We start from the raw sequence: 57,671 nt of genomic DNA on the forward strand, positions 1-57,671 counted from the left end.
AGGACCCGGGGTGCCCGCACCGGCGAGGTCATCAGGAGCGGGATCGCCCTCGGGTGGGCGGCGAACGCGGCCCGGTAGGAGCGGGCCCAGGACTCCAGCGCGGTGTCCCAGGGGGCCAGGTCCAGGGTCGCGGGGTCGATCGCGGCCGCGACCCGTTCGCGCAGCAGCTCGACGATGCCGTCCCGGCCGTCCACATGGTGGTACAGCGAGCCGGCCTGGGTGCCGAGCCGCTTCGCGATCTTCGGGACGCTGAAGTCGCCCTGCTCGTCGACGAGTTGCAGCGCGGTCGTGGTGATTCGCTCCCGGTCGAGGAGCGGGGTGCGCGGCCGTCCCATCTGCGTGTTCTCCCCTGAAGGTGTGAAACGGGTCTTCCCGGATGTCCAGGAGGAGGCTACATTGCCAAAACCGAAAGGCTTTAGATTTACGGGTCCGGGGCACCTCCTGCCCCGGTAGCGCCGGTCATCCCGCACGCCCGGAACCCTCCCGTCCGTCGCGCTCGAAGGGCTCCTCCCCATGTCCGTCACCGCTCGCGAGGAGAGCACGCCACCCGCCGTGGCCACGCTCCGCTCCGGCTCGCTCGGCACCGCCGACATCGCCTTCTTCGTCATCTCCGCCGCCGCCCCGCTCACCGTGATGGCCGGCGTCGCCCCCCTTGCCGTCCTGCTCGGCGGCATCGGCGCCCCCGCCGGCTACCTCATCGCCGGCATCACCCTCGCCGTCTTCGCCGTCGGCTTCACCACCATGAGCCGGCACGTCAGGAGCGGCGGCGCCTTCTACGCGTACATCACCCGCGGCCTCGGCCGCCCCGTCGGCATCGGCGCGGCGCTGCTCGCCCTCGTCGGCTACAACGGCATGGAGATCGGCGTCTACGGCCTGCTCGGCAGCGCCGGGCGGGACACCGCGAAGGCCCTCTTCGGCGTCGACGTCCCCTGGCTGCCGATCGCCCTCGCCGGTCTCCTCCTCATCGGCTACGGCGGCTACCGCTCCATCGAGTTCGGCGCCAAGCTGCTCGGCGTGCTGCTGGTCGCCGAGACCGGGATCCTCGTACTGCTCGCCGGCGGAGTGCTGGTGAAGGGCGGCGCGCACGGACTGTCCGGCGCCTCCTTCGCACCCGGCCACGTCTTCGTCTCCGGCACCGCGGTCGTCCTCGCCTTCGCCTTCGCCGCCTTCACCGGCTTCGAGTCGACCGTCATCTACCGCCGCGAGGCCCGCGACCCCGACCGCACGGTCCCGCGCGCCACCTACGTGGCCGTCGCGTTCCTCGGCCTCTTCTACGCCTTCATGGTGTGGATCATCATCCAGGCCTTCGGGAACCAGGACGTCATCGCGGCCGCCGCCAAGGACCCCGGCGGGCTCTTCTTCACCGCCATCACCACCTACGTGGGCGGCTGGGCCGCCGACCTGATGCACCTCTTCATCGTGACCAGCATCATCGCCTCGCTGCTCGCCTTCCACAACGCGATCAACCGCTACGTCCTCGCCCTCGCCGAGGAAGGCGTCCTGCCCGGGCGGCTGGGCACGATCCACCCGCGCCACCGCTCCCCGTACCTGGCCGGTGCCGCGCAGACCGTCCTCGGCCTGGCGGTCGTGCTCGCCTTCTGGGCGGCGGGCGCGGACCCGTACAACCAGCTGCTGCTGTGGGTCAACACCCCGGGAATGATCGGCCTGTTCGCGCTCCAGCTGCTCGCGGCGATCGCGGTGCCCTGCTACTTCCGCAAGGTACGGCACGAGGAGGGCACCCTGCGCACCGTGGTCGCCCCGACCGTCGCCGCCGTCCTGCTCGCCACCGCGATAGGGCTCGTCATCACCCACATCGACCTGTTCACCGGGGCGTCGAGCACGGTCAACACCCTGTTGATCGTCATCGCGCCCGCCGTCTTCGTCGCGGGCCTCGGTCTCGCGTGGTGGCTGCGTCGCGAACGGCCCGAGGTGTACGCGGACTTCGCGTCCGAGCCGACCGAATAGCCGCATGGCCGAACAGCCGAACAGCCGAATAGTCGAACAGCCGCACCGGACAAGGGAGTTCACCGCACCATGACCGCCAGCCCCGACCTGATCCTGACCGGTGCCGAGGTCCGCACCCTCGACCCCGCCCGGCCGTTCGCCACCGCCGTCGCCGTCCGCGACGGGGTGATCGCCGCGGTCGGCGAGGAACGGGACGTCCGTGACTGGCGGGGGCCGGGCACCGAGGTCATGGACCTGGGCGGCGCCCACCTGGTGCCCGGCCTGGTGGACGCGCACAGCCACCCGGTGTGGGGCCTGGACATGGCGACCGGCGCCGACCTGTCGGGCGTTCGCGACCTGGCGGGCCTGCGGGCGGCGCTGACCGGGGCCGAACGGACCGACGGCTGGGTGATCGGCTTCGGCCTCGACCACAACGCGTTCGAGGGCCGCCCCGTCGACCGCGCGCTCGTCGAGGAGGTACTCGGCGGCGCCCCCGCCTTCCTCCGGCTCTACGACGGCCACTCCGCGCTCGCCAGTGGCGCGGCGCTCGCGGCGGCGGGGGTCACGGGCGCGCGGGCCTTCGCCCAGCGGGCGCAGGTCGTCTGCGATCCCGAGGGCCGCCCCACCGGGCACCTCGTGGAGCATGCGGCGATGCAGCTGGTCGAGCGGCTGGTGCCGCGGCCCTCGTACGCCGCCCGCCGGGCCCGCCTCGTCGAGCTGCTCGCCGCGATGGCGGCCACCGGGCTGACCGGGGCGCACGTCATGGACGCCGGGGACGCGGAACTGGTCGGGGCGGTGGCCGAGGAGACCGTCCTGCCGCTGCGGCTGCGCTTCGCGCCCTGGTGCATGCCGGGGACCGACGCGGCCGGGCTCGCGGAGCTGGTGGCCGCGCAAGGGCGGGGCGGGCGGCACTGGGTGGTGGACGGGGTCAAGTTCTTCATGGACGGGACCGTGGAAGGGGGCACGGCCTGGCTGGCGCACGCGGACTGCCACGGCCAGGGGACCGCGGCGTTCTGGCCGGACCCCGAGGCCTACGGGGCCGCCGTACGGCACCTGCACGGGGCCCGCGTACGGACGGCCACGCACGCCATCGGGGACGCGGCGGTACGGCACGTCCTGGACGTGGTGGCGGGTCTGGGCGCGGGCGCCGCGGGCCGGCACCGCATCGAGCACATCGAAACGGCCCCGGACGACCTGCTGCCCCGCTTCGCGGAGCTGGGGGTGGCCGCGTCGATGCAGCCGCCGCACACGGCGTACACGCGGGCCGACGGCACGGACGAATGGTCCCGGCGGCTGGGTTCGGCCCGCGCCGGGCACGCCTGGCGTCTGCGTGACCTGCGGGACGCGGGTGCGACGGTCGCGCTGGGCTCGGACTGGCCGATCGCCCACCACGACGTCCGCGCCGTCCTGGCGACGGCCCGCGCCCCGCGCGGCGCCGCGTCGGCCCGGGCGGGCCTGACGGGCCTGGAGGCACTGGAGGGCTGCACGACCCACGCGGCCCGCGCCGCGGGAGAGACCGGGACCGCGGGCCGCATCTCACCGGGCCACCGCGCCGACCTGACGGCGTTCGCCCTGGACCCCGTCGACTCCCCGGCGGACGAACTGGCAGAGGCACCGGTACGCCTGACGGTGACCGGGGGGCACGTGGTGCACCGGGGGAAGTGAGGCGCCGGCGGTGCCGAACCGGACGTTGTCGCGAGCGAAGTCGGCCTGAGCCTCCCGCAGGGTCCTGCCCCAGCCGCCCGCAGGGTCCCGCCTCAGGCGCCCGCAGGGCTCCGCAGCAGGGTCACCCCCGTCGGCTGCCGGGGCAGGGCGTACGGCAGGGCGCCGTACCACAGGCGGGCCACCGCGAAGCCGAAGGTCAGGCAGAGGGCGCCGCCCACCGCGTCCAGCCAGAAGTGGTTGGCCGTGGCAACGATGACGAGGAGGGTGGCCGTGGGGTAGAGGAGGCCGAGGAGCCGGACCCAGGGCACCGAGGCCAGGGCGAAGACCGTCAGACCGCACCACAGGGACCAGCCGATGTGCATGGACGGCATCGCGGCGTACTGGTTGGACATGTGCTTGAGGTCGCCGGAGGCCATCGAGCCCCAGGTGTGGTGGACCGTCACCGTGTCGACGAAGTCGCCGTCGTTCATCAGGCGGGGCGGGGCGAGCGGGAACAGGTAGTAGCCGAGGAGGGCGACACCGGTCGTGGCGAAGAGGGCGAGGCGGGCCGCCGCGTAGCGGCCGGGGTGGCTGCGGTAGAGCCACACCAGCACCCCCAGCGTCACCACGAAGTGCAGGGTCGCGTAGTAGTAGTTCATGCCGACGATCAGCCAAGTCACCGAGTTCACGGCGTGGTTGACCGACTCCTCGACGGCGATCCCCAGGTGGTGCTCGGCCCGCCAGATCCAGTCGGCGTTGCGCAGCGCCTGCGCCTTCTGCTCCGGGACCGCGTTGCGGATCAGGGAGTAGGTCCAGTAACTCACCGCGATGAGGAGGATCTCGAACCAGAGCCGGGGCCGGCGCGGGGTGCGCAGCCGGTGCAGGAACCGCTGGTCGCCCTCGCCCGTGACGGTCCGCGGAAGGGTCTGTTGTGCGCGACCTTCCGGCTCTGTCACGGTCGAGTCACTCATAGGCACAGAGTCTGCCAGAAAAGACGTCTACGGCAGATCATCCCAAGGTCGGGTTCACCGTGCATGTTCTACGGCGGGGCGACTACTTCCCAGGTACTGCCGCCGTGGAACCGCGTACCACCAACTCCGGCATGAAGACGAACTCGCTGTGCGGGGCCGGGGTGCCGCCGATCTCCTCCAGCAGGGTGCGCACCGCGGCCTGGCCCATCGCCGGGACCGGCTTGCGGATGGTGGTGAGCGGCGGGTCGGTGAAGGCGATGAGCGGGGAGTCGTCGAAGCCGACCACCGAGACGTCCCGGGGGACGTCCAGGCCACGCTGGCGCACGGCCCGTATCGCGCCGAGGGCCATCATGTCGCTGGCGCACACGATCGCCGTGCAGCCGCGGTCGATGAGCGCCGTGGTGGCCGCCTGGCCGCCCTCCAGGGTGTACAGGGAGTGCTGCACGAGCTGCGTCTCGATCGTCTCCGCGGCGAGGCCCAACTGGTCCTGCATCGCCCGCACGAACCCCTCGATCTTGCGCTGCACGGGGACGAAGCGCTTCGGGCCGAGGGCGAGCCCGACCCGGGTGTGGCCCAGGGAGACGAGGTGGGTGACGGCCAGCGTCATCGCGGCCCGGTCGTCGGGGGAGATGAACGGCGCCTGCACCTTCGGCGAGAAGCCGTCCACGAGGACGTACGGCACGCCCTGCGCCCGCAGCCGCTCGTAGCGCTGCATGTCGGCGGTGGTGTCCGCGTGCAGGCCCGAGACGTAGATGATGCCCGCGACCCCGCGGTCCACCAGCATCTCGGTCAGCTCGTCCTCCGTGGACCCGCCGGGGGTCTGGGTGGCGAGCACCGGGGTGTAGCCCTGCCGGGTCAGCGCCTGCCCGATGACCTGCGCCAGGGCCGGGAATATCGGGTTCTCCAGCTCGGGCGTGATCAGGCCCACCAGGCCCTCGCTGCGCTGCCGCAGCCGGACCGGACGCTCGTAGCCGAGGACGTCCAGGGCCGCGAGCACGGACTGGCGGGTGGTGGCGGCGACGCCCGGCTTCCCGTTCAGGACCCGGCTCACCGTCGCCTCGCTCACCCCCGCCTGCGCTGCGATGTCGGCAAGCCGTGTGGTCACGGCACCGGACTGTACCGGCCGTATCGTCATCGCGGTCCCTCTGTTCTGGTCGGCGCTCCTGGTCCCGCAAGGGGATGATTCCCGTGCGGAAGACGGATGGCAAGAGCTTGCAGAGTCTTGCACAACCGGGACATGCCCCGCTCAGCCCAGTGCAGCCAGGGTCTCGGGGTGGTCGACGAGGAGTCACGGCGGCATAACGTCCGCAGTCTCTTGCACTTTTTTTCTGCAAGGTCTTTCGCAAGGCTTACATCGCTGTTACGTTCCCTGACGCCCGGCCACGGCAACGGCGCGTCGGCAGCACACGGGCTTTCACCCTCAAGGAGAACTCATGCGGCGTGGCATAGCGGCCTCCGCGCTGGTGGCGTCCCTCGCCCTCACGGCGACGGCGTGCGGCGGGAGCGACAGCGACAGCAAGTCGGACGGCCCGGTCACCATCACCTGGTGGGACACCTCCAACGCCACCAATGAGGCACCGACGTACCAGGCCCTGGTCAAGGAGTTCGAGGCCGCGAACAAGAACATCAAGGTCAAGTACGTCAACGTCCAGTTCGACCAGGCGCAGAACAAGTTCGACACGGCCGCCCAGTCCGGCAAGGGCGCCCCCGACGTGCTGCGCTCCGAGGTCGGCTGGACCCCCGCCTTCGCCAAGGCCGGCTACTTCGTGCCGCTGGACGGCACCGCCGCCCTCGCCGACAAGGACAAGTTCCAGTCCAGCCTGATGACCCAGGCCCAGTACGAGGGCAAGACCTACGGGGTCCCGCTGGTCACCGACACCCTCGCCCTCGTATACAACAAGGCGCTCTTCAAGAAGGCCGGCATCACCGCGGCTCCCACCACCTGGGACGAGGTGAAGGCCGACGCCGCCACGATCCAGGACAAGGCCAAGACCACCGGCTACTGGGGCCCCGAGGCCGCGTACTACACGCAGCCCTTCCTCTACGGCGAGGGCACCGACATGGTCGACGCCTCCGCCAAGAAGATCACCATCACCTCGGCGGCGGCCGAGAAGGGCTACCAGACCTGGCTGGACCTCTACTCCGGCAAGGGCCTGCACAAGGCGGACGTCACCGCCGACGCCTACGCCCACCGCCAGGACGCCTTCGTCAACGGCAAGGTCGCCATGACCATCGAGGGCCCCTGGGAGATCACCAACTTCTACAAGGGCTCCGCGTTCAGCGACAAGTCCAACCTCGGCATCGCCACCGTCCCGGCCGGCTCCACCGGCAAGGCGGGCGCCCCGACCGGCGGCCACAACCTCTCGATCTACGCCGGCATCGACAAGGCCCACCAGGCCGCGGCCGAGAAGTTCGTCGCCTTCATGACCTCCGCGAAGTCCCAGACGGAGATCGCCCTGAAGAACTCCACCCTGCCGACCCGCTCCGACGCCTACACGGCCGAGGTCAAGGCCGACCCGGGCATCGCCGGCTACCAGGCCGTCCTCTCCTCCGCCCAGCCGCGCCCCGCGCTCGCCGAGTACTCCTCCCTGTGGGGTCCGGTCGGCACCGAGCTGACCAAGATCGCCGGCGGCAAGGAGTCCCTGGCCAAGGGCCTGAGCACCGCGGAACTCGGGATCGAGAAGCTCGTCCCCGACTTCAGCAAGTAAGCGCCGGCCGGCCGCCGGAGTGCCTCGTTCAGGGAGGTGCTCCGGCGGCCACCGGCCTGTGCCCAGCCAGCCCGACCCCGGAAGACCAGAAGGTGTCGAACCATGACAGTCGCCATCGACCGCGCGACCGGCAAACGCCACGGTGACCGCGCGCCCCGCCCCGGGCTGGGCCAGCGGCTGAAGAACAGCTACCAGAAGTACTGGTACGCCTACGCGATGATCGCCCCCGTGGCCGTCGTGCTCGGGGCGCTCGTCGTCTACCCGTTGGTGTACGGCTTCTACCTGACGTTGACGGACGCCAACAGCCTCAACACCGCCCGCACCATCGGCGTCAACCACATCGACGCCACGTACAAGTTCATCGGCCTGGACAACTACAAGGACATCCTGTTCGGCCCGACGTCCTACGACCGCTTCTGGTCCCACTTCCTCTGGACGATCGTCTGGACCGCGCTCTGCGTCACCCTGCACTACACGATCGGTCTCGGCCTCGCCCTGCTCCTCAACGAGAAGTTCCGCGGCCGCACCTTCTACCGCATGGTCCTGGTGCTGCCCTGGGCGGTGCCGACCTTCGTCACCGTCTTCGGCTGGCGGTTCATGCTCGCCGACGGCGGCATCATCAACGCGACCCTGCACTTCCTCCATCTGCCGCAACCCGACTGGCTGGAGGACACGTTCTGGCAGCGGGCCGCCGCGATCCTCGTCAACACCTGGTGCGGAGTGCCGTTCATGATGCTCTCGCTGCTCGGCGGCCTCCAGGCCATCGACGGCACGCTCTACGAGGCCGCCGAGATGGACGGCGCGAGCGCCTGGCAGCGCTTCCGGTACGTCACCCTGCCGGGCCTGAGGTCCGTCAGCTCCACCGTCGTACTGCTCGGCATCATCTGGACGTTCAACCAGTTCGCCGTCATCTTCCTGCTGTTCGGCAACACCGCCCCGGACGCGCAGATCCTGGTCACCTGGGCCTACTACCTCGGCTTCGGACAGCAGCCGCGCGACTTCGCCCAGTCCGCCGCCTACGGCATGCTGCTGCTGGCCATCCTGATCGTCTTCACCTCCTTCTACCGCCGCTGGCTCAACCGCAACGACCAGCAGCTCGCGATCTGAGACAGGAGTTCCCATGAGTACGACCACGGTCCGGACCTCCGCCCAGGTCGCCGAGGAGGCCCCCGTGACGACCACCCGCCGAGTCCGCGGCAGGGGCGAGCGCGGCCCACTGGGCAGCACCGTCGTCCACGGCGTCCTCGCCGTCGCGAGCCTGATCGCGTTCTTCCCGGTCGGCTGGCTGATCTTCCTGTCCCTCGGCCCGGACAAGGACGACTACCTGCACCCGAGCGGCATCTGGCACAAGATGACGCTGGACAACTACTCGTTCGTCCTCCAGCACACCGGCTTCTGGGACTGGTTCAGGACGACGATGATCGTCGTCGGCGGTACGACGGTCATCGGCCTGATCCTCGCCTCCACCACCGGCTACGCGGTGTCCCGGATGCGCTTCCCCGGCTACCGGAAGTTCATGTGGCTGCTGCTGGTCACCCAGATGTTCCCGATCGCCGTGCTGATCGTGCCGATGTACCAGATCCTGTCGCGGCTCGGCCTCATCGACAGCTACCTCGGCCTGATCCTCGTCTACTGCACGACGGTGGTGCCGTACACGGCCTGGCTGCTCAAGGGCTACTTCGACACGATCCCCTTCGAGATCGACGAGGCCGGCCGCGTCGACGGGCTCTCGCCCTTCGGCACGTTCGCCCGGCTGATCCTGCCGCTGGCCAAGCCCGGCCTCGCGGTCGCCGCGTTCTACAACTTCCTCACGGCTTTCGGCGAGGTCGCCTTCGCGTCGACGTTCATGCTCAGCGACGACAAGTACACGTTCGCGGTGGGGCTGCAGAGCTTCATCAGTGAGCACGACGCGCAGCGCAACCTGATGACCGCGACGGCGGTGCTGATCGCGATACCGGTGGCCGTGTTCTTCTACCTCGTGCAGAAGAACCTGGTGACCGGCCTCACCGCGGGCGGTACGAAGGGCTGACGCCGGTTGCCGGAAAAGCTGCTTCGGTCGTCGCTTGGCTGCGGCGCCGTTGTGGCTGGTCGCGCAGTTCCCCGCGCCCCTACGGGGCACGGGTGGCGGCCGTGGTGACCATCCGACCCCGCTGTCGCCACGGCCGCCTCTACACCCCACCTCTGACCCGATGACCCTGTTACGACGCATCAAGGACGCCATGAGCCAGCAGCAATCCGCCGCACCGGCCCCCGCCACCGTCACCGTCACCGTCGCCCGTCGCCGCGACTGGTGGCGGGACGCGGTGATCTACCAGGTCTATCCGCGCAGCTTCGCCGACAGCAACGGTGACGGGATGGGTGATCTGGAGGGCGTGCGGGCCAGACTCCCGTACCTGCGCGACCTCGGTGTCGACGCCGTGTGGCTCAGCCCGTTCTACGCCTCCCCGCAGGCCGACGCCGGCTACGACGTCGCCGACTACCGGGCCGTGGACCCCATGTTCGGCAACCTGCTGGACGCCGACGCGCTGATCCGGGACGCGCACGGGCTGGGGCTCAGGATCATCGTCGACCTCGTGCCCAACCACTCCTCCGACCAGCACGAGTGGTTCAAGCGGGCGCTGGCCGAGGGCCCCGGCTCGCCGTCGCGCGACCGCTACCACTTCCGCCCGGGCAAGGGCGAGAACGGCGAACTCCCGCCCAACGACTGGGAGTCCATCTTCGGCGGACCGGCCTGGACGAGGGTCGAGGACGGCGAGTGGTATCTCCATCTCTTCGCCCCGGAGCAGCCCGACTTCAACTGGGAACATCCCGCCGTCGGCGACGAGTTCCGCTCCATCCTGCGGTTCTGGCTGGACATGGGCGTGGACGGCTTCCGTATCGACGTCGCCCACGGGCTGGTGAAGGCGGAGGGTCTGCCGGACATCGGCGACGCCGACCAACTCAAGCTGCTGGGCAACGATGTCATGCCGTTCTTCGACCAGGACGGCGTGCACGAGGTCTACCGGCAGTGGCGGCACGTGCTCGACGAGTACGCCGGTGAGCGGATCTTCGTCGCCGAGGCGTGGACCCCGACCGTCGAGCGCACCGCGAACTACGTCCGCCCGGACGAGCTCCACCAGGCGTTCAACTTCCAGTACCTGAGCACCGACTGGGACGCGAAGGAGCTGCGGGCCGTCATCGACCGCACCCTGGAGGCGATGCGCCCGGTCGGCGCCCCCGCCACCTGGGTGCTCTCCAACCACGACGTCACCCGGCACGCCACCCGCTTCGCCAACCCGCCGGGGCTGGGGACGCAGATCCGCACGGCGGGCGACCGGGAGCTGGGTCTGCGCAGGGCGCGGGCGGCCACCCTTCTCATGCTCGCGCTGCCCGGCTCGGCCTACGTCTACCAGGGCGAGGAGCTGGGCCTCCCGGACGTCGTGGACCTGCCCGACGAGGTCCGCCAGGACCCCGCGTACTTCCGCGGCGCCGGCCAGGACGGCTTCCGCGACGGCTGCCGGGTGCCGATCCCGTGGACGCGGCAGGGCTCGTCGTACGGCTTCGGGGCCGGGGGCAGCTGGCTGCCGCAGCCCGCGAACTGGGGCGAGCTGAGTGTGGAGGCGCAGACGGGGGTGGCCGGTTCGACGCTGGAGCTGTACCGCAGTGCTCTGCGCGTCCGGCGTGAGCAGGCCGACCTCGGTGCGGGCGACGCGGTGGAGTGGCTGCGCGCCCCGGAGGGTGTCCTCGCCTTCCGGCGCGGGGAGTTCGTGTGCGTCGCGAACACGAGTGGGGAGTCGGTGACGACTCCGGCCTACGGCAGGGTGCTGCTGGCCAGCGGTGAGCTGACCGAGGCGGACGGCGAGGCGAAGCTGCCGGCCGACACCACCGCGTGGTGGACGACCGCCTGACCGGCATCTGACGTCTGACGAGGCGTCATGCGGTAACTTCTTGCAGCAACTTCACAGGGCCCGCTACCCAACTGGGTGGCGGGCCCGTAACATCTGCGCAACCGCAAGATTTCAGCAAGGTTGCTGCAAGAGCCTTCAATGGTGAAGGAACCCCACATGGCACGTAAGACCCTCTCCGCCGCACTGGCGCTGGCCGCCTGTAGCGTTGTCATGACCCCGTCCGTCGCGTCGGCCTCCCCGCCCGGCACCAAGGACGTCACCGCCGTCCTCTTCGAGTGGAACTACGGCTCGGTCGCCAAGGAGTGCACCAACACCCTCGGCCCGGCCGGTTACGGATACGTCCAGGTCTCCCCGCCCGCCGAGCACATACAGGGCTCGCAGTGGTGGACGTCGTACCAGCCGGTGTCGTACAAGATCGCGGGCAGGCTCGGCGACCGCACCTCCTTCCAGAACATGGTGAACACCTGCCACGCGGCCGGTGTGAAGGTCGTCGTCGACACGGTCGTCAACCACATGTCGGCGGGCAGCGGCACCGGCACCGGCGGCTCGTCGTACACGAAGTACAACTACCCCGGCCTGTACTCCTCGTACGACTTCGACGACTGCACCTCGCTCGTCTCCAACTACGCCGACCGCTGGAACGTCCAGCACTGCGAACTCGTCGGCCTGGCCGACCTGGACACCGGTGAGGAGTACGTCCGGTCGGCGATCGCCGGTTACATGAACGACCTGCTGAGCCTCGGCGTCGACGGCTTCCGGATCGACGCGGCCAAGCACATCCCGGCCGAGGACCTCGCGAACATCAAGACCCGGCTGACCAACCCGTCCGTCTACTGGAAGCAGGAGGTCATCTACGGCGCCGGCGAGGCCGTCCAGCCGACCGAGTACACCGGCAACGGGGACGTCCAGGAGTTCCGTTACGCCTACGACCTCAAGCGCGTCTTCAACGACGAGAACCTCGCCTACCTGAAGAACTACGGCGAGGGCTGGGGGTACATGAGCAGCTCGGTCGCCGGGGTCTTCGTCGACAACCACGACACCGAGCGCAACGGCAGCACGCTGAACTACAAGAGTGGCGCGAACTACACGCTCGCCAACGTCTTCATGCTCGCCTACCCCTACGGCGCCCCGGACATCAACTCCGGCTACGAGTGGTCGGACGCCGACGCCGGGCCGCCCAACAACGGTGTCGTGGGCGCCTGCTGGCAGGACGGCTGGAAGTGCCAGCACGCCTGGCCGGAGATCATCCGCATGGTCGCCTTCCGCAACGCGGTACGCGGCGAGTCGATGACGAACTGGTGGGACGACGGCGCCGACGCGATCGCCTTCGGGCGCGGCACGAAGGGCTATGTCGCCATCAACCACGAGTCGGGCCCCCTGACCCGTACCTACCAGACGTCCCTGCCGGCCGGGACGTACTGCAACGTGCAGGCGAACACGTCGGTGACGGTCAATTCGAGCGGCCAGTTCACGGCCACGCTGGCCTCGAACACCGCCCTCGCGATCTACGCAGGGAAGTCCACCTGCTGAGGGGTCTGAGGGGTCATTCGCTGCGTCCCGATCACCGACAGCAGCCGCAGTGCCTCCTCGGACCGTGAGCCCGGGGTCGCGGTGTAGATCACGACCTGCTGGTCCCGGTCGGTGATGTCGAGGGCGTCGCAGTTGACGGTGACGGGGCCCACCACCGGGTGCCGGAAGGTCTTGACCAGGGTGGGCTCGGCGGACACGTCGTGCGACTCCCACAGCCGCCTGAACTCCTCGCTCCCGGCGAGGAGTTCGGCCACCAGGCCGGTCACCTCGGGCGCGTCGGGGTACCGGCCCGCGGCGGCCCGCAGGCGCTGCGCGGAGAGCCGGGCGAAGGCGTCCACGTCCGACACCCCGTACAGCCTGCTGCCCGCCGGGCGCGGGGTGAGGAAGGCACGGCGCACGAGGTTGCGGTCGCGTGGGGGCAGCGCGGAGAAGTCCTCCATGAGGGCGGCCGCCAGATCGTTCCAGGCCAGCACCTCGAAGGTCGCGGAGGTCACGAAGGCGGCGGCCTGCGGAAGCCGGTGCAGGAGGTCGAGCAGGCTCTGCCGGACCTCGCGGGAGGGCCCGGGCGGCGGCCCCGGCGGCGCCCCGGCGAGATGGTGCAGATGCCCGCGCTCGGCGTCGGACAGCCGCAGCGCCCGCGCCAGCCCGCCCAGCACCTCACGCGACGGCCGCGGGCCCCGGGCCTGCTCCAGCCGCGTGTAGTACTCCGTCGAGATGAACGCCAGCTGCGCCACCTCCTCGCGCCGCAGCCCCGGCGTCCGGCGGCGCGGACCGTGCGGCAGCCCCACCTCGGCGGGGGAGATCCGCTCACGTCGGCTGCGCAGGAAAGCCGCGAGTTCTTGCCTGTCCACGCGTCCAGTGTGCGCCGGGCGCCGGACCTCATCCAGGTACCGCCGGTGCCTGGATGGGCCCGGCGCCCGGACGCAGGCTCGAAGCCATGGAGAACACAGTGAATCCCGGTCTGCTGACCGGCAAGGTGGCGTTCATCAGCGGTGCCGGGCGCGGGATCGGCGCGGCGGCCGCCCGGCTCTTCGCCCGCGAGGGTGCCCGGGTGCTGCTGGCGGCCCGCACGGAGGACCAGCTCAAGGCGGTGACCGAGGAGGTCCGCGCGGCCGGTGGCACCGCGGACTACGTGGTCTGCGACCTGGCCGACGCGACGAGCGTCCGCGCCGCCGTCGACCGCACCGTGGAGGTGTACGGCCGCCTGGACCTCGCCTTCAACAACGGCGCGGTCGCCCAGCAGCCCGGCCCCGTGGACGGACTCCCCGAGGCCGACTTCGACCACGTCACCGCCGTGAACCTCAAGGGCGTCTGGCTCGCCATGGCCGCGGAGGTCGCCGCCATCCGGGCCACCGCCGGCACCGGCGCCATCGTCAACAACTCGTCCGTCGGCAGCCTGCGCGCCAACCCCGTCCTGCCGGTCTACGGCGCCCTGAAGCGGGCCGTCAACAGCCTCACCGAGTCGGCCGCCGTCACCTACGGCCCCGAGGGCATCCGCGTCAACGCCATTGCCCCCGGCGGCACGCTCACCGAGATGGTCCGCCACTGGGACGAGGTCACCCCCGGTGTCATCGAGCACCTGAAGTCCGTGACCCCCCTGCGCCGCACGGCTGCTCCCGAAGAAATAGCCGAAGCCGCCGCCTGGCTCCTCAGCGACCGCGCGTCCTTCGTCTCGGGCGCGGTTTTGCAGGTGGACGGCGGGGCCGGGGCGTAGCCACCGCACCGGCCGGGGCGTGGAAGGTCAGTCGGTGACGTCGATGTGCCTGGCCAGCGCGGTGACGGAGAGGTCGGCGTGGTCGACCCACTGGGGGAACCCCAGCGTCTTGTGCTTGGTCGAGGCGGGCGGCGTGATCTCCAGGTAGGAGGCGTGCACCGCGCCCGAGGTGCCGGTGTTGGCGTGCGTCCAGGCGACGACGGCCTCGGCGCTCTGACCGTCCTTGAGGACGAGGGTCTTCTTGCCCGGGTCCTTGGCGTACCAGGTGTTGCCCCAGTGCGTGTGGGTCGTGATCGCCTTGTGCGCGGAGTTCTCCAGGCCCAGGCCGGGGTAGCCGCGCAGCGCGCAGGTCTTCCCGCTGAGGTTGCGCAGCGTGATGACGACACCCTGGTGGTTCATGCCACCGGCGAGCTGCCGGCCGAAGCCGGCCTTGAGGGCGGCGGCGGAGCAGGTCGGCGTGGCCTTGGCGGTGCTCGGCGTCGCGGCATTGGCGGTGCCCGCCCAGACGAGGCCCAGGGCGGCCAGGGCGGCCGCGCCTCCGGCAAGCTTGGCGCGGCTGACCCCGCGGCGGGCGCGGTGCCTGCCCGCGGACCCGGCGGCACCCAGGCCGGAGGTGTCGGAGGTGTCGGTGCTGTAGGTGTTCAGGTCTTCGTTCACGGCGACGGCGCTCCACTCGTGTCCTGCGGCACGGGGCGCGGTGTGCGCCCCGTGCCGTCCTCTGCTGCTGTACACGAGGTTCGATGCACGCCCCCGCGAATTTGTTCGCGCCGGGCCGGGACAATCTTTCCGGGCTTACTTCCAGGTGTCGCTCGTCGTGTAGCCGGAGGAGGTGCCCGTCGTGTAGGAGCGGTTCGTGCCCGACTCCCACGTCACGTTCCCGGAGCTGTCCTTCTTCACGTACTTGTACGTGAAGGCGGTGCTCTTCGGGACGATCACCAGCTTGCGCCACGTGGGGTACGACTCCGACGACAGCGGGATCGCGTCGCTCGTGTTCCAGGAGCCGAGGGAGGCGATGGAGCCGACGACGTAGACGTTGGTGCCCCAGTCGGTCGTGGCGTACTCGTTGAAGGTCACGTCGGTGGCGTCGGCGTTCGCCACGTTCCAGGAGTTGTTCAGGGAGACCGCCGAAGTCGCGCTCGTGGCGGATCTGTTGGCGTTGGACTCCCAGGTCACATTGCCTGAACTGTCCTTCTTTATGTATTTGTACGTGAAGGACGTGTTGATCGGCACGTTCACCGCGCCCGACCAGATCGGGTACCCGGAGGACGACAGCTGGATCGCCTTCGAGGTGTCCCAGGAACCCAGGGCGTCGATGGAGCCGACGACGTAGACGTTGGTGCCGGTCGTGGTGGACGCGTACTCGTTGAAGGTCGCGGTCACCGTGGAGGTGGAGCCGCTGCCGCTGCCGCCGTCGTCGCAGCCGACCGTGCAGGTGTAGGAGGAGTTGTAGAAGGCGACGGCGTCCTTCGCGGGGATCGTGATGCTCGCGCTGCCGCCGGAGACGGTGACCGTGGAGGCGCCGCCGTCGATGACGTTGGAGTACGTGCCGTCGGCCATGCCCGTCGCGAAGGTGTAGGTGGCCGACGACGAGCCGTTGTTGACCGCGAAGAAGCCGGCGCCGCTGCGGCCGAAGCCGATGACGGACGACGACTTGGTCGACCAGTCGGAGACGGCGGCGCTGCCGGTCGCGTTGTGCCAGGCGACCATGCCGACGACGGCGGTGTCGCGGTCGAGGCAGTTCCAGCCGCTGGAGCAGTCGGTGTCGGTGACGAAGCCCGCGGAGTTCGGCGGCGCCTGGTCGCTCTGGGTCCACTGCCAGCTGGAGTAGACGGTCGGTGTCGACCACTTGTAGGCGAGCTCGAAGAGGTTGGCGAGCCTGTAGCTGTCGCCGTCCTTGTAGCTCATGTGCAGGCCGTTGCGCTCGGTGTCGTGGTTGGTCACGAAGGACACCGAGTTGGCGGCGGGCAGGATGCCGCTGCTCTCCAGGGAGGACAGGTCGGAGACGTTGCCCTGGAAGGCCGACTTCATCCTGCTCGCGTAGGTGAAGTCCAGGACGTCACCGGAGCCGTAGTAGTCGCTGGGCTGCGGGGTCGACCCCGGGTACACCTCGTCGAAGACGTACGGCGCCGCGCCGGACGTCGTGGTGTTCAGCCTGGCGACGACGGCCGCCATGTCGGTGGCCGGGATGTGCTTGGCCGAGTCGACGCGGAAGCCGTCGACGCCCAGCGCGATCTGCTTGTTGAGGAAGGCCGCGAGGCCCGAACGGACGTTGTCCGCGCTGGTCTTCAGGTCGGGCAGGCCCAGCAGTTCGCAGTTCTGGACCTGGGTGAGGTTCGAGTAGTCCTGGATGGTCAGGTCGGAGGTGGGGCAGTCGGCGGAGGTGTGGTAGTCGCTCGGGTCCCAGTCCGGGGTGTCGTACTTGCTGGTGAGGGTGGTGCCGTTGTAGCCGGTGCCGGTCTGGGCGGCCGTGTGGTTGATCACCGCGTCGGTGTAGACCTTCACGCCCGCGGTGTGGCAGGCGGTGATCATCGCGGCGAACTGTGTCGCCGTACCGAAGCGGCTGTTCAGGGTGTACGAGTAGGGCTGGTAGACGTCCCACCAGTAGTAGTTGGACTGCTTGAGGGACTCGGAGGGCGGCGCGACCTGCACCGCGCCGTACCCGGCCGGGCCGAGCACGTCGGTGCACTCGGACGCGATCGAGTTCCAGTTCCATTCCCACAGGTTGGCGATCACGTCGCCCTTGGCGGTGGTGTCCGCCTGCGCGGCGGTGGCCGGCAGGGCGATCACACCCGTGAGCGCCAGGGCGCCCGCGGCGATCGCGACGGCCGTGCGTCTGAAGACACCCGGGGGTCGGTGTCCGGTCATATGCGGCTCCGAAGCAAGAGGGACAGGCTTCAACAACCCTGGAGCGTGGGCCAGTTGATACAACGCGTCAATACGCCTCGTGAAAGTTCTTGCTGTGAGTTTCAAGCCTCTTGCTGTAAACCTTTCGTTAGCGATACCGTCGCGCCGGGTCGGACCCCAAGAGAGCCGCTATCGCTAGGAGTTCACACCGGTGATACATGTCAGACGGGTCGCGGCCGTCGCCGTCGCCGCCCTCGCCGCCGCGCTCGTGCAGCCCGTCGCCGCACACGCCGCCGCCCCGCCCGCGCCGCCCTCCGACGCGAAGCTCGCCGCCGCGCCCGCCCGGCACGACGACACCCGCGAGCAGTTCTACTTCGTCATGCCGGACCGTTTCGCCAACGGCGACACCGGCAACGACAAGGGCGGCCTCACCGGCTCCCGTCTCTCCACCGGCTACGACCCCACCGACAAGGGCTTCTACCAGGGCGGCGACCTCAAGGGGCTGACCAACCGGCTCGACTACATCAAGGGGCTCGGCACCACCGCCATCTGGATGGCGCCGATCTTCAAGAACAAGCCCGTGCAGGGGCCGGGGAGCAACGCCTCGGCCGGCTACCACGGGTACTGGATCACCGACTTCACCCAGGTCGACCCGCACTTCGGGACCAACAAGGACCTTCGGGCCCTCATCTCCAGGGCGCACGCCAAGGGCATGAAGGTCTTCTTCGACGTCATCACCAACCACACCGCCGACGTCGTCGACTACGAGGAGAAGTCGTACGACTACCTTTCCAAAGGCGCCTTCCCCTACCTGACCAAGGACGGGGAGCCGTTCGACGACGCGGACTACGCGGCCGGTGGCAGGAAGTTCCCTTCGGTGGACACGGCCTCCTTCCCGCGCACCCCGACCGTGGCCGGCGACAGCAAGGTGCCGTCGTGGCTCAACGACCCGACGATGTACCACAACCGGGGCGACTCGACGTTCGCCGGCGAGTCCGCGACCTACGGCGACTTCTCGGGGCTCGACGACCTGTGGACCGAGCGGCCCGAGGTCGTCAGCGGCATGGAGAAGATCTACGAGCGGTGGGTGAAGGACTTCGCCATCGACGGCTTCCGGATCGACACCGTCAAGAACGTGAACATGGAGTTCTGGACCCAGTGGGCGACCGCACTGGACGAGTACGCGGCCGAGCACGGCCGTAGGAACTTCTTCATGTTCGGCGAGACGTACTCCGCGGACACGTCCGTCACCTCCCCGTACGTCACCCAGGGCCGCCTCGACGCGACCCTCGACTTCCCCTTCCAGGACGCGGCCCGCTCCTACGCCTCCCAGGGCGGCAGCGCGCAGAAGCTGTCGAGCGTCTTCGGCGACGACTACAAGTACACGACCGACAAGGCGAACGCCTACGAGCAGGTCACCTTCCTCGGCAACCACGACATGGGCCGGATCGGGTACTTCCTGGAACAGGACAACCCGAAGGCCACCGACGCCGAACTGCTCGCCAAGGACCGGCTCGCCAACGAGGTGATGTTCCTCAGCCGGGGCAACCCGGTCGTCTACTACGGCGACGAGCAGGGCTTCACCGGGTCCGGCGGGGACAAGGACGCCCGGCAGACGATGTTCGCGTCGAAGGTCGCGGACTACCTGGACGACGACGAGATCGGTACGGACCGGACCGCCGCCAGTGACGCGTACGACACGAGTGCGCCGCTCTACAAGCAGATCCGTGCTCTCTCCAAGCTGCGCGCGGCCAACCCGGCCCTCGCCGACGGCGTCCAGACCGAGCGCTACGCGGCCGACGGCGCCGGTGTCTACGCGTTCACCCGGACCGACGCGAAGACCGGCCAGGAGTACGTCGTCGCCTTCAACAACGCCGGCACGGCCAAGCAGGCGACCTTCGCCACCGGCTCCGCCGACATGCGCTACCGGGCGCTCTACGGCACCGACGGCACCCTCGCCTCCGACGGCTCCGCCGGGCTGACCGTCACCGTCCCCGCCGAGTCCGCCGTCGTCTACAAGGCGGCCGGCCTCCTCGCCGAGCCCGCCACCACCCCGACGGTCACCCTCCAGGCCCCGGCCGCCGGCGCCACCGGCACCGTCGACCTCACCGCGGACGTCACCGGCGGCCAGCTGAACCGCGTCGTCTTCGCCGCCCAGGTCGGCAACGGGAAGTGGACCACCCTCGGCTCCGCCGACCACGCCCCCTACAAGGTCACCCAGACCCTCGCCGAGGACGTCCCGGCCGGCACCGCCCTGCGCTACAAGGCGGTCGTCGTCGACTCCGCCGGGCACACCTCCAGCGCGCGCGCCGAGAGCGCCTCCGGCACCCCGCCCGCCGCCGAGACGCCCACCGCCTCCTCCCGGGACTACGCGGTCGTCCACTACAAGCGCACCGACGGCGACTACGACAACTGGGGCCTGTACGCCTGGGGCGACCTCGCCGACGGCGAGGCGACCACCTGGCCCGCCGGCCACCCCTTCACCGGCCGCGACGCGTACGGCGCCTTCGCCTACGTCAAACTGAAGCCCGGCGCAACGAACGTCGGCTTCCTCGTCGTCGACAAGGACGGCAACAAGGACGTCTCCGCCGACCGCGCCATCGACGTCACGAAGACGGGCGAGGTCTGGATCGAGCAGGGGAAGGCGGACGTACAGACGACAAGGCCCGACTACCCCGCCCAGGACACCACCAAGGCGGTCGTCCACTACCACCGCGCCGACGGGGACTACGCCGGCTGGGGCCTGCACGTCTGGACGGGCGCCGCGAACCCCACCGACTGGTCGAGCCCCCTGCAGCCGGTGCGGACCGACGCCTACGGAGCGGTCTTCGAGGTACCGCTCACCGAGGGTGCCACCAGCCTCAGTTACATCATCCACAAGGGCGACGAGAAGGACCTCGCCGCCGACCAGTCGCTCGACCTCAAGTCGAACGGCTACGAGGTGTGGCTCCTCAACGGCCAGGAGAAGTACCTGCTCCCGCAGCCCGCAGGCAGCGCGGCCGCGCTCGACCTGACCACCTCCAAGGCGGTCTGGATCGACCGGGACACGGTCGCCTGGAACGGCGCCGACGGCGCGGTCTCCACCCAGCTGGTCTACTCCCACGACGGTTCGATCGCCGTCAAGGACGGGACGCTGACCAGTGACGACGAGCGGTGGCTGCGGCTGACGAAGACCGCTCTCACCGACGCGCAGAAGGCGAAGTTCCCGTACCTGAAGGACTACCCGGCCTGGTCGGTCGACCCGCGCGACCGGGACCGGATGCGCGAGGCGCTCGGCGGACAGGTCGTCGCCTCCCAGCGGGCCGCCAACGGGGCCGTGCTGGCCGCTACCGGCGTCCAGATCGCCGGCGTCCTCGACGACGTGTACGCCAAGGCCACGACGGCGGACCTCGGCCCGGTCTTCCACCACGGGAAGCCGACCCTCTCCGTCTGGGCGCCGACCGCGCAGTCCGTCGCCCTCGAACTCGACGGCGCGGTGAAGACCATGCACCGCGACCCCGCCACCGGCGTCTGGTCCGTCACCGGCCCCGCGTCCTGGAAGAACAAGCCCTACCGGTACGTCGTCAAGGTCTGGGCGCCCAGCGTCCGGAAGGTCGTCACCAACAAGGTCACCGACCCCTACTCGGTCGCCCTCACCGCCGACTCGGAGCGCAGCCTGGTCGTCGACCTGAACGACAAGTCCCTGGCGCCGGGCGGCTGGTCGACGTACACCAAGCCCAAGGCCGTCCCGATGAAGGACGCCCAGATCCAGGAGCTGCACGTCCGGGACTTCTCGGTGGCCGACGCCACGGTCCCGGCCGCGGACCGGGGCACCTACCTCGCCTTCACCGACAAGAACAGCGACGGCTCCAAGCACCTCAAGGCCCTTGCCAAGGCCGGGACTTCGTACGTCCACCTCCTCCCGGCCTTCGACTTCGCCACCGTGCCCGAGAAGAAGGCCGACCAGGCGAGCCCCGACTGCGACCTCGCCTCCTACCCCGCCGACTCGGAGCAGCAGCAGGCGTGCGTCTCCGCGGTCGCCGCGAAGGACGCCTACAACTGGGGCTACGACCCGTACCACTTCACGGTCCCGGAAGGGTCGTACGCCACCGACCCGGACGGCACCGCGCGTACCGTCCAGTTCCGGAAGATGGTCAAGTCGCTCAACGACGACGGGCTGCGGGTCGTCATGGACGTCGTCTACAACCACACGGCGGCCAGCGGCGAGGCGGACACCAGCGTCCTCGACCAGATCGTGCCCGGCTACTACCAGCGGCTGCTCGCCGACGGCAGCGTCGCCAACAGCACCTGCTGCGCCAACACCGCGCCCGAGAACGCCATGATGGGCAAGCTGGTGGTGGACTCGATCGTCACCTGGGCGAAGGAGTACAAGGTCGACGGGTTCCGCTTCGACCTGATGGGCCACCACCCGAAGGCCAACATCCTGGCGGTCCGCAAGGCCCTGGACGCGCTGACCCTGAAGAAGGACGGCGTCGACGGCAAGAAGATCATCCTGTACGGGGAGGGCTGGAACTTCGGGGAGGTCGCCAACGACGCGCGGTTCGTGCAGGCCACCCAGGCGAACATGGCCGGCACCGGCATCGCCACCTTCTCCGACCGGGCCCGGGACGCCGTACGCGGCGGCAGCCCCTTCGACGACGACCCCGGCATCCAGGGCTTCGCGTCCGGGCTGTACACCGACCCCAACTCCTCCACCGCCAACGGCACTCCGGCCGAGCAGAAGGCGCGGCTCCTGCACTACCAGGACCTCATCAAGGTCGGCCTGACCGGCAACCTCGCCGAGTACCGGTTCACCGACAGCGACGGCAAGGAGGTCACCGGCGCGGAGATCGACTACAACGGCTCGCCCGCCGGATACGCCGACGCACCCGGCGACGCCCTCGCCTATGTCGACGCCCACGACAACGAGTCGCTGTTCGACGCGCTGACGTACAAGCTGCCGGCCGGTACCTCCGCGTCCGACCGGGCCCGGATGCAGGTCCTGGCGATGGCCACGGCCGCCCTCTCCCAGGGGCCCTCGCTCTCCCAGGCCGGCACCGACCTGCTGCGCTCCAAGTCCCTGGACCGCAACTCCTTCGACAGCGGCGACTGGTTCAACGCCATCCACTGGAACTGCGCCGACGGCAACGGCTTCGGCCGCGGGCTGCCGACGGCCGCCGGCAACCAGTCCAAGTGGCCCTACGCCAAGCCGCTGCTGACCTCGGTGAAGGTCGGCTGCCCGCAGATCGACGGGACCTCGGCCGCCTACCAGGACCTGCTGAAGATCCGTACGACCGACAAGGCGTTCTCGCTCGGCACGGCCGCGCGGGTGCAGTCGGCGCTCTCCTTTCCGCTCTCCGGCAAGGACGAGACGCCCGGGGTGATCACCATGGAGCTGGGGGACCTGGTCGTCGTGTTCAACGCGAGCCCGGAGCGGCAGGAGCAGCGGGTGGGCACCCTGGCCGGAACCGGCTACCGGCTGCACCCGGTGCAGGCGTCGGGCCAGGACTCCGTCGTCAGGTCGGCATCGTACGAGCGGGAAACGGGTACGTTCGAGGTTCCGGGGCGCACGGTTGCGGTGTTCTCCCGGACCACGTGACCGCGGCCTGACTCGGTGGGGCAGGCCCGGCATTCCCCCGGCCACCGCCGGGGGGTACCCCCAGGCACTGCCCCACCGGTGTGGTCCAGGGGCTGGGAGCATGGACGTCAACGGCAAGCTGACAGACACGACCGTGCTGGTCGTGGACGACGAGCCCGCGAGCCGGTACGCGATGGGCACCGTCCTGCGCCGGGCCGGCCACCAGGTCGTCGTGGTCGCCGACGGCCGGCAGGCGCTCGCCGAGCTAGACGTACGGCTGCGCAAGGGTGCCCTGCCCGACGTGGCCCTCGTCGACGTGAACCTCCCGGACATGAGCGGCTTCGAGCTCTGCCGCCGGCTGAAGGAGCGGCCGCACATGGCCGGTCTGCCCGTCGTGCACTTCTCGGCCCTGCGCACCGCCCCGGCGGACCGCTGCCCGGGCCTGGACGCGGGGGCCGAGGCGTATCTGACGGTGCCCGCCGAGCCGGAGGAGATCGAGGCGGCGGTCCGGGCCGCGGTCCGCGCCGCCCGGCTGCGCGCCGACGACCAGGCACTGGTACGGCGCCTGAAACTGCTGTCGGAGACGATCGTCACCATCCAGGCGGCCCGTTCGCTGCCCGAACTGGCCGACGCCGCCGCGGACGGCGCCGCCCGCCTCCTCGGCTGCCCGGCCGCCGTCTTCGTCCTCGACCAGGACGACGAGCTGTACCGCGGCCTGTACCGGGAGCGCACCTCCCTCGCGCTGCCGGACGAGGGCGCCCACCGGGACGTGGCCGGTCTGCTGCGCCGGCTCACCCGCGGGCAGTCCGGGGTCCGGATCACCACCGTGCCGGCGCCGCTGTGGCCCACCGGGTTCTTCCGGCCCGGAGTGCAGCACGACGCCCGGCTGACGCTGGTCCTCACCCAGGACGGCAAGGTGCCGGTGTGCCTGGCCACCCCCACCCGCGGGCAGCGCAGGGTCGACCCCGAGAACGAGGCGCTGCTGGCCCAGCTGGCCCAGGCCACCGCGCTCGCCGCCGAGCCCCTGCTCATGTACCAGGTGGAGCGGCATGTCGCGCTCACCCTCCAGCACAGCTTCCTGCCCCGCCCGCACCAGCTGCCCGACCTGCCGGGCGTCGACATAGCGGTCCGCTACGAACCCGCCTCCCAGGAGACCGAGATCGGCGGCGACTTCTACGCCGCACTGCGGGTCGGCGACGGCGTGCTCACCGCGGTCGGGGACGTCGTGGGGCACTCGCTGGACGCGGCCACCGTCATGGTCGAACTGCGGCACGCGCTGCGCGCCTACTGCCTCACCGAGAGCGACCCGGCCGCTCTCGCCGACCGCCTCGACCGATTGCTCCAGCACTACCACGCCGAGGTCACGGCCACCGTCTGCCTGGCCCTGATCGACCCGGCGACCGGGCGCACCCGCGTCGCCAACGCCGGCCACATCCCGCCGCTGATACTCGGCGACGACGGCAGCGCCGAGTACGTCAAGGCGTCCGGCCCGCTGCTGGGGGTGGGCCTGCCCCACCCGCCGCCCACCGAGCTGGTCCTCGGACCCACCGACCGGCTCCTCATGGTCACCGACGGCCTGATCGAGACCCGCGGCACCGACCTCGCGATCTCGATGGAACACCTCCGGGCCGCCGCCTGCGGTGCCCTGCCCGGCCTGGAGGCCCTGTGCGACACCCTCCTCGCCTGCTTCGGCCGGGACCGTGAGGACGACGTCGCCCTGCTGGCGCTGAGCCTGGCGAAGTAGCGGCCTTCTCAACTCGCCTTGTCTGCAACGGATTTGAGGTGCCCGATCGAGGCGGGCCGGTGGGCGCCACGACGGAATCGAGCAGATCCGAGCGTAAGTGGGCGGATTCGAAAACCGGGAAGAAGCGGCACGGGATATTCCGCGTCGATTGCGTTCGCTATGGCCATGGCTGTCACCACTCGTGGTCGATTCACTGCTAGATCGAATTCGTGGGCCGGTGGATAACGAAGGCGGGAGCGGTACTCCTCGCCGTCGAGTGCTCGGGATTCGGCGGGAGATCTGGGGTCGGCGAGCCACCGCGTGTCTCCTGAATCCCTCTTTCTCACCACGATTTGATTCAGAGTTAATTGGTGCACACTGTTTTTCTTTCCCGGGTGTAGTCTGCGATGTGGTCGAACGCGTGGATTATTTGACCGGTGCGGCGCTTCTCATACGCCTTTATTCGCGCCGGACTGCGCCGCCCATTGCCGGTGCAACACCGTGCGCTCGCCGAATCAAGTGACGCCCGGCAGGCGCCTGTTGTACGTTTCTTCTCGCCGGAGAGACATTCCAACCAGCGGTTCTCGCCGTTGAGAGGGACACGTATGACGAGCCATGCAACCGGAATCGATCTCGAAATTCTGCTCCGCCGGGCGTTACAGACCACGGGCGCCGACACGCATTGGACGACCCACGCGGACGAGATGTGGTGCCGCCTCACACACGAGTCCGGCATGCGACGCCGGCAGGGCTGGAAATTGCACGTTTCCGCGACGGCCGCGTCCGCGCCGGAAGTGCTGGAGAAGGCACTGGACGTGCTGTTGCGCGAGGAGTCGGGATTCAAGTTCGTCCGGTCGCTCGAACAGGTGGGCGCGCTCAATTCCCGTGCCACGCCACGAGGAAGCTCGGGCAAGTTCATCACCGTATACCCGTCCTCCGACGCCGACGCCGCACGACTGGCGCTGGCGCTGCACCGGGCCACGGAGGGACTGGCCGGTCCCCGGATCCTGTCCGACCAGCCTTATGCGCCGCAGAGTCTGGTGCACTACCGCTACGGCGCCTTCGTGGGCCGGCGGCGGCTCTCCGACCAGGGCCTGCTCGTCTGGTTCATCGAGGATCCCGACGGCAATCCCGTGGAGGACAAGCGCACCGGGCAGTATTCCCCGCCGTCCTGGGCGGTCAGCCCCTTTCCCGCCGCGGTGCCGCTGCCACCGCGCCGGGAGAAGGCGGCGAGCGGCCCGGTGCTGCTCGGCGGCCGGTTCTCGGTACGCGAGGCGATCCGGCACACCAACAAGGGCGGTGTCTACCGGGGCACCGACGTCACCACGGGCGCACCCGTGGTGATCAAGGAGGCCCGGCCGCACGTCGAGGGCGACGCGTCCGGCGCCGACGTCCGTGACTGGCTGCGGGCCGAGGCCAGGACGCTGGAGAAGCTCAAGGGCACCGGACTGGCACCGGAGCCGCTCGCGATGTTCGAGACGGGCGGGCACCTCTTCCTGGCCCAGGAGGAAGTGCCGGGCATGCCCCTGCGCAACTGGGTCGCCGAGCGCTTCCGTGACGTCGGGAGCGAACGCTACCGGGCGGACGCGCTCGCCCAGGCCGGCCGCCTGGTGGAGCTGGTCGCGGCGGCCCACGCCCGCGGCTGCGTACTGCGGGACTTCACACCCGGCAACGTCATGGTCCGCCCCGACGGGGAACTGCGCCTCATCGACCTGGAGCTCGCCGTCCTGGAGGACGACGTCCCGCTCCCGACCCGGGTGGGGACCCCGGGCTTCAGCGCCCCCGAGCGCCTGGCGGACGCCCCGGTCTCCCCGACGGCCGACTACTACAGCCTCGGCGCCACCGTGTGCTTCGTGCTCGCCGGCAAGGTACCGAACCTGCTGCCCGAGGAACCGGCCACCAGGCCCGCGGAACAGCGGTTCGCCGAGTGGCTCGCCGCCTGCGCGGAAACGTTGCGGCTGCCGGACGGTCTGGCCGAGATGCTCCTCGGGCTGATGAAGGACGATCCCGGCGGGCGCTGGGACCCTGCCAGGGCGCGTGCGGCTCTGCGCGGTGCGGTTCCGGTGCTGCCGAGGCGGACCGCCGCCGGGCCGGCGCGGACGGTCGGTCCCGTTGATCCGGTTGATCCGAATGATCTGGCCGATCCGAATGATCCGGGTGATCCGGACACGGCGACGCGGGCAGCGGTTACCGGGATGGTGGACCACCTCGTCGATTCGATGACCCCGCACGACGACCGGCGGCTGTGGCCCGTGTCCACGATGGCCGGCGAGACCGATCCGTGCACCGTGCAGCAGGGCGCGGCAGGCGTACTGGCGGTCCTGACCCGGTACTTCGAGCTCACCGGCGACCCCCGCCTGCCGGAGCTGATCTCCACCGCGGGCAACTGGATCGTGGCCCGCACCGACACCCGCGCCGTCCGTCCGGGCCTGCACTTCGGCGGCCGCGGCATCGCCTGGGCGCTGTACGACGCCGGACGTGCCGTCGACGACCGCACGCTCACCGACCACGCGCTGGCCCTCGCACTGGCGCCACCGGAACCGACGCCCAGCCACGACATCACCCACGGCACCGCGGGCAGCGGACTCGCCGCCGCTCACCTGTGGCGCCGTACCGACGACCCGCGCCTGGCCGAGCTGGTCGTCGACGCGGCCGACCGGCTGGCCGCCGCCGCACAGCCCGAACCGTCCGGCGTGAGCTGGCCCGTCCCCGCGGAGGCCGTCTCCGAGGAGGCCGGCAAACGCTACCTGGGCTTCGCGCACGGATCGGCCGGCATCGGCAGCTTCCTGCTCACCGCCGCGGCCGTCTCCGGGCGGCCGGAACACCTGGAACTGGCCCTGGCGGCGGGAGAGCACCTGGTGGCCAACGCCGTGCCGGTCGGCCGGGCCGCCCAGTGGCCGGCCCAGGCCACGGACCCGCCCACGGCCCCGTACTGGTGCCACGGCTCGGCGGGCATCGGCTCCTTCCTGGTCCGGCTCTGGCAGCGGACCGGGGACAACCGATTCGGCGATCTCGCCCGCGGCGCCGTACACGCCGTCGTGGAGCGCGCCTCCCGGGCCGCCCTCACCCAGTGCCACGGCCTGGCGGGCAACGGCGACTTCCTCCTCGACATGGCCGAGGCCACCGGGGAGCCCGCCTACCGGGCGACGGCCGAGGACCTGGCCCGCCTCATCGTCTCCGAACGCGCCCACCGCGCAGCCCACGTCGTCTTCCCCAACGAGTACGGGGACGTCTCGACGAGCTGGAGCGACGGGGCCGCGGGAATCCTGGCGTTCCTCCTGAGGACGCGCCACACCGACTCCCGGCACTGGACTGTCCAGCAGCCGGGTTGAGCGGCAGGAAAACCCCCCTGTCGCTTACCGCTCACAGAAGGAGAATGTCATGGAGAACCAGGCCCTCGAGCTGCTGGCCGAACTGCACGCCCTTCCGGAGACCGAGCCGGTCGACTTCGACGGAGCGTCGTACTCCGGTACGTGTGCCTGCGTCGGCCTGCTGACGCTGCTCAACACGGTCTGTGTGGGCATCAGCTGCGCCTAGCCGAGAACCTCCGGCCGGTGGCCGCCCTCGGGCGGCCACCGGCCGGAGCCGGGGCCGCTGCGGACGGCAGGCCCGCGGAAGACACCCCCGTGGACGAGGACCCGACCATGCAGCCACCCGCCGCTGACGACGCCCGCACCCGGACGACCATGCCGACCGCCGCAGACCCCACCCCGACCCCGACCTCGAACCCCGACCCGACCCCCAACCCCAACCCGAGCCCGGACACATCGCAGCGCGCGGCCCGGCCCGCGTACGCGGTCAGCACGCGAGGCCTGGTCAAGAGCTACCCGGGCCCGGACGGAACCACCACCCATGCCGTCCGCGGCCTGGACCTGGACGTGTTCGAAGGCGAGACCTTCGCCTTCCTCGGCCCCAACGGCGCCGGAAAGTCCACCACTCTCGCCCTGCTGTGCGCGCTGGCCCGCCCCACCGCCGGACACGCCACCGTGGCGGGCATCGACGTGCTCAGCCGGCCGGACCGGGTACGCGCGGCGGTCGGGATGCTCTTCCAGCACAGCGCCCTGGACCCGGACCTGACGGCCGAACAGAACCTGCACATCCACGCCCGCCTCTACGGACTGAGCCGACGCCACGCCCGCCTGCGCGTCACCGAGATGCTCGACACGGTCGGACTGGCCGACCGGCGGCGGTCCCCGGTACGCACCCTGTCCGGAGGCATGCGCCGTCGTCTGGAACTCGCCCGCGGCCTGCTGCACGCACCCCGGGTGCTGTTCCTCGACGAGCCGACCACCGGACTCGACCCGCACGCCCGCGCCCAGGTCTGGGAACACCTGCGCCTGCTGCGCGACCGGTACGGCTGCACCGTCTTCGTCACCACCCACTACCTGGAGGAGGCGGAGAACTGCGACCGCCTCGGCATCATCGACCACGGCCGGCTCGTGGCCCGGGGCACGCCCCTCGCGCTCAAGGCCGCGATCGGGGACGACCGGGTGGTGCTGCGCACCGACGACGACGCGGCGGCACGACGGGTCGTGGGCCGGACCGCACCACCGGGCGTCGCCGTCACCCGGGACGCCGAAGGGGTCTCCCTGCGGGTGCCCGACGGCAGCGCCTGGATTCCCCGGCTGTGCGGGGCGCTGGCAGGCCACGGCATCGCCGTGCACGCCGCGTCCGCGACGCCGCCGACCCTCGACGACGTGTTCTTCCACCACACCGGCCGGAGCATCCACGTCCCCGGCTCCCCCCGGACACCGGCCGTCCCCGCTCCCGGCGGCCCCATCGCGGCGACCGAGGAGGCCCCATGACCGCATCCGCCCTCCCTGCCTCGGACGCTCCCGACACCCCTGACGACCCCGGCGACCCCGGCGGCACCGGCCGTGAGCCGGGGACCCGCCTGCGCCACGAACTGCGTGCCGTCCACGCCCTGGTCCACCGCGACCTGCTGCGGCTGTCCGCCCAACGGGTCCACACCGCCCTGATGCTGATCCAGCCGGTGCTCTATCTGTTCGTGCTGGGAGGCGGCCTGGCCGCCCTCATCCCCAACTCCTCCCTGGGCGTCGGCTACCAGGCCTACCTCTTCCCGGGCATGCTGATCATGACGGTGCAGGCGCCGGCCATCGTCGTCGGCATCCGCCTGATCACCGACCGGCAGAGCGGTTACCTGCGCGAACTCCTGATGGCCCCGGTCAGCCGGCCCACCCTCCTCCTCGGCAGTTGCGCCGGCGGCACCCTCGTCTCCACGGTCCAGGGCGCCGTCCTGCTCGGCCTGGCCGGCGCCGTCGGCCTGCCCTACGACCCGCTCCTGCTGGCCCTGCTCCTCGCCGCCCTGGTCCTGGCCTCCTTCACCATCACGGCCCTGTCCCTGCTGCTGGCCGTGAGCCTGGACCGGCCCGAGATCTTCCAGATGCTGCTCGGCCTGGTGATGATGCCGCTGCTGTTCCTCTCCGGCGGCTTCTTCCCGACGCAGAACCTGCCGGGCTGGGCCCACACGTTGACCGCCCTCAACCCGCTCGCCTACGGGGTGGACCTGCTCCGCCGCTGCATCGCGCTACGGGTTCCGGACCAGGCGACCACCGCGGGCATCGAGTGGTTCGGCCGGCAGCCTCCCCTGCTCCTGGAGGGCGCCCTCCTGCTGGCGGGCGGAGTCCTCGCCCTGCTCTGGGCCGCCCGCCGCTTCGGCCGCCCCGCATGAGACCTAGGCTGGAGCCCAGTCGCCGCAGAACAGGAGTGCTCATGCCGCAGATCACCGTGGACTACACCGCCACGGCGGGCCCCGCCTTCGACCGGGAGGGCTTCGCCAAGGCCCTGCACAGCGCCGTCGTCGAGATCGCGGCGGCCAAGCCCGAAGCCTGCAAGACCCTCTTCCGGGCCGCGGACCACTCGGCCTTCGGCTACGACGAGGACGGCTGGCATGTCATCGTGCACGTCACCTTCGGCCTGCTGGCCGGCCGCACCGACGAGACCAAGGTGAAACTGACCGAGACGGCTCTGGAGCTGCTGCGGGAGCACCTGGAGCCGGACGGCTTCGTCCTGCACGCCTCCGCCGAAGTACGGGACCTGGACCCGTCGTACCGGAAGTACGAGGACTAGGTCTGCTGCTGCCGGTCGTTCGGCTGCCGCGCCGTCGTGGCTGGTCGCGCAGTTCCCCGCGCCCCTTACGGGGCCTCAGGCAGCGCCCCCGAAGGGGCGCGGGGAACTGCGCGACCAGCCCCCACCGGGCCGCAGCCGAACGACGGCCGATCCGCGGGGGCTAGCCCGCCAGGGCGATGAGTCGCGCGGCGAGGTCCGCGAACGGGCCGTCGGTCGGCTCGTCCTGGACCATCCGCTTCACGAGCGCCGTCATCTCCTCGTCGTACGCCGCACTCACCGCCGTCAACGCCGCGAAGTCGTGCACGAGCTGCACCTCCAGCTCGGCGCGCGGGATGCGCCGTCCGTCCAGCCAGATCAGTGCCGTCGACTCGGCGAGCGAGATCCAGGAGCGGATGACCAGTTCGAGGCGGGGCGGCGCCTCGGTGATGTCGAGGTGGGAGAGGATCTGCTCGTAGGCGACCTGGCGCACGGAGTCGATGAGCGCGTTGGTCGCCGAGACGTGACGGATCGAGTGGGCTCCGCCCACGGAGACCGCCGGGCCGCCGCGCATCAACGCGGCGAAGCCGGGCCCGTGTTCGTCGACGAAGTCGAAGAAACGGCGCATCACACGCAGCAGCCTGGCCCCGAGCGGGCCCTCGTGCGGCTCCTCGAAGCGGCCCGCGAGATCCTCCGAGGCGCGCTTCAACGCGGCCTCGTACAGGCTGAGTTTGCCGGGGAAGTAGTGGTAGACGAGCGGCCGTGAGATGCCTGCGGCTGCGGCTATCTCGTCGATGGAGACCTCGTCGGGCGAGCGACGGCTGAACAGTTCGAGGGCGACGCCGATCAACTGCTGCCGCCGCTCCTCGACTCCCATCCTGCGGCGTACCCCGGTTGTCATGCGAACACCTTACCGATCGGATCCGGCCTCCCACGGACCCGACCCTTCACGGGTGTTCACAGATCCAGCACAAGTCTCCCACTTCGGGCCCGTGATACACAGATGAGCATCGAGTCGGCACGCTCCGTGTCGGTGAGCAGCTCGTCCCGGTGTTCCACTTCCCCTTCCAGCACCCGCTGTTGACAGGTCCCGCAGAACCCCTGCGCACAGGAGTACGGCGTGTCGGGGAGCTCCGCCCGTACCGTGGCCAGCACCGTCGAGTCGGCCGGGACCGTCAGCGTCCGTCCGCTGCGCCGGAGTTCGAGTTCGAAGGCGTGGTTGCCGTCGGCGTCGGTGCGCGGCGCGAAACGTTCGAGCCGCACCTCCGGGAAGCGCTCCTCCACCGCCGCCATCAGCCCCTCCGGACCGCAGCAGTACACTGCCGCGCCCTCCGGGACGGCCAGCGCGTCGAGGTCGGGGCGTCCGTCCTCGTCCTCCGCGACGACCGTGACCCGGTCGTCCCCGGCGAACTCCGCCAGGAACGGCATGGACCCGCGGGACCGCCCGCAGTACAGCAGCCGCCACGCCACCCCGTCCGGCACGGCCCGCACCATCGACAGGACCGGCGTGATCCCGATGCCCCCGGCCACGAACACGTAGGACCCGGCCTCGACGAGCGGGAAACGGTTGCGCGGCCCGCGCACCTCCAGCTCCATGCCCGCCACGACCTGCTCGTGGACCTCCCGCGAACCGCCCCGCCCGTCCGCGACCAGCCGGGCGGCGATCGTGTACGACGAGGTGTCGGCCGGATCCCCGCAGAGCGAGTACTGCCGGACCAGTCCGGAGGGCAGCACCACGTCGAGATGGGCCCCCGGTTCCCAGCCGGGCAACCGCTCACCCTCCAGGCGCAGTTGGACGACCCCTTCGGCGATCGTCCGGCGCGAGGCGACCAGGAGCCGCAGGGCCCGGGAGCGCGGCCGCCCGGAGGTCGGCGGATCCAGCGCCGGCATCGGCCACAGCGGGGAGGCCTCGATACGCCGGCGCAGGGCCCGCTGCACGAGCAGCGCGGCGCCCGCGACCGCGACGACGGTCCGCAGTCTCGGCGTCATCACTTGCCCTCCTGCTCGGCGGCCAGCGCGGCGGGGGAGGAGGCCAGGTAGGCGACGGCCTGCTCGGTGGAGCCCTCCTGGGAGGGGTGGTAGGTGCGGCTCAGGTACGTCGGGATCGACCTCAGCATGGCGCCGGTGGTGGGGAGCGTGCCGCGCCGGCCGGCGAGATGGAAGTCCCGGAACCGGGCCCGGCCCTCGACGAGCGTCGGGTCGTTCGCCATGAAGAAGCGGGCACCGCGCTGCCACAGGAACACGATCGCCGTGAACGCAGTCGCCCAGGTCCGCACCCGGCGCCGGTAGCCGCCGTCGAGGTGCAGGAACAGGTCGAAGGCGACCGACCGGTGCTCGACCTCCTCGGCGCCGTGCCAGCGCAGCAGGTCCAGCATCATCGGGTCGGCGCCGCGCCGGTCCAGCTCCTCGGCGTTGAGCACCCAGTCGCCGAGGAACGCGGTGTAGTGCTCGATGGCCGCGATCAGCGCGACCCGTTCCAGGAGCCACCAGCGCCTGGCCCTCCCGGGCGGCAGGGTCCGGTCGCCGAGCAGCTTCTCGAAGAACCAGTCGACCTGCGCGGTGTACGGCGTCGGGTCGAGCCCCTGTTCCCTGAGGTGGGGCAGCACCTCGTCATGGGCCTGGGAGTGCATCGCCTCCTGCCCGATGAAGCCGATGACGTCCTCGCGCAGCCGCTCGTCGCGGATGAGGGGCAGCACCTGCTTGTAGACGTGCACGAACCACCGCTCGCCGGCGGGCAGCAGCATGTGCAGCACGTTGATGGTGTGCGTGGCGAAGGGATCGCCGGGCACCCAGTGCAGGGGAGTGTCCTCCCAGGCGAAGGACACGTTGCGGGCCTTGAGCGCGATGTGCTCGGACTGCACCGGCTGCGGCTGCTTGTTGGACATGGCGTCAATGTACTGACGGGTAGGTGGCCTGAGAAGACCCCCGGTGCACCTTATTTACGTGAGCGTCAGCAAGACCGCGGTGCCATGCTCACCGCAGACCGCTGATCTCGCCGCCATCCTCCAGCGTCCCTTCCAGCTCGGCCTGCGCCCCCTGCTTCGCCCTGGCCACCAGCTGCGTCCCCTGCGCCGACGCCGTGACCCCGCCGGTCGCCCGGATCGACGCGGTGTCGCGGCTGCCCGCGGCCAGCAGGTACCACTGGCCGCCCCCGGACTTCCACAACACCCCGGCCAGCACGTGCGGGTCGCGCGGGCCGCAGGCCGTCACATCGGCGCCCTTGGCCGCGACCGCCCCGTACTGGCTGCCCGGCGTCCGGAACTGCGCCAGCGACACGGCCCCGCCGCCCCGCCAGGTCTCGGCCCGCGTACACACCCACGCCCCGGTGCCGGCGGACTCCGGCAGCTGCTGCTCGGCGAACGCCCACGCGTTGACGTTGCGCACCCCGGCCGACCGCTCCGCGGCCAGCGAGCAGGCGAACGGCGCCCAGTCGCGCAGCGCTGCCGAGCCCGAGGCCTCGCCGGTGTCCCCGGGCCGCCCCGCGGTGAGCCGGGCCGGCACCAGTTCGCCCAGGTCGGTGGCGAGGTGCACCCCCTGCGCGTCGGTCAGCTGGAGCACGTTCCACGACGTGCACGCCCCCTGCTGCAGCGCGGAGCTGGCCAGCGGCCCGGTCACCCCGTCGGCCAGCGCGAGGTCCATCGCCCCCGCGGTCGGCTTCATCAGGTCCCGCTCGGCCGCCTTGGTCACCCAGGGGGCGGTCAGATAGCGGACGTTGCCGTCGGCGCGGCCCAGGACCAGGGCGCTCGCCTCCGCGCCGGTCGCGCCGTCGACCCGGGCGAAGTCCAGGGCGGCGCCCTCCGTGCCGTCCCTCGGTTCGGCGTAGCGGGCGATGCGCAGACCGTCGTAGAAGACCACCACCCGGGCACTGTCGACCACGCCCGCGTACAGCAGCTGCGGCGGTCCTGCCGGGCCGCCGGTCTGGGTGCCGGGGGTCGCCGAGACGCGGACGGTGTCGCCGGGGCGGGCCCAGACGGCGAGGGCGCGGTGCAGCAGCGCGGTGTCGCCGGTGAGGGTGCCGCGGGCCGGCCAGACCGAGAAGTCGGTGCGCGCGGCGGTCTGCCAGGCGGTGGCCGCGACCTCGGTCAGCCGGGCCGGGTCCAGGGCGGCCTGGGCGGCCGGGTTCTGCGCGTACACGGGGGCGGCCGCGCCGTCGGCGCCCCAGCCGCCGCCCGGCAGCGCGACCAGCGCCCCGCACACCGCGAGGGCGGCCGCGGCGGCGAGCGCGGCCTTGGTGTGCTGGCGGCGGCGCATCAGGTCGGTGGGCCGGGCCTGCAGGGAACAGGGGTCGAACTCGGGGGAGTCGAGCAGCGGGTACTCGGCCGGGACGCCGTTGGCCTCGGCGAGCGCGCCCTCCGGGTGCTCGACGCCGACCGCCCGCAGGATCCTGCGGACGTCGCCGTCGGGGAGCTGTTCGAGACCGCGCAGCGCGTAGGCGGCGCGGGCCGGGCCGGAGAGGCCGGCGAGCCGCTGGTCCAGGGCGAGTTCGTCGGCGCCCCCGGAACGCGGGAAGAGTCTCAGGCCCCACACCTGGGGGAGCAGCGCCGGCAGCTGGGCGCGTGTGGGCCACGCGGTGAGCCGGAGCGGCCGGCCCGCCTCCAGTGCCGTACGCACCACCGCGAGCCGGACCAGCGAGTAGCCGGGGTCGGTCTGCCGCCCGTTCGCCTGGGCCGGGATCACCGGGACCTGCCTGCGGCCCCGGGGCAGGGCCCGCTGGACCAGGGAGTGCGCGGTCAGGACGCGGCGGCCGCGCGCGAGCCCCGGCGGCAGCACCAGGTAGGCGAGCCGGACCAGCCGGGGGTAGTGCTCGACGAGCGCGGCCTCGGCCTGCTCGACATCGACGGCCGGATGCGGGGCTCCGGCGGAGGCTGCGTGACGCGGGGCTACATCCTGTGACTGCACGTCCTGAAGAACGAGCGACCCGTTGGTTGGTCACCGCCACACGGGTGACACTGCGGTGTCCGCACGATGTGAGCCGATGTGAGTGGTTCGCGGCCCGCAGCCGTATCGAAGGGGACGGGCCCCCTGAAGGCACCCGGGGCCGGCAATGCGACCGGAGGAACAGATGAGGTTGACCCGACCGATGCTCGCCGTGGCCGGCGCCGTGGCCGTACTGGCGCTGGCGGGCTGTGGATCCGGAGACAGCGACGCGGCCGCCAAGATCCCGGTCACCGCGACCGGCAGCCTGGAGAGCCTCGCCGCCAAGGTGAAGTGCACCCCCGACATGCAGATCGACTCCGACGAGGTCCGCCAGGCGATCTGCAAGGTCCCCGCCGGCAAGTTCGTCTTCGCCACCTTCGCCACCGACCGCGGCCAGCGCGAGTGGATCAACGACGCCAAGGACTACGGCGGTTTCTACCTCGTCGGCCGCAAGTGGGTCGCCGTCGGCACCGACAAGCTGGTCAAGTCGCTGCAGACCACGCTGGGCGGCGAGGAGGAGATCGGCACCGACCACAGCAAGCACACCAGCTGACGCACCACTCGAGGTTCGCGGGACCGAGGTCCGCGGGACGGACATACGAAAGCGGGCGGTGGGAGATTCCCACCGCCCGCTCCGTGTTACCGGGTCACCGGCCGGCTAGTGCTACTGGCACTTCTTGCCGGTGTTGATGCAGTTGGCGATCTTCGCCGCCAGGTTGTTCTTGGTGACGCTGATGAAGTCGTCGTGGTCGGTGGCTGCCTTGTGCAGCTGCTCCGGGAAGCCGTCCACGGCGTAGGCGTTCTTGACCTGGCCGTTCACGATGCTCGGCTGGGCCAGGTTGTACACCAGGCGCATGGTCAGCTGCGGGATCGCCTTGAAGCCGTTCCCGCAGACACCGCTCGCCGGGTCGGCGAAGGCCACGTGCGTACGGTGGTTGGCGCTGTCGATGTTCGTGCCGTCCCAGCAGCTCTGGAAGGCGAACGTCCGCACCACCTGGCTGCCCTGCGGGCAGATCGGGTACTGCTCGGTCAGCTGGACCTTGTTCTCGAAGCCGGTGCAGCTCCAGTGCGCGTTGGCGTTGGCCAGACCGTTGGTCGTGGTCTTGGCGTCACCGGTGATGATGCGCAGGAACTGGGGCATCGCGACGACCTTGCTGGCCGCGCTGCCGACGTACTTGATCTGCGCCTGGACCGGCGTGATGATCTTGCCGACGTTGCCTTCCTTGCCACCGCCGTCCGCGTTCGCGTCGAACTCCTGCGAGCCGTCCTGCTCACGCACGACCGGCCAGTAGTACGACGAGAGGTCGCTCTGGTTCTGGCAGCTGGAGGGGGCGGCCAGCAGCGAGTCGTTCGTCGAGAACGCGTTGACCTTCTGGTTGCCGACGTAGTCGTGCTCGTGGTGCGCGCCGTTGGTCACGCCGGGCGCCACGATGACGTTGTCGGTGTTGTGGTTCTTGTTCTGGTTCGTGCCACAACGGGTGGTGAAGGTACCGGTCGAGGCCTGGCCCGTCTTCGCCGGCTTGCCCTGGACGTTCGGTGCGACCTTCGTGATGTCCACGAAGTCGGCCGCGGACGGGCCGTTGCCGGCCTGTCCGCCGGCGCCGACGTCGACCGGGGTGCTGGCGCTGGCACTCGGGGCGGCACTGGCGCTGGCCTGGCCGTTGTTCCCGTTGTTGTTCTGGCCGCCGTTGTTGTTCTGGCCGCCGTTGTTGTTGCCCTGCCCGGCGGTGGTCTGGTTGGCGGCCTGCGTCGTGCACGCGGCGAGCTGCGCCAGCGAGCTGTCGAACTGGCCGCCGACCCGCGTGATGTCGATGCGGATCCGGTCGATCGTGGCCGCCCGCTTCTCCTTCAGGGGGCCGGTGATCGCGTTCTGCACGAAGTTGGCGTCGTTCGCCTGCGCCTGACGGGTGGAGGCGAGCCGGGAGTAGGCCTCGGTGATCTGCTTGTCGAGGTTCGCCAGCTCCGTCGCCACCCCCTGCTTGGCCTTGTCCGGCACGCTCGTCAGTTTCTGGCCGACGTCCGGGCAGGAGATGGTCGCCACCGTCGCGGAGGCGGCCTTCGTGTAGTTCTGCGCCGAGTTGTTCGACTCGTGAGCCGAAGCGTTCATCTGCGCATAGAGCAGCCCGCCCCCGCCGAGTGCTACAGCCGCCGATGCGGCTATGACCTTGACGGTCAGCGGCGAGCGGCGTTTGCGTATGTTGCGTCCCATGGAACTCCTCAGACCTTCCTTGCGGGGCGGCATCGAGGCGCCCGACAGGAGTGAAGCGGCGTCCTCTCATACGCACCCCGTCTCAGAGGTGTTCAGGCGTCTCACAAATTCATCAGAGATTTGTTACGCACTTGGGGCACAACTGCCGTTTGAGCAGCGGGGTTTCTGGAAAATTAGCGGTCGCGGTCAAGATACGCGAGTACCGCCAGGACGCGCCGGTTGTCATCGTCCGACACCTCAAGTCCCAGTTTGGTGAAGATGTTGGAGGTGTGCTTGGCAATGGCCCGTTCCGTGACGACGAGCTGCCCGGCGATCGCCGCGTTCGACCTGCCCTGTGCCATCAGCTCCAGGACCTCCAGCTCCCGCGGTGTCAAGCCCCCCAGGGGCCGGTCGTCGGCCCGCCGGGACAGCAGCTGCTGGATCACCTGCGGGTCCATGGCCGTACCGCCCGCCGCGACCCGCCGTACGGCGTCCACGAACTGCTCCGCGTCGAACACCCGGTCCTTCAGCAGATAGCCCACCCCGCCGCTGCCGTCGGCCAGCAGCTCCCGCGCGTACAGCTGCTCCACGTGCTGGGAGAGCACCAGCACCGGCAGTCCGGGCCGTTTGCGCCGCGCCTCCAGCGCGCACTGCAGCCCCTCGTCGGTGTGCGTGGGCGGCAGCCGCACGTCGACCACGGCCACGTCCGGCTCCGACTCGGCCAGCGCACGGGCGAGTTCGGGCCCGGACTCGACCGCGGCCGCGATCTCGAAGCCATGGGCCTCCAGCAGCCGGACCAGTCCGTCGCGCAGCAGGAACAGGTCTTCGGCTAGGACAACGCGCACGGGATCTCCATGGTGACCATGGTGGGACCGCCGACGGGGCTGCTGACGGCCAGGACGCCGTCGAATGTACCCAGCCGCCGCTCCACCCCGGCCAGCCCCGACCCGGCGCCGACCACCGCGCCGCCCCTGCCGTGGTCGGTGACCGAGATCCGCAGCATGCCGCCGCCCTCCGGCACGTGGTGCAGGTCCACCCAGATCCGGTCGGCGCCGGAGTGCTTGACCGCGTTGGTCAGCACCTCGCTCACCGCGAAGTACGCCGCCGACTCCACCGGCGCGTCCGCCCGCCCCGGCAGCTCCACCGCCACCTCCGTCGGCACCGGCAGCCGCAGCGCCAGCGCCCGTACGGCGTCCCCGAGCCCGCGCTCGGCCAGCACCGGCGGATGGATGCCCCGGACCAGGTCCCGCAGCTCGCCCAGCGCCTCCACGGACGCCTGCCGGGTCTGCGCGAGCAGCTGCCTGGCCCTCTCCGGATCCTTGTCCAGCAGCATCTCGATCGTCCCGAGATCCATCCCCATGGCCACCAGCCGCGCCTGCGCCCCGTCGTGCAGGTCCCGCTCGATCCGGCGCAGCTCGGCGGCCGACACGTCCACCGCGTCCTTCCGGGTCTCCGTCAACACCCGTACCCGCTCCACGAGTTCGCCCTTCCCGGGGTCGAGGAAGGCGCGGGTGAGCCGGAAGTGGGCGGTCAGCGCGGTGGGGGCGTAACGGAAGGCGACGACGAGGACGACGGCGCCGAGCGCGGCGGCGCCGAACGCGGTGGCCTGCCCGCTGACCGGCACGAAGCCGTACCAGTACGGTCCGTACTTCCCGTAGGGCCCGCCGGTCATGGTCCGCCACAGCCCCGCCGCCAGCGCGAACCCCTCGAACGGATAGAAGACGAGCACCGCCGGCAGCAGCGCGGTCACGAACCCGGCCGTCATGTCGACGAACAGCCACAGCACGTCCCGCCGGACCTGCGGGTCGCCCAGCATCCCGAAGGTCCTGGCCCAGGGGTTGGCGCCCGCCGGGACCGTCCGGTACGCCGACCGGATCCGCACCCCGCACCACTCGTACGCGAGCCGCCGCCGCACGTCCGCCACGTCCCGCACGCCGCCGAGGATCCACGGGGTGGTGACGATCCCGACCCCGATCGGGATCAGCGCCACCGAGACCGCGACCAGCGTGAAGCAGAGCACCGAGACCGGCAGGATCACCAGCGCCAGCACCAGCCCCCGCACGGCGGCGAGCAGGGTCTCCCGGGCCCTGGCACGGAAGCCCCTGCTGTCTGTGTTCGTCGTCATGCGACCAGTCTCCCGAACCTCCCGGATGCGGGTCACTGGCCCGAAGCCCCATGTCAGGGGGTGGTGCTGGATACACCCCGCCGGAGGTACCGCGACCGGCCGTGCGCCGACCGCGGCGCCGCCCGCACCGGCCCGCAGCTCATGCACCGAGCCGCTCGACAGGTACGTATACCGTCCGGGGCGCGCCCGTCAGCGGCCCGTCGGCGGGGTGTACTTGTATCCCACCCGGCGGACCGTCTGGATCGCCCGGCGGTGCTCCGCGCCGAGCTTGCGGCGCAGCCGGGCGACATGGACGTCGACCGTGCGGCCGTCGCCGACGTGGCCGTAGCCCCAGACCGTGGTGACGAGCTGGTCGCGGGTGTGCACCCGGCCCGGATGCGCCACCAGATGGGCGAGCAGCTCGAACTCCAGGTAGGTGAGGTCGAGTTCACGCCCGTCGACCTGGGCGGTGCGCTCCACGGTGTCGACGGTGACGAGCGGCCGGGCGCCGGTCGCGGCCGGCTCCTGCGGGTCGGGCACCGCGACCGGCAGGAAGGGCGGCTGCTGGTCCGCCGGGACCAGCACCAGGTAGCCGATCATCGGCGGCTGGCCCGGCAGGGTGGGCAGGGTGTGCTGCGGGGCGGGCAGCCAGGTGGCGCCCGGCGGCAGCAGGTCCGCCATGTCCACGACCTCGTCCCGGTCGACGGCACGCAGCCGGTGCCGGCCGGGCGAGGAGGAGGTGAGGGCGGAGGCGGGGGAGAGAGAACGAGTGGTCGCCATGAGACGTCAGCTCTTTCGCGCGAGGAGTCAGTCGGTCGGAGCGACGGCCGCGATTCGTGGTCGGGCGCGCCGGGGACGTACTGCGTTCCGCGCTGGCCGAAGGCCGGGGTGTACGGCTTTAGAGGGCCCGCGCGTTCATCGCGCGGCAACACACCCGGTCGAAGTCATGGTGCTGACGGGAAGGCCAGAACGGCTCAAGGTCCTGGCGACCCGTCGCGCTGCACTTCTGGAAGCTGGCCATGCGCCCATTGAAGCAGACACAGCCGGGAAACAGGACCCTCCTCTCACTGCTTGGACGCTTCCTTGGCATGACATTGACGTGGCGGCGGCGGGGGAGCCCATGCCGAAGGGGCGCCCACCGCGCACGGTGGACGCCCCTTCGGAAGGCTGCCGGCGGATCAGACCTGGTCGGCCTTCTCCAGCGCGGAGCAGCAGGTGTCGACGATCAGCCGCGTCACGACGTACGGGTCGACGTTGGCGTTCGGACGGCGGTCCTCGATGTAGCCCTTGCCGTCCTTCTCGACCTGCCACGGGATACGGACCGAGGCACCGCGGTTGGAGACGCCGTAGGAGTACTCGTTCCACGGGGCGGTCTCGTGCAGACCGGTCAGGCGGTCGTCGATGCCGGCGCCGTAGTTCTTGACGTGGTCGAGCGGCTTGGAGCCCTCGCCGAGCGACTCGCAGGCGGTGATGATCGCGTCGTAGCCCTCGCGCATCGCCTTGGTGGAGAAGTTGGTGTGCGCGCCGGCGCCGTTCCAGTCGCCCTTGACCGGCTTGGGGTCGAGGGTGGCGGAGACGCCGAAGTCCTCGGCGGTGCGGTAGAGCAGCCAGCGGGCCACCCACAGGTGGTCGGAGACCTCCAGCGGGGAGACCGGGCCGACCTGGAACTCCCACTGGCCGGGCATGACCTCGGCGTTGATGCCGGAGATCGCGAGACCCGCCTTCAGGCAGTTCTCCAGGTGGGCCTCGACGATCTCGCGGCCGAAGATCTCGTCGGCGCCGACACCGCAGTAGTAGCCGCCCTGGGGCGCCGGGAAGCCGCCCTCGGGGAAGCCCAGCGGACGGGAGCCGTCGAAGAAGGTGTACTCCTGCTCGATGCCGAAGATCGGCTCCTGGGAGGCGAACTTCTCCGCGACCTCGGTCAGCGCGGCGCGCGTGTTGGAGGAGTGCGGGGTCATGTCGATTTCCAGGACCTCGCACAGGACGAGGACGTCGTCGCCGCCGCGGATCGGGTCCGGGCAGGTGAAGACCGGCTTCAGCACACGGTCCGAGGAGTGCCCCTCGGCCTGGTTCGTGGACGACCCGTCGAAGCCCCAGATCGGCAGCGCGTCCAGACCGGCGGGGGCGCCCGCTATGATCTTCGTCTTCGAACGCAGCTTGGCCGTCGGCTCGGTGCCGTCGATCCAGATGTACTCAGCCTTGAAGGTCACGGGCCACATCCTTCGGGGTGGGTCGGGCGCACTTGCGGGTGCAGTGGCGCTACGGCACTGGGGCGCCTCGGTGTTGCCCGGCAGCCTGTCAACAGGCGATTTCCCGATCATTGCTCGAATGTGAACCCGGTGTTACCTGGTGGTTCTGTGGCGCGACTCACGTTGTGGGAGCCGGGTGGGCGGGGTACGGAGCCCAATTCGGACTCCGTGCCGACCCCTTCGCGGCAGGCCTCTTCGCGGCGGCCGCCGGCTTTCCCTCCGTGAAAGCCGGCGGCCGAGCCTCGACCCGTGGTGTCGGTCAGCCGACCTTCTCGATCAGCGCGCGGCGGATCAGGAACTTGCCGGGTTCCCGGACCTGTTCGAAGGCCGCGTTGTTGAGCAGCACGCAACTGCCGGAGACCGACGTGACCTTCACCGTCGTGGACTTGTTGTTGTCCAGGTTGGTGACCTTCAGCGTGGTTCCCGCCGGGAACTGGTTGCTGGAGGCGGCCGGCGTGCCGGCCTCGCCGGAGAGTGTGACGGTCGAGCCCTTGCAGACCTGCTGCCCGGAGGCGGCGGTGCCCCCGGTGTTGCCCGTGTTGCCGGTGGCCGCGCTCTTCGAGGGCGCCGCCGTGGCGGTCTGCCCGGTCTGGCCCGTCTGCGTCCCGCTCGCCGCCTGGGAGCCCTGAGCCGACTCCCCAACGACGCAACCGGACGCCTTCTGCTGGACCTTGATCTGCGCGATGACCGCCTCGCGGTTGGCGATCCGGGCCGACGACTGCGCGTCCGGGTTCGCTTTCTGGTCGGCGATGAACTTCTGGTTGTTGCCGAGGGCCGTGGCCAGCCCCGAGCAGACGGTCGAGTCCGCGGCCGACGACAGCGTCTTCGCGTTCTGCGGGCTCTGCGCGGCGTTCGAGGTGGACGCCAGGACGAAGGCCCCGCCGCCGGCCACGGCTGCGGCGCCGACCAGCAGTGCGACGGTCTTCTTGGCGCCGAGAGTTCTCCTACGCGACATGCGCGCCTCCTCAGAGGGGGTGGGGGAACGTACGCCGGTAGGTACGAGATACCGAACGCTGTTACTCAGCGGTTACAGAGTCACTGAAGTAACCTGCGTCACACTGCAGTTGAGCGCTGCTCAGCTCTTGCTCCTGGCCAGCGCTTCCTGTACGGCCTCGTCGGTACGGGCGACGACCGCCGTGCCGTCGTCGGCGGTGATGATCGGCCGCTGGATGAGCCGGGGGTGCTCGGCGAGGGCCGTGATCCACCGGTCGCGCGCGCTCGCGTCCCGCGCCCACTCCTTCAGCCCCAGCTCCTTGGCGACCGCCTCCTGGGTGCGGGTGACGTCCCACGGTTCGAGCCCGAGCCGTTCCAGTACGGCCCTGATCTCGTCCTCGGTCGGTACGTCCTCCAGGTAGCGGCGGACGGTGTAGTCGGCCCCCTCGGCGTCGAGCAGACCGATCGCGGTGCGGCACTTCGAGCAGGCGGGGTTGATCCAGATCTCCATGCGGGGAACGGTACGCGGACCGCTGCCGAGGAGCGCTCTGTTCGAATTTAGGGGAGTGTCGTGGGAACCCCTCACGCACATCGCGCCCCACCTGAAAAACCCTTCTCCACCTGGCAGTTCGGCGCCTTTACGGACTGTCTCATTGTCAGTCCCGGCCGGTACACTGGTAGCAGTGTTCGAGAGGGGCGCCGGGGAGTCCGGAGGCGTCCCGACCGCGACAGGAGGATGCCTGTGCCCGCTGCCGCACTGAAGCCGAAGCCGAAGTCCCTGCCGACCCAGTCCACCGCGAAGCGAGCGGTCCTGCTCGACTCGCCGTACGCGCCGGCGGAGAAGCGCCCGCTGCCGGCCGGGCGGCCACGCGAGTGGTATGTCACACACAACCGCCGCCTGAAGGCCATGCGCCTCGCCATCGCCCTGCTCGACTCCGGCGTCTACCTGCCCAACCAGGCGCGCAACGAGACGATACGGAGCACGGCGGAGAGCATCGGCATCCACCCGCCGTCCGACACGACGTGCCACATGGTGCGGGCGCTGATGCGATATTCGCGGTGAGCCGGTGGCGCCGGGTGCCGTGTGTTTTGCGGCGGCGCCCGGCGCCCTTGTGTTTCGGCTGCGGGCCGGTGGGGGCTGATCGCGCAGTTCCCCGCGCCCCTTACGGGGCACGACTCAGCTGCGGGCAGGCGTGCCGCAGGGCGGCACGGGTGGGCGCTGGGGGTCCCCCCGGCCGAAGGCTGGGGGAGGCACCCTGCCAGCGCCGGTAAGCGTCCCCACCCCCCCGGCCTCCGCCCCCCGCCGGCTCTCAGCCGCTCAGCTCCCGTTCCACCGGTGTCCGGAACCGCGGTGTGACCTTCGCCGTGCCCACCCAGCCGCGCAGCCGCTCCGCCTCCGTCGCGATCGCCTGCTCGGCCTCTCTCCGGATGCCGGGATCGAGGATCCGCCAGACGATCTCGCCGTCCCGGCGCTGCGCCCAGCCGCCCACCACCAGCCCGTTCCACCACACCGTCGGCCCCACGTTGCCGCTTCTGTCGAAGAGCAGCGGCCGGAGCTCCGGCGGCAGGTACCAGTCCCGCTGCTGCCATGCCATGGCCGTCGGGTCGAGGGCGGGGAGGAGGGCCGCCCAGGGCCGGGACGGTTCGGCGACCGGCGGCAGGTCCCCGGCCGTCACGTACCCCGTGTCGCCCTCGTCCAGCGTCACCGGCTGCGCTCCGATCGCGGTCAGCGCGCGGCGGACCTCCGTCACCCGCCACCCCGTCCACCACTTGAGGTCCGCCTCCGTGGCCGGGCCCGAGGTGTGCAGCCAGCGGTTCAGCAGGACGGCCTGGGCCTCGGCCGGGTCCAGCTCCGGGTGGTCCGGCGCCGGTGCCCAGCGGAACTGGCTGGACGTCCAGGAGCCCAGCGGGCGGCCCCGCACCACCTTGCCCTCCACGCCCAGGACCCTCAACAGGCGCGTGGAGACGGTGTGGACGCCCTCGTAGCTCTTGCCCGCGGCGTACGTGAACTGCTCGCGCAGGCGCGGCTCGGCGGCCGCCAGTTCCGTCGCCGTCGCCTGGCCGAGCCGGGCCAGCTCGGCCAGCGCCGCGGACTCGACCTCCGCGAGCCAGGCCGCGTCCGGGGCACCGGCCCGCGCCATGTCCTTCAGCAGGCCGGCCCGCTCGCGGGCGGCGACCGTGAGGCCCGTCGAGGCGTGCACGACCGCCGTGAGCTCCGCCGGGAAGACGAACACCGTGTGCCGCATGCCGTGCATCCGCACCAGGGTGCGGTCCTCGTACAGGGCCCGCTCCGTCGCCGGCACGGTCTTCGCCGCCTCGGCCAGCCGCGCCCCCACCGCCAGGTGCACAGTCGCCGGATCCGAGCCGTGCAGCGCCATCAGCGCCTCGGCGACCTCCTCCGGCGCCGTCGCCCGTGCCGGGCCCGCCAGCAGGTGGCGCTCCGCCAGCCGGGCGCGCCGTTCCGCCACCCCGATGTGCCGCCGCCCGTCGTTCATGCCGACCTCCCCGTGGACTCCTGACCGCATCCTGCCCGACGCCACTGACAATCACCTGTTCGCCGGGCTCGGCATGCGCCGGACCCGGCATCTCCCTTTCACTGCGATCAGCAGGTCAAGGAGGGAGCAGCCGACCGAGGGGAGCGCCGTATGACCACACCCGCCGACCGTGCCGCCCGCGGCAGGGCCGCCCGCAAGCGGGCCCTCCGCTCGGCCCACGCCTTCTGGCTGCCCCCCGTCGACCGCCCCGACCCCGTCGCCGTACTGGAGCGGCAGGGCCGCGACCGGCTGCCCGAACTGCTGCCCATCCGGTACGGGAGGATGGCCGCCTCGCCCTTCGCCTTCCTGCGCGGCGCGGCCGCCGTGATGGCCGCCGACCTGTCCGCCCAGCCGCACACCGGGCTCACCGTGCAGCTCTGCGGAGACGCGCATCTGCTGAACTTCGGGCTCTACGCCTCCCCGGAGCGGTCCCTGCTCTTCGACCTGAACGACTTCGACGAGACGTTCCCCGGGCCCTTCGAGTGGGACGTCAAACGGCTCGCCGCGTCCGTCGCCGTCGCCGCCCGCGAGAACGGGCACGGCGATCCGGAGGCCCGCGCCGCCGCCCGGGCGGCCGTGGCCGCGTACCGGACCGCCATGCGGCGGCTGGCTGGGCTCGGGGAACTCGCCGTCTGGTACGAACGGGTCGACACCGAAGGCCTGCTGGCCCTGGCCGGCTCCGCGCGCCGCCGGCGCCGGATCGAGGACACCCTCACCCGGGCCCGGCGCCGCACCAGTCTGCACGCGCTCGGCCGGCTCACCGAGACCACCGGCGGACGGCGCCGCATCATCAAGGACCCGCCGCTCCTCGAACCCGCCGGCGCCTCCGACATGGCCTCCCTGCGCAAGACCTTCAGCGACTACCGCTCCACCCTGACCGAGGAGCGCCGGCTCCTCCTCGACCGCTACCGTTTCGTCGACGCGGCCCGCAAGGTCGTCGGCGTCGGCAGCGTCGGCACCCGCTGCTTCATCGTCCTGCTGGCCGGCCGGGACGCCGACGACCCGCTGTTCCTGCAGATCAAGGAGGCCCGGACGTCCGTACTGGAGCAGCATCTGCCGAACGGGTCATACGTCCACCACGGCCACCGGGTCGTCGCCGGGCAGCGGCTGCTCCAGGCCGCCGGGGACATCTTCCTCGGCTGGATGACCGGCCCCCAGGGCCGCGCCTTCTACTGGCGTCAGCTGCGCGACATGAAGGGCGCCGCCGAGGTCGCCGCGATGGACCCGAAGAGCCTGCGCGGCTACGCCACGCTGTGCGGTACGACCCTGGCGCGCGCCCACGCCCGGTCCGGTGACCGCATCGCCATCGCCGCCTACCTGGGCGGCACCGACACCTTCGACCGGGCGGTCACCGACTTCGCCCTCGCCTACGCCGACCAGACCGCCACCGACCACGCCGGCCTCGGCGCGGCCGTGACGGCGGGCGTCCTGACGGCGGCGCCGGGGATCTGAGCCCGCCGGGCCGGTTCAGCCCTGCTGCTGGAGCAGCATCGTGACGAACTCCCGCCATTCGTCCGGGTGTTCGCGGAACCAGAGGCCGAGCCGGTGCTCCGCGTCCGGGAGTTCGAAGCGGGTGTAGCGGGAGCGGGTGCGCAGGGCGTCCTGGACGGCCGCCGTGACCTGCGGCGGGATCACCGCGTCCGTGCCCGGCACCGCGAGCACCGCCCGGCCCGCGTAGGAGCGCAGCGCCGCCAGGGCGGACGAGGCGCGCCAGGCGTCCGGGGTGCGGATGAGCTCGGTGAAGCGGCGGGTGCCGTCGCCGAAGGGGACGTCCCAGGACTCCGGGGTGTAGACCGCGGGGGAGCAGAGGCCGATCGCCGAGGCGCGGTCGCCGTAGTGCCGTACGAGATCCGCGACCGTCTGGCCGCTCATGCTGAAGCCCACCAGGATCAGCGGGCGTTCCGGCTCCACCTGGGTGTCGATCACCGCCGTCGCCTGCTCGTAGCGGCGGCGCAGGCTCAACTCCGCGAGTGCGCCGGTGCTTTCGCCGTGGCCCGAGAAGTCGAAGGCCAGGGCGGGGCGACCGTGGGCGGTGAACTCCGCGAGCAGCGGGCGCAGTCGCCGCTCGGTGCCGGTGCCGGCGCCGTGCAGCAGGACGGCGACCGGTCCGCCGCTGCCGTCCGGACCGCCCGCGGCCCAGGTGCGGACCCCGCTGAGCCGTTCGCCGTCGTGGTCGTGGGTGAATTCGGTGAGTTGGACCATGCGGCACATTCACCCACGGGTGCGCCCACGCGTGCACGCGCGAAAACGGGATGCACGCCGAGTGACCGGCTCCCTACGCTGGAGAAGCGTTGCGGAGTGGTCCACCACCGCTTTCCGAAGGGCGGGCCGCGCCCCCGGAACACGGGACTACACTGCCGCGCACCGACGGACGGCCGCCCGTCCCCCGCGTGCCGTCGGATCCGTCGACCGCTCACACACCCACGCCACGGAGGCCCGTCATGGGCACCATCGTCCTATCCGGAACCGTCGTCCTGGTCATCCTCGGATTCGGCAACCACAACTGGTGGCTCGCCGCCGTCGCCCTGCTCTTCCTGTACGTCCAGTACGGGCGGGGTTCGTCGTCGGCCTCCTCGTCGGGCGGTTCGTCCGGCGGGGGAGGGGGCATGGCCAACGACTACAAGACGTACCGCGACCGCCGTGACCAGCAGGCCAAGTGGGAGCGCCGCTACCGCCGCGAGCGCCCCCTGGAGTCCCGGCGCCAGCAGAACGACAAGGGGAAGTAAGGGGAAACAAGGGGAGCAGAGGTAACGGGCAGCGGGTGCCCCGGCCGTTCAGAGGCCCGGGGCGCCCCAGACCGGGAACCAGCGGCTGAGGTCCTGCTCGATCCGCAGGTCGCTCGCGAGGACCGCCTTCACCTGCAACTCCAGCGCGATGTCCCGCCGTTCACCGGATCCGGGCAGCGGTGCGAAGGGGTAGAAGGTGCCCCGCTTGTAGAGGTACACGAGCGCGAGCCGGCGCCCGCGCTCGTCCTCGAAGGCGGCCAGGGAGCAGAGCAGCTGCGGGCCGAAGCCGTTGACCTCCATCGAGCTGTTCACCGCGTGCAGGTCGTTGACCAGCTGCGGAAGCTGGTCGGAGGGGCGCTGCGAGACCAGCCAGGAGTAGCCGTAGTCGTCCTGGTGCAGCTCCACCGGGTCCCCGCCGCGGTCCGTGTCCGCGTCGAGGAGTGCCTGGATCTCCCGGTGGGTCTGCTCGAAGGCCGCGCCCTCCACGGTGGCGAAGCACACCGCGCCCCCGCCCGTGGGCCGGAACCCGGCCGCCGCCTCCAGCGTCACCGCCGCCGACGGCAGGGCGAACAACTGGTCGAGATCGGGTGCGACCGGCTTCGTACGGCCCAGCAGGATGTCCAGGAACCCCATGCTCACCCGGCCTTTCCGGGCGTCGCCGCCTCACCCAGTTCCGCAGAGATCCGCCCCAGCTGGTCAAGGCGCTGCTCCAGGGACGGGTGGGTGGAGAAGAAGCGCTCGATGCCGGGCTCCTTGCCGGTCGCCGGGGTGAAGTAGAACGCGTTGAAGGCCTGAGCCGTGCGCAGGTCCTTGGTCGGGATCCGGGCGATGTCGCCGGAGACCTTGGTGAGCGCCGACGCCAGCGCGGACGGCCGGCCGGTGAGATGCGCGGCGGCCCGGTCGGCGGCCAGCTCCCGGTACCGGGACAGCGCCCTGATCAGCAGGAAGCTGATCGCGTACACCGCCGCGGAGACCCCGATGACGGCGGCGAACACGGCGGCCGTGTTCTGGTCCCGGCGACCGCCGCCGAAGAGCTGCGAGTAGAACGCGAACCGTACGATCAGTCCGGCGATGACCCCGAGGAAGGACGCGACCGTGATCACGGCGACGTCCTTGTGCGCCACGTGCGACAGCTCGTGCGCCAGCACACCCTCCAGCTCGGCGGGCTCCAGGCGGCGCAGCAGCCCCGTCGTCACGCACACCACCGCGTGATCGGGATTGCGGCCGGTCGCGAACGCGTTCGGCATGTCCATCTCGGAGACGGCGACGACCGGCTTCGGCATGTCCGCGATGGCACACAGCCGGTCCACCACGGCGTGCAGCTCGGGATACTCCTCCCGCTCCACGACCCGCCCGCGCATGGCGAACATCGCGATCCGGTCGGAGAACCAGAACTGCGCCACGAACATCGCGCCCACCAGGACGACGACGAGCAGCCACGACTTCAGCAGCACGATCAGCGCGGCAACGAAACCGACGTACAACAACCCGAGCAGGAACAGCGTGACCGTCATCCGCACGGTCAGCCGCCGGTCGCTCCGGAAGCGGCTCTGCATCTTGCACCACCCCGCAGTCAGGCACTCGTCCCGCTGTCCAGTGTGCACCTGCGCCGTCCCATGGGGAGGTTCCGAACGGCCCTAGTAGCGGCAAAGGCTCAGCCCGGCACGCCGGCCTCCCGCTTGCGCCTGGTCAGCACCCACGCGCTGAACAGATGCCGTCCCCGGTCCAGCAGCGCCGCCACCTCCTCTGACCCGAGCGGCACGTCCGGCGTCGGGTGCCACTGCTGGACGGACCGCTCGGCCCAGCCCCGCAGTTTCACGTCCGGGTCGTCGAGCAGGGCGACCGCGGCCCGCAGCCGTACGAGTCCGCCCCGCGCGTCCAGCAGCCGGAACGCGGCGACCCGCACATGCCGCGCCCGGCCTGCCGCGAGCCGGTCCATGAGCCACCCGGCGTCCAGCGACCCGGCGGACGGCAGCAGGTTCACGGTCGCCGCCCGGACGACGCCCGGAGCCGGATCGTCGAGCAGCTCCCGGAACCGTCGTACGTCCGTCACGTCGAGGATCCGCAATCCGGCGACCGCACCCGCCCGCACGCCGGGGGAGGGGTGGGCGAGCAGCGGTGCCAGCAGCCCGGCGTCCGCCCGCTCCCCGCACTCGGCGAGCCCGATGACCGCGCCGGCCGGCAACGCGGGGTCGTCGGCGTCGGCGACCCGGCGCCGGTACCAGGGCAGCGGATCGGTTCCGTACTGCCGTACCACGTACCGTGCGCAGGCGCGTACGGCACCGGACCGGTCGGCGAGAAAGCCGGCCGCCCGCTCCGGTCGCCCGGCCCGCCGCAGCGCCGTCACCCCGGTCGACCGGACCCGTGGCCCGCGCGCGGCCAGCAGCGGTCCGAGTACGCCCTCGTCGGCTGTGCCCTCCGGTACGAGGGCCACCGCGGCCTCCGCGCAGAGGGTCTGGACGGCGGGGTCGGAGTCCCGGGCGGCGGCCTGTGCCAGCTCGGCGGCGGACAGCGCCCCCTCCGCCACGGCCAGGCGGTGGGCGAAGCGCCGGACGGTGCGGTCGCCGTCGGCACGCAGCCGCCCGAGCTGCTCGTGGGACGCTCCCCGCAGGACGTCGCCGAGCACCTCGACGGCGAAGGCGCCGCGTCCGCGCCGGCCGAGGAGCAGGATCAGGGGCGCGAGCGCGACGGCGGCGTCCACGTCGAGGCGCTCGCGCAGCAACTGCCGGGCCCGCTCCTGCACCGGCGCGACCCAGTCCGCACAGCGGACGACGACCAGCGGCAGCAGCGTGGGAAACCGCGCCGCCGCTTCCAGCGCCGCCTCCCTGATCCGGCCGTCCCGGTGGCAGAGGGCCAGCGCGGTCCGCGACTCGGTGAGCGCGTTCCGGTGCGTGCCGTCGATCTCGGCACGGCTCGGCAGCGCGTCCCGCAGCAGCCAGGACCGCGCACCGGCGTCCAGGGCGAGCCAGCCGCCCGGACCGTTGCCGTCGATGACGTCTCCCGGCGCGGCCCCCTCGGCGATCCGCAGCGCCGCGGCCTCGCCGTCCTCCTCGAACTCCTCGCGCATCCCCGTACTCCGTTCCGCCTGCCGTCCGGGCGATGGTAGGCGGACAGGCGGACGCGGGTCGCGCCGATTACCCGAGGCCGACGGCGGGCCGACGCGCCGGGTTCCTAGTACGGCGCCCGTGTCTGTATGTACCCCAGCAGCAGGATCACCGCCGCCACGCACCCCAGCACCAGCGCCGTCGACCCCCACGACGACCGCCGGGGCGCCACCGGTCCCGGATCGGCCCGGAACGGCGCCGGCTCCGGCGGGTTCTCCTTCCAGCGGGCGGCGAGCATCCGAGCCCGCGCGGACGGCTCCTTGTGCTCCGCCTCGGCGGCCCACCTGAGGTCGAACTCGTCCTTCTCGTCGCCCTGTTGGGACATCCCGGCTCCCCCCGTATCGAACATGAGTACAGACGCACGATACGACGACGCCCCCGCCCTGAGAAACAGGAACGGGGGCGCCGCAGAGGCTCAGGTGCCGATCACACGTCGAAGTACAGCTCGAACTCGTGCGGGTGCGGACGCAGCTGCAGCGGGGCGATCTCGTTGGCGCGCTTGAAGTCGATCCACGTCTCGATCAGGTCGGGCGTGAAGACGTCACCGGCGAGCAGGAACTCGTGGTCGCGCTCCAGGGAGTCGAGGACGGCCGGGAGGGAGGTCGGGACCTGGGCGACGTTCGCGTGCTCCTCGGGAGCCAGCTCGTAGAGGTCCTTGTCGATCGGCTCGGCCGGCTCGATCTTGTTCTTGATGCCGTCCAGGCCCGCGAGGAGCAGGGCCGAGAAGGCCAGGTACGGGTTGCCGGAGGAGTCGGGCGCGCGGAACTCGACACGCTTGGCCTTCGGGTTCGAACCCGTGATCGGGATACGCATCGCGGCGGAGCGGTTGCGCTGCGAGTACACCAGGTTGATCGGCGCCTCGAAGCCCGGGACCAGGCGGTGGTACGAGTTCACCGTCGGGTTGGTGAAGGCGAGCAGCGACGGGGCGTGCTTCAGGATGCCGCCGATGTAGTAGCGGGCGGTGTCCGACAGGCCCGCGTAGCCGGCCTCGTCGTAGAAGAGGGGGGAGCCGCCCGCCCACAGGGACTGGTGGACGTGCATGCCCGAGCCGTTGTCGCCGAAGATCGGCTTCGGCATGAAGGTCGCGGTCTTGCCGTTGCGCCAGGCCACGTTCTTCACGATGTACTTGAAGAGCTGGAGGTCGTCGGCGGCGGCGAGCAGCGTGTTGAACTTGTAGTTGATCTCCGCCTGGCCGGCGGTGCCCACCTCGTGGTGCTGGCGCTCGACCTGGAGGCCGGACTTGGCCAGCTCCAGGGAGATCTCGGCGCGCAGGTCGGCGAAGTGGTCGACCGGCGGGACCGGGAAGTAGCCGCCCTTGTAGCGGACCTTGTAACCGCGGTTGTCCTCCAGAGCACCGGTGTTCCAGGCGCCGGCCTCGGAGTCGATGTGGTAGAAGCTCTCGTTCGCCGAGGTGGCGAAGCGGACGCTGTCGAAGACGTAGAACTCGGCCTCGGGACCGAAGTACGCGGTGTCCGCGATACCGGTCGACGCGAGGTAGGCCTCGGCCTTCTTCGCCACGTTGCGCGGGTCGCGGGAGTACTGCTCGCCCGTGATCGGGTCGTGGATGAAGAAGTTGATGTTGAGCGTCTTGTCCCGGCGGAACGAGTCCACCCGGGCGGTCGACAGGTCCGCACGCAGCGCCATGTCGGACTCGTGGATCGCCTGGAAGCCACGGATCGACGATCCGTCGAAGGCGAGCTCGTCGTCCGGGTCGAACGCCTCGACGGGCAGCGTGAAGTGCTGCATGACGCCCGGCAGGTCGCAGAAACGGACGTCGACGAACTTGACGTCCTCGTCCGCGATGAACTTCTTGGCCTCGTCGGCGTTCTGGAACATCCAGCTCCTCCTACTCCCGGCCGTTCCCGTGCCGGGGTGGTAGTTCGTTCGTGCGGCCAGTGCGGTGGCACACGTTGTCCACGACCCTAGGGACGCGTGATTTCTCGGGCGTGACCCATTTGTTTCGCTGAAGTTAACCGAGCTCGGCTCCACGGTAGCCCCGGGACACCCCGCCGGACCCCGGGCGGATACCGGGGCAGTACCGTTGACGGGTGGACAACAGGCAAGCAATCGGATCGTGGCTCTCCGGGCCCCGCGCGGCCATGGAAGACGCAGGTGTGGAGTTCGGGTACCGGGGCGAGCAGCTCGGTCTGCCGGAGGACGGGCCGGGCTCCATCGCCCGCCCGGGACGGCGGCTCGGTGCGCTGGTCGTGGACTGGGCGCTGTGCGAGTTGATCGCATACGGCCTGATCACCAACGGCTACGACCCGGCGTCGACCGGCAACTGGGCGCTGCTCGTCTTCTTCGTCCTGGGAGTCCTCACTGTGGGCACGCTCGGGTTCACGCCGGGCAAGCGGCTGTTCCGGCTGCGGGTGGTGGGCGTCGACACGGGCCGCGTGCAGCCGCTGCGCGCACTGGCCCGCACGGCGCTGCTGTGCCTCGCGATCCCGGCACTGGTCTGGGACCGCGACGGCAGGGGGCTGCACGACCGGCTGGCCAAGACCGTAGAGCTCCGTATGTAGCTGCGGGTGCGTGGGGGCTGGTCGCGCAGTTCCCCGCGCCCCTGAAAGACTAAAGACATAGCTGCGGGCAGGCGTGCCGCAGGGCGGCACGGGTGGGCGCTGGGGGTCCCCCCGGCCGAAGGCTGGGGGAGGCACCCGGCAAGCGCCGGTGAGCGTACCCACCCCCCGGCGCCCGCCCGCACCTCGCTCACCTCCTCCGCAGCACCCGCCCCAGCAGCTCCCGCAGCTCCCCCTCCGGGTCGGGGACGGCGCCCTCCGAGCGCCACGCCACGAACCCGTCCGGCCGGACCAGCACCGCCCCGTCCGCCGTCGTCCCGTGCGCCTCGGCCCAGTCGGCGCCCTCCGCGTCGTACACGAGATCGGCCGCCGACCCCGCCGCCCCGATCCGGTACGTGTCCAGCCGCAGCCGCTCCGTGTCCGCGATCCGCCGGGCGGCGGCGTGCCAGGCCGCACCCCCGGCCGACTCCGCGTCGCTCAGCAGGACCAGGGAGCGTTCGTACAGGTCGAGCGTCGAGATCCGTTCGCCCGCGCGGCGCAGCCACAGGTGCGGGGCCCGGCTGCCGGGCTGGCCGGTCAGGTTCATCCCGTCGGGTACGACCGGCTGGCCGGGGTCGGCCCCGAGGACCGCGCCCTTCGGGTACCGGTAGCCGAGGACGATGTTGAGGATGCCGCCGCGCTTGCCGGCGCCGATGCCGGGGGCGGGCGCGAAGCCGGGGTGGCTGTGTTCCACCGAGCGGGCGGAGGCGCGGGCGCTGGTGGCGAGGGCGACCGGGCGGCGCTCGGCGTCGTAGGAGTCGAGGAGCCCGGGACCCGCCCAGCCGTCGAGGACCGCCGCCAGCTTCCAGGCCAGGTTGTGGGCGTCCTGGATGCCGGTGTTGGAGCCGAAGGCCCCGGTCGGGGACATCTCGTGCGCGGAGTCGCCGGCCAGGAAGACCCGCCCGGACGAGTACCGTTCCGCGACCCGTTCGGCCGCCCGCCAGGAGGCCCGGCCGGTGATCTCGACGTCGAGGTCGGGGACGCCGACGGCCCGGCGGATGTGCCGGGTGAGCCGCTCCTCCGTGAACTCGTCGAGGGTTTCGCCGCGTTCGGGGTGCCACGGGGCGTGGAAGACCCAGCGCTCCCTGTTGTCGACGGGCAGGAGGGCGCCGTCGGCCTCCGGGTCGGTGAGGTAGCAGCAGATGAAGCGGCGGTCCCCGACCGTGCCCGCGAGCAGCTTGGAGCGGAAGGTGATGCTGACGTTCGCGAACAGGTCGCCGGGGCCCGTCTGGCCGATGCCGAGCCGGCCGCGGACCGGGGAGCGCGGACCGTCGGCCGCGACCAGGTAGTCCGCGCGGACGGTGTACATCCGGTCGGAGTCACGGTCGCGGACGTACGCCGTCACTCCTTCGGGGTCCTGTTCGAAGGACTCCAGTTCGTGGAAGTAGCGCAGCTCGCCGGTGAGCGATTCGGCCGCCTGGCGGAGCACCGGTTCGAGGTCGTTCTGGCTGCACAGGCACCAGCCCGTGGGGCTGAACCTCGCGAGTCCGCCGCCCGGGTCGATCTCCTTGAACAGCCATTCGCCGGCGTCGCCGACCAGCGTCGGGGTCTGCAGGATGCCGTGGTTGTCGGCGAGCAGGGAGGCCGCGGCCTTGATGTCCGGCTCGATGCCCGCTCTCCGGAACAGCTCCATCGTCCGCACGTTGTTGCCCCGGCCGCGTGGGTGGATCGAGGTCCCGGAGTGTCTCTCGACGAGCATGTGACGTACGCCGAGACGGCCCAGGAAGAGGGACATGGACAGCCCCACGAGGGAGCCGCCCACCACGAGGACGGGGACCTGGTGATCGGTGTTCCGGTGCATCGGGCACTCCAGAGGCGGGTGTTGGTGCGTCAGGTGCGGTTGGAACTTCCATGCCCCTCCGGGCCCCCCGGGGAGGGGTTCCGAGGACTCAATCACCCACCTGGTTCACGCGAGTCGCGCGCTTCGGAGGACCGGCACAGGATCAAGAAGCGCTGACGCCGCGTCATCGGCGAAGGCGCAGGCCGCTGCCCCCGCGAAGGAGATGTGCGAAGCATGACGACGATCTCGGAAAAGGTTTCGGAAAAGCCGACCCGAAAGACCCGCCCGGTGTCGACCCGGGTCTCCCAGTCCGTCTTCGACGGCTCCCGGCTCCGGGTCGTCCTGCTGGTGGACGTCTACGACGGCGCGCAGCAGCAGTTCCTGGAGGCCTACGAGCAGCTGTGCAGCCAGGTCGCCCAGGTGCCCGGCCACGTCAGCGACCAGCTCTGCCAGTCGATCGAGAACCCCTCGCAGTGGCTGATCACCAGCGAGTGGGAGAGCGCCCCGCCGTTCCTCGCCTGGGTGAACAGCGAGGAGCACGTGGAGATGGTGAAGCCGCTCCACAACTGCGTGCGCGACACCCGCTCGCTCCGCTTCCACGTCGTACGGGAGACCGGCGGACCGTCGGCCGACGCCGTACGCGTCCTGCAGGCCCACCCGCGGATGGGCAACGGCGTGATCCGCCACGCGCTCACCTTCACGGTCCGGCCGGGCAGCGAGGCGAAGGTCGCGAAGATCCTCGCGGACTACGCCTCGCCCCAGGCGAAGGTCGACGACTCCACCCGGCTCCTGCGCACCTCCCTGTTCATGCACGGCAACCGGGTGGTGCGCGCCATCGAGGTGCGCGGCGAGCTGATGGCCGCCCTGCGCCACGTCGCCCGGCAGCCCGAGGTGCGGGCCGTCGAGGAGGCCATCAACCCGTACCTGGAGCAGGACCGCGACCTCGACGACCAGGAGTCCGCACGGGTGTTCTTCACCCGGGCGGCGCTGCCGGCCGTGCACCACGTCGGCGCCGAGGAGCCGGCCGAGGGCGAGCGGTACGCGCTGTACTACCCGGCCCGCCCGGGCTGCGGGATGCGGCTCGCGGAGCTGCTCGCCCAGCAGGACGAGGCCGCGGCCGAGGACCCGGCGAGCCCGGTGCTGCACAGCACGGTCTTCCAGCGCGACGACGTGGTCGTCCGCCTGGTGGAGCAGCGGCCCGGCAAGCCCCTGGACGTCACCCCGGCCCACGCGCTGACCGCCCTGCTGGACGGCGACGCGGTGCGGATGCAGCTCATCACCGACCGCCGCTCGCCGGACGCCTGACCCCTCACCGCCGCCTCACCCCCACGGAGGAACGCAGACATGCAGCCCATTCCGAAGATCGTCGACCTCAGCGAGATCGAGCCCAACACCCGGCGCGGCGGGGACCTGCGCGCCATGCTCACCCCGGCCACGGTGGGTTCCACCAGCGGCTTCCTGGGTGTGGCCATCGTGCAGCCGGGCGACCGCATCGCCGAGCACTACCACCCGTACTCCGAGGAGTTCGTGTACGTCGTCTGCGGCGACATGGAGGTCGACCTGGACGGCGAACCGCACCCGCTGCGGCCCGAGCAGGGACTGATGATCCCCATCAACATGAAGCACCGTTTCCGCAACGTGGGCAACGTCGAGGCCCGGATCGTCTTCCACCTCGGCCCGCTGGCGCCGCGCCCGAGCCTGGGGCACGTCGACACCGAGGAGACGGAAGCCGTCGCCGTGGGGCAGGTCCGGTCGTGACCCGGCGCGTGGCGGTTACGGGCATAGGCATCGTGGCTCCGGGGGGTGTGGGCGTACCGGCGTTCTGGGATCTGCTCGCCTCGGGCCGGACCGCGACGCGCGGCATCACCTTCTTCGACCCCTCGGGCCTCAGATCGCGGATCGCCGCCGAGTGCGACTTCGACCCGGCGGCGCACGGCCTGGACGCCGAGGAGATCGAACGGGCGGACCGTTACATACAGTTCGCCCTGGTCGC

General features: G+C 71.1%; 48 protein-coding genes (2 of these 48 cut by a window edge). 23 read left to right on the forward strand and 25 right to left on the reverse strand.

Going from position 1 to position 57,671, the window contains the following annotated elements:
• Positions 1-335 carry the 5' portion of a TetR/AcrR family transcriptional regulator C-terminal domain-containing protein gene (locus ABZ887_RS24470; protein WP_361292846.1) on the reverse strand. 277 nt of this gene lie to the left of the window's left edge, so 335 of the gene's 612 nt are visible here — the first part of the coding sequence; the start codon lies at positions 333-335; the stop codon falls past the left edge of the window.
• A gap of 178 nt (positions 336-513) precedes the next feature.
• On the opposite strand from ABZ887_RS24470, the gene ABZ887_RS24475 reads away from it, so the two are divergent.
• Entirely contained in the window at positions 514-1,965 is a 1,452-nt protein-coding gene (locus tag ABZ887_RS24475; protein WP_361292849.1) for an APC family permease, read from the forward strand.
• 69 nt (positions 1,966-2,034) lie between these two features.
• The gene (locus ABZ887_RS24480; protein ID WP_361292851.1) at positions 2,035-3,609 is read left to right on the forward strand and encodes an amidohydrolase; all 1,575 of its coding nucleotides are present in this window, start codon (positions 2,035-2,037) and stop codon (positions 3,607-3,609) included.
• A gap of 92 nt (positions 3,610-3,701) precedes the next feature.
• Here the strand turns inward: ABZ887_RS24480 and ABZ887_RS24485 are convergent, their stop codons facing one another.
• Both ABZ887_RS24485 and ABZ887_RS24490 read right to left on the reverse strand, forming a co-directional pair.
• Entirely contained in the window at positions 3,702-4,559 is an 858-nt protein-coding gene (locus ABZ887_RS24485; RefSeq protein WP_361292853.1) for a phosphatase PAP2 family protein, read from the reverse strand.
• Positions 4,560-4,641: 82 nt separating this feature from the next.
• Complete coding sequence (locus tag ABZ887_RS24490; RefSeq protein ID WP_361292855.1) at positions 4,642-5,664, reverse strand: LacI family DNA-binding transcriptional regulator; 1,023 nt, start codon at positions 5,662-5,664, stop codon at positions 4,642-4,644.
• 328 nt (positions 5,665-5,992) lie between these two features.
• Here ABZ887_RS24490 and ABZ887_RS24495 point away from each other — a divergent pair, with 328 nt between their 5' ends.
• The 5 genes from ABZ887_RS24495 (at position 5,993) to ABZ887_RS24515 (ending at position 12,684) form a co-directional block, all read left to right on the forward strand.
• The gene (locus tag ABZ887_RS24495; protein WP_361292857.1) at positions 5,993-7,267 is read left to right on the forward strand and encodes an extracellular solute-binding protein; all 1,275 of its coding nucleotides are present in this window, start codon (positions 5,993-5,995) and stop codon (positions 7,265-7,267) included.
• A 102-nt stretch (positions 7,268-7,369) separates the two neighbouring features.
• Positions 7,370-8,374, forward strand: a complete 1,005-nt coding sequence (locus ABZ887_RS24500; protein WP_361292859.1) for a sugar ABC transporter permease — start codon at positions 7,370-7,372, stop codon at positions 8,372-8,374.
• Positions 8,375-8,387: 13 nt separating this feature from the next.
• Entirely contained in the window at positions 8,388-9,296 is a 909-nt protein-coding gene (locus tag ABZ887_RS24505) for a carbohydrate ABC transporter permease (RefSeq protein WP_361292861.1), read from the forward strand.
• A 190-nt stretch (positions 9,297-9,486) separates the two neighbouring features.
• Positions 9,487-11,154 (forward strand): glycoside hydrolase family 13 protein, encoded by a 1,668-nt coding sequence (locus ABZ887_RS24510; RefSeq protein ID WP_361292863.1) that lies wholly within the window; start codon positions 9,487-9,489, stop codon positions 11,152-11,154.
• Between the two features lie 156 nt (positions 11,155-11,310).
• Positions 11,311-12,684, forward strand: coding sequence for an alpha-amylase family protein (locus ABZ887_RS24515; protein WP_361292865.1), 1,374 nt, complete (start codon positions 11,311-11,313; stop codon positions 12,682-12,684).
• On the opposite strand, the gene ABZ887_RS24520 is transcribed toward ABZ887_RS24515, so the two are convergent.
• Positions 12,660-13,535: a helix-turn-helix transcriptional regulator gene (locus ABZ887_RS24520; protein ID WP_361292867.1), complete on the reverse strand. Its 876-nt coding sequence runs from the start codon at positions 13,533-13,535 to the stop codon at positions 12,660-12,662. The genes ABZ887_RS24515 and ABZ887_RS24520 overlap by 25 nt on opposite strands.
• Positions 13,536-13,621: 86 nt before the next feature.
• Between ABZ887_RS24520 and ABZ887_RS24525 the strand changes: the two genes are divergently transcribed.
• On the forward strand, positions 13,622-14,398 hold the full coding sequence (locus ABZ887_RS24525) for a glucose 1-dehydrogenase (RefSeq protein ID WP_361292869.1): 777 nt from the start codon (positions 13,622-13,624) through the stop codon (positions 14,396-14,398).
• A 27-nt stretch (positions 14,399-14,425) separates the two neighbouring features.
• Here ABZ887_RS24525 and ABZ887_RS24530 read toward each other — a convergent pair whose 3' ends face one another.
• On the reverse strand, positions 14,426-15,055 hold the full coding sequence (locus ABZ887_RS24530; RefSeq protein WP_361292871.1) for a DUF4232 domain-containing protein: 630 nt from the start codon (positions 15,053-15,055) through the stop codon (positions 14,426-14,428).
• A gap of 135 nt (positions 15,056-15,190) precedes the next feature.
• Entirely contained in the window at positions 15,191-17,263 is a 2,073-nt protein-coding gene (locus tag ABZ887_RS24535; RefSeq protein WP_361292873.1) for a carbohydrate-binding module family 20 domain-containing protein, read from the reverse strand.
• Positions 17,264-17,453: 190 nt separating this feature from the next.
• On the opposite strand from ABZ887_RS24535, the gene pulA reads away from it, so the two are divergent.
• The 7 genes from pulA to ABZ887_RS24570 all read left to right on the forward strand — a co-directional run bounded on the left by pulA (position 17,454) and on the right by ABZ887_RS24570 (position 30,612).
• The gene (gene pulA / locus ABZ887_RS24540) at positions 17,454-22,820 is read left to right on the forward strand and encodes a pullulanase-type alpha-1,6-glucosidase (RefSeq protein ID WP_361292875.1); all 5,367 of its coding nucleotides are present in this window, start codon (positions 17,454-17,456) and stop codon (positions 22,818-22,820) included.
• Between the two features lie 100 nt (positions 22,821-22,920).
• On the forward strand, positions 22,921-24,543 hold the full coding sequence (locus ABZ887_RS24545; RefSeq protein ID WP_361292877.1) for a fused response regulator/phosphatase: 1,623 nt from the start codon (positions 22,921-22,923) through the stop codon (positions 24,541-24,543).
• A 584-nt stretch (positions 24,544-25,127) separates the two neighbouring features.
• On the forward strand, positions 25,128-27,854 hold the full coding sequence (lanL, locus tag ABZ887_RS24550) for a class IV lanthionine synthetase LanL (protein WP_361292879.1): 2,727 nt from the start codon (positions 25,128-25,130) through the stop codon (positions 27,852-27,854).
• A gap of 49 nt (positions 27,855-27,903) precedes the next feature.
• Positions 27,904-28,059 (forward strand): VenA family class IV lanthipeptide, encoded by a 156-nt coding sequence (locus tag ABZ887_RS24555; RefSeq protein WP_361292882.1) that lies wholly within the window; start codon positions 27,904-27,906, stop codon positions 28,057-28,059.
• Between the two features lie 107 nt (positions 28,060-28,166).
• Positions 28,167-29,327 (forward strand): ATP-binding cassette domain-containing protein, encoded by a 1,161-nt coding sequence (locus ABZ887_RS24560; RefSeq protein ID WP_361292884.1) that lies wholly within the window; start codon positions 28,167-28,169, stop codon positions 29,325-29,327.
• Positions 29,324-30,214 (forward strand): ABC transporter permease, encoded by an 891-nt coding sequence (locus ABZ887_RS24565; RefSeq protein WP_361292886.1) that lies wholly within the window; start codon positions 29,324-29,326, stop codon positions 30,212-30,214. Before ABZ887_RS24560 ends, ABZ887_RS24565 begins: the two co-directional genes overlap by 4 nt.
• A 41-nt stretch (positions 30,215-30,255) precedes the next feature.
• Positions 30,256-30,612: an isomerase gene (locus ABZ887_RS24570; protein ID WP_361292888.1), complete on the forward strand. Its 357-nt coding sequence runs from the start codon at positions 30,256-30,258 to the stop codon at positions 30,610-30,612.
• Between the two features lie 160 nt (positions 30,613-30,772).
• Here ABZ887_RS24570 and ABZ887_RS24575 read toward each other — a convergent pair whose 3' ends face one another.
• From ABZ887_RS24575 to ABZ887_RS24590, 4 genes are all read right to left on the reverse strand, one after another.
• Positions 30,773-31,489 carry a TetR/AcrR family transcriptional regulator gene (locus ABZ887_RS24575; protein WP_361292890.1) on the reverse strand — a complete coding sequence of 239 codons (717 nt, stop codon included), beginning with the start codon at positions 31,487-31,489 and terminating at the stop codon, positions 30,773-30,775.
• Between the two features lie 56 nt (positions 31,490-31,545).
• A complete protein-coding gene (locus ABZ887_RS24580) occupies positions 31,546-32,577 on the reverse strand; it encodes a PDR/VanB family oxidoreductase (RefSeq protein WP_361292892.1) in 1,032 nt (343 codons plus the stop codon).
• Positions 32,577-33,473 carry a metal-dependent hydrolase gene (locus ABZ887_RS24585; RefSeq protein WP_361292894.1) on the reverse strand — a complete coding sequence of 299 codons (897 nt, stop codon included), beginning with the start codon at positions 33,471-33,473 and terminating at the stop codon, positions 32,577-32,579. The genes ABZ887_RS24580 and ABZ887_RS24585 overlap by 1 nt, the downstream gene beginning before the upstream one ends.
• Positions 33,474-33,561: 88 nt before the next feature.
• Positions 33,562-35,487 carry a hypothetical protein gene (locus tag ABZ887_RS24590; RefSeq protein ID WP_361292896.1) on the reverse strand — a complete coding sequence of 642 codons (1,926 nt, stop codon included), beginning with the start codon at positions 35,485-35,487 and terminating at the stop codon, positions 33,562-33,564.
• 163 nt (positions 35,488-35,650) lie between these two features.
• Here ABZ887_RS24590 and ABZ887_RS24595 point away from each other — a divergent pair, with 163 nt between their 5' ends.
• Complete coding sequence (locus ABZ887_RS24595) at positions 35,651-36,058, forward strand: hypothetical protein (protein WP_361292898.1); 408 nt, start codon at positions 35,651-35,653, stop codon at positions 36,056-36,058.
• A gap of 111 nt (positions 36,059-36,169) precedes the next feature.
• Here the strand turns inward: ABZ887_RS24595 and ABZ887_RS24600 are convergent, their stop codons facing one another.
• The 7 genes from ABZ887_RS24600 to ABZ887_RS24630 form a co-directional block, all read right to left on the reverse strand.
• The gene (locus ABZ887_RS24600; RefSeq protein ID WP_361292900.1) at positions 36,170-37,714 is read right to left on the reverse strand and encodes a DUF1996 domain-containing protein; all 1,545 of its coding nucleotides are present in this window, start codon (positions 37,712-37,714) and stop codon (positions 36,170-36,172) included.
• A 173-nt stretch (positions 37,715-37,887) separates the two neighbouring features.
• On the reverse strand, positions 37,888-38,538 hold the full coding sequence (locus tag ABZ887_RS24605) for a response regulator transcription factor (RefSeq protein ID WP_361292902.1): 651 nt from the start codon (positions 38,536-38,538) through the stop codon (positions 37,888-37,890).
• The gene (locus ABZ887_RS24610; protein WP_361292904.1) at positions 38,523-39,818 is read right to left on the reverse strand and encodes a sensor domain-containing protein; all 1,296 of its coding nucleotides are present in this window, start codon (positions 39,816-39,818) and stop codon (positions 38,523-38,525) included. Before ABZ887_RS24610 ends, ABZ887_RS24605 begins: the two co-directional genes overlap by 16 nt.
• A 189-nt stretch (positions 39,819-40,007) precedes the next feature.
• The gene (locus ABZ887_RS24615) at positions 40,008-40,577 is read right to left on the reverse strand and encodes a winged helix-turn-helix domain-containing protein (RefSeq protein WP_361292906.1); all 570 of its coding nucleotides are present in this window, start codon (positions 40,575-40,577) and stop codon (positions 40,008-40,010) included.
• A gap of 398 nt (positions 40,578-40,975) precedes the next feature.
• Positions 40,976-42,007, reverse strand: a complete 1,032-nt coding sequence (glnII, locus tag ABZ887_RS24620) for a glutamine synthetase (RefSeq protein WP_361292908.1) — start codon at positions 42,005-42,007, stop codon at positions 40,976-40,978.
• Positions 42,008-42,305: 298 nt separating this feature from the next.
• On the reverse strand, positions 42,306-43,001 hold the full coding sequence (locus ABZ887_RS24625; RefSeq protein ID WP_361292910.1) for a hypothetical protein: 696 nt from the start codon (positions 42,999-43,001) through the stop codon (positions 42,306-42,308).
• A 120-nt stretch (positions 43,002-43,121) separates the two neighbouring features.
• A complete protein-coding gene (locus tag ABZ887_RS24630) occupies positions 43,122-43,490 on the reverse strand; it encodes an arsenate reductase family protein (RefSeq protein ID WP_361292912.1) in 369 nt (122 codons plus the stop codon).
• Between the two features lie 231 nt (positions 43,491-43,721).
• On the opposite strand from ABZ887_RS24630, the gene ABZ887_RS24635 reads away from it, so the two are divergent.
• A complete protein-coding gene (locus ABZ887_RS24635) occupies positions 43,722-44,042 on the forward strand; it encodes a hypothetical protein (RefSeq protein WP_089101213.1) in 321 nt (106 codons plus the stop codon).
• Positions 44,043-44,289: 247 nt separating this feature from the next.
• Here the strand turns inward: ABZ887_RS24635 and ABZ887_RS24640 are convergent, their stop codons facing one another.
• The gene (locus ABZ887_RS24640) at positions 44,290-45,474 is read right to left on the reverse strand and encodes a winged helix DNA-binding domain-containing protein (protein ID WP_361292914.1); all 1,185 of its coding nucleotides are present in this window, start codon (positions 45,472-45,474) and stop codon (positions 44,290-44,292) included.
• A gap of 150 nt (positions 45,475-45,624) precedes the next feature.
• Here ABZ887_RS24640 and ABZ887_RS24645 point away from each other — a divergent pair, with 150 nt between their 5' ends.
• A complete protein-coding gene (locus ABZ887_RS24645; RefSeq protein WP_361292916.1) occupies positions 45,625-46,965 on the forward strand; it encodes a DUF2252 domain-containing protein in 1,341 nt (446 codons plus the stop codon).
• 15 nt (positions 46,966-46,980) lie between these two features.
• Here the strand turns inward: ABZ887_RS24645 and ABZ887_RS24650 are convergent, their stop codons facing one another.
• A complete protein-coding gene (locus tag ABZ887_RS24650; protein WP_361292918.1) occupies positions 46,981-47,715 on the reverse strand; it encodes an alpha/beta fold hydrolase in 735 nt (244 codons plus the stop codon).
• A gap of 239 nt (positions 47,716-47,954) precedes the next feature.
• On the opposite strand from ABZ887_RS24650, the gene ABZ887_RS24655 reads away from it, so the two are divergent.
• Positions 47,955-48,239 carry a hypothetical protein gene (locus ABZ887_RS24655; protein ID WP_361292920.1) on the forward strand — a complete coding sequence of 95 codons (285 nt, stop codon included), beginning with the start codon at positions 47,955-47,957 and terminating at the stop codon, positions 48,237-48,239.
• Between the two features lie 48 nt (positions 48,240-48,287).
• Here the strand turns inward: ABZ887_RS24655 and ABZ887_RS24660 are convergent, their stop codons facing one another.
• The 5 genes from ABZ887_RS24660 to glnA all read right to left on the reverse strand — a co-directional run bounded on the left by ABZ887_RS24660 (position 48,288) and on the right by glnA (position 53,179).
• On the reverse strand, positions 48,288-48,872 hold the full coding sequence (locus ABZ887_RS24660) for a hypothetical protein (protein ID WP_361292988.1): 585 nt from the start codon (positions 48,870-48,872) through the stop codon (positions 48,288-48,290).
• Between the two features lie 2 nt (positions 48,873-48,874).
• Complete coding sequence (htpX, locus tag ABZ887_RS24665; protein WP_361292922.1) at positions 48,875-49,795, reverse strand: zinc metalloprotease HtpX; 921 nt, start codon at positions 49,793-49,795, stop codon at positions 48,875-48,877.
• 98 nt (positions 49,796-49,893) lie between these two features.
• Positions 49,894-51,306, reverse strand: coding sequence for a HEAT repeat domain-containing protein (locus ABZ887_RS24670; RefSeq protein WP_361292924.1), 1,413 nt, complete (start codon positions 51,304-51,306; stop codon positions 49,894-49,896).
• Between the two features lie 104 nt (positions 51,307-51,410).
• Positions 51,411-51,668, reverse strand: coding sequence for a hypothetical protein (locus tag ABZ887_RS24675; RefSeq protein ID WP_361292926.1), 258 nt, complete (start codon positions 51,666-51,668; stop codon positions 51,411-51,413).
• A gap of 101 nt (positions 51,669-51,769) precedes the next feature.
• The gene (gene glnA / locus ABZ887_RS24680) at positions 51,770-53,179 is read right to left on the reverse strand and encodes a type I glutamate--ammonia ligase (RefSeq protein ID WP_361292928.1); all 1,410 of its coding nucleotides are present in this window, start codon (positions 53,177-53,179) and stop codon (positions 51,770-51,772) included.
• 212 nt (positions 53,180-53,391) lie between these two features.
• On the opposite strand from glnA, the gene ABZ887_RS24685 reads away from it, so the two are divergent.
• Positions 53,392-53,862 (forward strand): RDD family protein, encoded by a 471-nt coding sequence (locus tag ABZ887_RS24685; RefSeq protein ID WP_361292930.1) that lies wholly within the window; start codon positions 53,392-53,394, stop codon positions 53,860-53,862.
• Positions 53,863-54,049: 187 nt separating this feature from the next.
• On the opposite strand, the gene ABZ887_RS24690 is transcribed toward ABZ887_RS24685, so the two are convergent.
• Complete coding sequence (locus ABZ887_RS24690) at positions 54,050-55,699, reverse strand: FAD-dependent monooxygenase (RefSeq protein ID WP_361292932.1); 1,650 nt, start codon at positions 55,697-55,699, stop codon at positions 54,050-54,052.
• A 213-nt stretch (positions 55,700-55,912) separates the two neighbouring features.
• On the opposite strand from ABZ887_RS24690, the gene ABZ887_RS24695 reads away from it, so the two are divergent.
• The 3 genes in view from ABZ887_RS24695 to ABZ887_RS24705 are tightly spaced (at most 39 nt apart) and all read left to right on the forward strand, a layout consistent with a single transcriptional unit that may run on beyond the window.
• Positions 55,913-56,983 (forward strand): SchA/CurD-like domain-containing protein, encoded by a 1,071-nt coding sequence (locus ABZ887_RS24695; RefSeq protein WP_361292934.1) that lies wholly within the window; start codon positions 55,913-55,915, stop codon positions 56,981-56,983.
• Between the two features lie 39 nt (positions 56,984-57,022).
• Positions 57,023-57,436, forward strand: a complete 414-nt coding sequence (locus tag ABZ887_RS24700; RefSeq protein WP_361292936.1) for a cupin domain-containing protein — start codon at positions 57,023-57,025, stop codon at positions 57,434-57,436.
• Positions 57,433-57,671: the 5' portion of a beta-ketoacyl-[acyl-carrier-protein] synthase family protein gene (locus ABZ887_RS24705; protein WP_189260618.1), read on the forward strand. It continues 1,030 nt past the right edge of the window; the window shows 239 of its 1,269 coding nt (coding positions 1-239); it begins with the start codon at positions 57,433-57,435; its stop codon lies off the right edge, out of view. Before ABZ887_RS24700 ends, ABZ887_RS24705 begins: the two co-directional genes overlap by 4 nt.

This window comes from Streptomyces sp. NPDC047061 (assembly GCF_040643955.1).
In the GTDB taxonomy this organism is placed as follows: domain Bacteria; phylum Actinomycetota; class Actinomycetes; order Streptomycetales; family Streptomycetaceae; genus Streptomyces.

Coding starts and splice junctions, on each gene's coding strand:
- ABZ887_RS24690 (WP_361292932.1), bottom strand. CDS start 55,699: ATGCACCGGAACACCGATCACCAGGTCCCCGTCCTCGTGGTGGGCGGC.
- ABZ887_RS24495 (WP_361292857.1), top strand. CDS start 5,993: ATGCGGCGTGGCATAGCGGCCTCCGCGCTGGTGGCGTCCCTCGCCCTC.
- ABZ887_RS24535 (WP_361292873.1), bottom strand. CDS start 17,263: ATGACCGGACACCGACCCCCGGGTGTCTTCAGACGCACGGCCGTCGCG.
- ABZ887_RS24660 (WP_361292988.1), bottom strand. CDS start 48,872: ATGGGGTTCCTGGACATCCTGCTGGGCCGTACGAAGCCGGTCGCACCC.
- ABZ887_RS24565 (WP_361292886.1), top strand. CDS start 29,324: ATGACCGCATCCGCCCTCCCTGCCTCGGACGCTCCCGACACCCCTGAC.
- ABZ887_RS24695 (WP_361292934.1), top strand. CDS start 55,913: ATGACGACGATCTCGGAAAAGGTTTCGGAAAAGCCGACCCGAAAGACC.
- ABZ887_RS24570 (WP_361292888.1), top strand. CDS start 30,256: ATGCCGCAGATCACCGTGGACTACACCGCCACGGCGGGCCCCGCCTTC.
- ABZ887_RS24575 (WP_361292890.1), bottom strand. CDS start 31,489: ATGACAACCGGGGTACGCCGCAGGATGGGAGTCGAGGAGCGGCGGCAG.
- ABZ887_RS24555 (WP_361292882.1), top strand. CDS start 27,904: ATGGAGAACCAGGCCCTCGAGCTGCTGGCCGAACTGCACGCCCTTCCG.
- ABZ887_RS24625 (WP_361292910.1), bottom strand. CDS start 43,001: ATGTCGCGTAGGAGAACTCTCGGCGCCAAGAAGACCGTCGCACTGCTG.
- ABZ887_RS24480 (WP_361292851.1), top strand. CDS start 2,035: ATGACCGCCAGCCCCGACCTGATCCTGACCGGTGCCGAGGTCCGCACC.
- ABZ887_RS24630 (WP_361292912.1), bottom strand. CDS start 43,490: ATGGAGATCTGGATCAACCCCGCCTGCTCGAAGTGCCGCACCGCGATC.
- ABZ887_RS24670 (WP_361292924.1), bottom strand. CDS start 51,306: ATGCGCGAGGAGTTCGAGGAGGACGGCGAGGCCGCGGCGCTGCGGATC.
- ABZ887_RS24675 (WP_361292926.1), bottom strand. CDS start 51,668: ATGTCCCAACAGGGCGACGAGAAGGACGAGTTCGACCTCAGGTGGGCC.
- ABZ887_RS24580 (WP_361292892.1), bottom strand. CDS start 32,577: ATGACGCCGAGACTGCGGACCGTCGTCGCGGTCGCGGGCGCCGCGCTG.
- lanL (WP_361292879.1), top strand. CDS start 25,128: ATGACGAGCCATGCAACCGGAATCGATCTCGAAATTCTGCTCCGCCGG.
- ABZ887_RS24645 (WP_361292916.1), top strand. CDS start 45,625: ATGACCACACCCGCCGACCGTGCCGCCCGCGGCAGGGCCGCCCGCAAG.
- htpX (WP_361292922.1), bottom strand. CDS start 49,795: ATGCAGAGCCGCTTCCGGAGCGACCGGCGGCTGACCGTGCGGATGACG.
- ABZ887_RS24585 (WP_361292894.1), bottom strand. CDS start 33,473: ATGTCCAACAAGCAGCCGCAGCCGGTGCAGTCCGAGCACATCGCGCTC.
- glnA (WP_361292928.1), bottom strand. CDS start 53,179: ATGTTCCAGAACGCCGACGAGGCCAAGAAGTTCATCGCGGACGAGGAC.
- ABZ887_RS24700 (WP_361292936.1), top strand. CDS start 57,023: ATGCAGCCCATTCCGAAGATCGTCGACCTCAGCGAGATCGAGCCCAAC.
- ABZ887_RS24650 (WP_361292918.1), bottom strand. CDS start 47,715: ATGGTCCAACTCACCGAATTCACCCACGACCACGACGGCGAACGGCTC.
- ABZ887_RS24610 (WP_361292904.1), bottom strand. CDS start 39,818: ATGACGACGAACACAGACAGCAGGGGCTTCCGTGCCAGGGCCCGGGAG.
- ABZ887_RS24640 (WP_361292914.1), bottom strand. CDS start 45,474: ATGAACGACGGGCGGCGGCACATCGGGGTGGCGGAACGGCGCGCCCGG.
- ABZ887_RS24485 (WP_361292853.1), bottom strand. CDS start 4,559: ATGAGTGACTCGACCGTGACAGAGCCGGAAGGTCGCGCACAACAGACC.
- ABZ887_RS24545 (WP_361292877.1), top strand. CDS start 22,921: ATGGACGTCAACGGCAAGCTGACAGACACGACCGTGCTGGTCGTGGAC.
- ABZ887_RS24615 (WP_361292906.1), bottom strand. CDS start 40,577: ATGGCGACCACTCGTTCTCTCTCCCCCGCCTCCGCCCTCACCTCCTCC.
- ABZ887_RS24475 (WP_361292849.1), top strand. CDS start 514: ATGTCCGTCACCGCTCGCGAGGAGAGCACGCCACCCGCCGTGGCCACG.
- ABZ887_RS24595 (WP_361292898.1), top strand. CDS start 35,651: ATGAGGTTGACCCGACCGATGCTCGCCGTGGCCGGCGCCGTGGCCGTA.
- ABZ887_RS24505 (WP_361292861.1), top strand. CDS start 8,388: ATGAGTACGACCACGGTCCGGACCTCCGCCCAGGTCGCCGAGGAGGCC.
- ABZ887_RS24560 (WP_361292884.1), top strand. CDS start 28,167: ATGCAGCCACCCGCCGCTGACGACGCCCGCACCCGGACGACCATGCCG.
- ABZ887_RS24525 (WP_361292869.1), top strand. CDS start 13,622: ATGGAGAACACAGTGAATCCCGGTCTGCTGACCGGCAAGGTGGCGTTC.
- ABZ887_RS24510 (WP_361292863.1), top strand. CDS start 9,487: ATGAGCCAGCAGCAATCCGCCGCACCGGCCCCCGCCACCGTCACCGTC.
- ABZ887_RS24600 (WP_361292900.1), bottom strand. CDS start 37,714: ATGGGACGCAACATACGCAAACGCCGCTCGCCGCTGACCGTCAAGGTC.
- ABZ887_RS24515 (WP_361292865.1), top strand. CDS start 11,311: ATGGCACGTAAGACCCTCTCCGCCGCACTGGCGCTGGCCGCCTGTAGC.
- ABZ887_RS24655 (WP_361292920.1), top strand. CDS start 47,955: ATGGGCACCATCGTCCTATCCGGAACCGTCGTCCTGGTCATCCTCGGA.
- ABZ887_RS24500 (WP_361292859.1), top strand. CDS start 7,370: ATGACAGTCGCCATCGACCGCGCGACCGGCAAACGCCACGGTGACCGC.